Genomic DNA, 57671 nt, shown 5'->3' on the forward strand with positions numbered 1-57671 from the left:
ACTCAACATTAGAGCGAACCTTACCGCCGCCAGCGGCGTGCCGCCCGCGTTGTTGGCCGTATATAGGCCTCACCCCCCAAAACTGTCAACACGGCAATTCAAACTTTGACGAAGATTTTTTCGATTTCTGGAAATAACCCGAAATCGCGCACACGCTTGTTACGAAAATTCCGTCAATCGATTGTTTTCAATAATAAAGTTGCTCGTACGCGCGCGCTGCCAGTACCGCAACTTGTGAATCGGCTAAGAATCGCTGCCAAAATCCACAGGCCGAACAAAAAAGGCGGGACTTAGTCCCGCCTTTTATACTGCTCTATGGAATCTCATTCCCACTCGATCGTTCCGGGTGGTTTGCTCGTCACGTCGTAGACGACGCGATTGATCCCGCGCACCTCATTGATAATGCGTGTGGCGGCATTGCCGAGGAAATTCATGTCGTAGTGATAGAAGTCGGCTGTCATGCCGTCGACGGAAGTCACGGCCCGCAGCGCGCAGACGAACTCATATGTGCGGCCGTCACCCATCACACCAACCGTCTGCACCGGCAGCAGCACGGCAAACGCCTGCCAGATCGCGTCATACAAGCCAGCCTTGCGAATCTCATCGAGATAGATCGCGTCGGCCTCGCGCAGAATCTCCAGCTTTTCGCGCGTCACGCCACCGGGGCAACGAATCGCGAGGCCCGGTCCGGGGAAGGGATGCCGACCGATAAACGATTCGGGCAGGCCCAGTTCGCGGCCCAGCTCGCGCACTTCGTCTTTAAAGAGTTCGCGCAGCGGCTCTACCAGCTTCATATTCATGCGTTCTGGCAGGCCGCCCACATTGTGGTGCGATTTGATCGTCACCGATGGCCCGCCGGTGAAAGACACGCTCTCGATAACATCCGGGTAAAGCGTGCCTTGCGCGAGGAAATCCGCACCGCCCAGCTTCTTCGCTTCTTCCTCGAAAACTTCGATAAAAAGGCGGCCAATCGTTTTGCGCTTCTTCTCGGGATCACTCTCGCCTTCCAACGCACCAATAAAGCGGTCGGAAGCGTTCACCAGAATCAGCGGCAGATTGTAGTGCTCACGGAACATGGCCACTACATCTGCGGCTTCGTTCTTCCGCATCAGGCCGTGGTCGACAAGAATGCAGGTCAGTTGATCGCCAACCGCCTCATGGATCAGCAGCGCTGCAACAGATGAATCGACGCCGCCCGAAAGCGCGCAGATCACCTTGCCCTTGCCCACTTGTTTGCGGATCGCCTCGACAGCCTGCTCGCGGTAGGCCGCCATCGTCCAGTCGCCCTTGAGGCCGACAATATCGCGCACGAAATTGCGCAGCAGCTTGGCGCCGTCTGGCGTGTGAACCACTTCGGGGTGAAACTGCACAGCATAAAACTTTCGCGCCTCGTCCGCGATTGCCGCGAAGGGCGCGCCTGACGAAGTGCCGACGATCTTGAAGCCATCCGGAATTGAGGTAACGCGGTCGCCGTGGCTCATCCAGACCTGGTGCCGGGTGCCCTTTGCCCACACATTTTCAAACAGCGAGCAGTCGTCTTCGATTTCCAGAAACGCCCTGCCGAATTCGCGGTGATGACCAGCTTCCACCTTGCCGCCAAGCTGTGCGCACATTGTCTGTTCGCCATAGCAAATGCCGAGTACAGGAACGCCAGCGGAGAATACAACGTCCGGAGCGCGCGGGCTGCCTATATCCACCGTCGATGCCGGACTGCCTGAAAGGATCACGCCCTTCGGTTGAAGTCTCGAAAAGGCTTCGGCGGCAGACTGAAACGGTACGATCTCGGAATAAACGCCAGCCTCACGCACTCGTCTCGCTATGAGCTGAGTGACCTGGCTGCCGAAATCGATGATGAGGATGGCGTCGGTGTGCGCTGTGTTCTTCATGGCGGGCATTTAGAGAAAGAACTGAGTCGACGCAATGGGTTAGACTCAATTGCGAAGAAGTTGAATCGGAAACCTCGCGTGCAGATTCAACTGCCTCACATTCAGATTCAACTACGACGTGTAAATTCGACTTCGCCAGCCCCGACCGCCAGCGTCAAACGCTCCACTGCGGCGGCAAGCTTCTCATCTATTACATGAAGGTATTCGGTCCAGTCGCCAACATGCCGAAGTTCTGCCGCACCGTCCGAAATGCCGCGTAGCGCAATCAGCGGCACGCGGAAATATTGGCATGCGCGCAGAACCGCGAAGGTTTCCATATCAACCATGTCAGCACTGACGGAATCATAGGCTGCGCCTGAAACGATATTCGCGCCCGTCGAAAGAGACGCCTGTTTTATCCCCGCGATGCGCAATGGCAGGTCCACCACTTCAGGCAAATCCAGAAACGGCGTCTTGCCTTTTGGAAAGCCGAGCGCGGAGGCGTCCATGTCGCGATAGGACACTGATACGGCCTGATAGATTTCGGTTTGCTCCAGCGAGCGGCTTCCAGCCGAACCCAGCGACACGACCAGATCGGGCAAAATCTTCGCCGCCTCCATCCGTGCAAGCTCGGTCGAAACGACCACCGCCGCTTCCACCGGGCCGACGCCGGTGATCAGCGGCGTAAACAGCTTGCGCAAATGCTGGCCATATTCCTGCTCGGCAGCCATGACGAACAGCACATCGCGCCCGCCTATGGAAACCGCCGCACTCAACCCTCGATGCCCTCGCGGCCAGTGATCGTCATCAGAGTGCCGGTCATGGTCGCGATCAGCTTCGCCTCGCCATCGCTTATGGCATAGGCTTCACCATCGGCAACGATGATCGTGCGCCCCGGCTTCGTAACCGACCCGCGGAAAAGGAAGCGATCCCCCTTCCCCGGTGCGAGCAGATTCACCTTGAACTCAATCGTCAAAACGCCCGCGCTCGGCGGCATCAGCGTGTAGGCGGCATAGCCGCAAGCTGAATCCAACGCTGCCGATATAATGCCGGCATGGAGAAAACCGTGCTGCTGCGTCAGCGCATCCGAAAAAGGCATCTCGATTTCGATTGTGCCGGGTGAGACGAGCGTTAGCTCGGCGCCCAATGTCGCCATTGCTTTCTGCTTGGCGAATGAGCTGCGAACGCGCTCGTCGAAATCCTCTGCCGGAACGATCTTGGCTGCCATCTGTATTTCCCCCGGCCTCGCCATAGCAGAGCCGCTGCTTAACATTCCAGCAGTCTAGATCATTTTTGTGCGGTGCAACAATGCTTATTTAATGGAGCCTTATTCGCCGGGTAACCTGCGCACCGCGCCCTTATCGGCGCTTGTGGCAAATGCCGCATAGGCGCGCAGCGCCCTGGTTACATTGCGCTTGCGCTGTTCGACGGGCTTCCAGCCTTTTGCATCCTGCTCTTTGCGACGCTCTGCGAGTTCCGCATCGCTGATTGCAAGATTGATCGTGCGGTTGGGAATGTCGATCTCGATCGTGTCGCCATTGCGCACCAGACCGATTGCGCCGCCTTCCGCCGCTTCCGGCGAAACGTGACCGATGGAAAGGCCGGACGTGCCGCCCGAGAACCTGCCATCGGTCAAGAGCGCGCAGGCTTTCCCCAGGCCCTTCGATTTCAGATAGCTGGTCGGGTAGAGCATTTCCTGCATACCGGGACCACCGCGCGGCCCTTCATAGCGGATAACGACGACATCTCCCTCATGCACCTCGTTTGAGAGAATGCCTTTCACCGCCGAATCCTGGCTTTCGAAAACCTTCGCCGTGCCGGTGAATTTCAGAATGCTTTCATCGACGCCCGCGGTCTTCACCACGCATCCATCCAGCGCGATATTTCCCTTGAGAACCGCCAGCCCGCCATCCTTCGAGAATGGATGCTCGACCGAGCGGATAACGCCATTTTCGCGGTCCGTATCGAGATCGTCCCAGCGCGCTTCCTGGCTGAAAGCCACCTGGGTGGGGATGCCGCCCGGCGCTGCGCTGAAGAATTTGCGTACGGATTCTGAATTTGTTTGGGTGATATCCCAGCGCTCGATGGCCTCGCCGAGCGTGGCCGTATGCACGGTCGGGCAATCGCGGTTGATCAGCCCGCCACGATCCAGTTCGCCAAGAATGCGCATGATGCCGCCTGCGCGGTGCACATCTTCCATATGCACGTCGCTTTTTGCGGGCGCCACTTTCGACAGGCACGGCACCTTGCGCGACAGGCGGTCAATATCATCCATCGTGAAATCGATCTCGCCTTCCAGCGCAGCCGCAAGAATATGCAGCACGGTGTTGGTTGAGCCACCCATCGCAATATCGAGCGCCATTGCATTCTCAAATGCAGGCTTGGATGCAATTGTTCGTGGCAGAGCTGTCGCGTCGTCCTGCTCATACCAGCGCTGGGCCAGATCGACGATCAAATGCCCCGCTTCGACAAACAGGCGGCGACGGTCGGCATGGGTCGCCAATGTCGAGCCATTGCCGGGCAGCGAAAGGCCGAGCGCTTCCGTCAGACAGTTCATTGAATTGGCGGTGAACATGCCGGAGCACGAGCCGCATGTCGGGCAGGCCGAGCGCTCGATGATTTTCACGTCCTCATCGGAAACCTTGTCGTCAGCCGCCGCTACCATTGCGTCAACCAGATCCAACGCGTGCTGTTTTCCCGCGAGCACGACCTTGCCCGCTTCCATTGGGCCACCCGAAACGAACACGGTCGGGATGTTGAGCCGCAGCGACGCCATCAGCATGCCGGGCGTGATCTTGTCGCAATTCGAGATGCAGACCATCGCGTCCGCGCAATGCGCGTTGACCATATATTCCACGCTGTCGGCGATAAGTTCGCGCGAGGGCAACGAATAGAGCATCCCATCATGGCCCATCGCGATGCCGTCATCGACCGCAATCGTATTGAACTCTTTAGCGACGCCGCCGGCATTTTCGATTTCGCGCGCGACGAGTTGGCCGAGGTCTTTCAGGTGCACATGGCCCGGCACGAACTGCGTGAAGGAATTGACCACGGCGATAATTGGCTTGCCGAAATCGCCGTCCTTCATGCCAGTCGCGCGCCAGAGTCCCCGCGCGCCAGCCATATTTCGTCCGTGAGTAGTCGTGCGTGAGCGATATGCAGGCATTTTCGTATCCAATCCGTCTGTAAGCGGAGCTAACTAGCGGAAAATGGCTAAAACGTCACGGAAAAAGCACGATTGTTTCCTGCACCTTTTTGCTTCTCCCCGTTCATTTGGGGGAGGCAGGCTGCGGCGATGTCTCGCAAACTCATGCAGTGCTGAAAATAGAACGTGGCGATGAAGTCCCCCTCTCCCCGTTTACGGAAAGAGGGTAAGGGTGAGGGCGTCGGCCCCGATTTACCTTACCCTGCTCGCTCCAGCGCCGAGAAATAGAACCCATCCGTACCGCTCAGTGCGGGGCTGAGGCGAATGCCGCCGCGCGCATCCACGCGCGCCAAATCTGCGGCGTCGGGAAAACTTTCCCGCCACAGTGCAACATGATCCACAATCTTGAACGCCTCATTTCGCGCGGCAAACGCTTCGAGTTGGTCGCGGTTTTCGGCATCGAACACCGAGCATGTAATATAGACGAGCCGCCCGCCCGGTTTCACAAACCGGCTTGCCTTGTCCAAAATATCCGCCTGCTCGCGACACCGTTGGTCGACTTGCTTCTGGCTTAGCCGCCACTTGGCATCGGGCCTGCGCCGCCACGTACCCGACCCTGTGCACGGCGCATCGATCAGCACGATGTCCATGCTGCCAACCAGCGGTTCAAGCTCCGGCGCGCGCGCCATCACCTCGACGTTCCGAACTTCTGACCGGCGCAAACGATCAAAGATCGGCGCCAGCCGCTGCTTTTCAGAATCATGCGCGACGATGCGGCCCTCATTCTTCATGATTGCCGCGAGCGCCAATGTCTTGCCGCCGCCGCCCGCGCAATAATCCAGCACCTGCATTCCGGGCTTCGCACCGGCGAGTTCGGCAGCAACCTGCGAGCCTTCATCCTGAATCTCGAACCAGCCTTTCTGGAATGCGGGTTCAGCTTGCACATTCGGGTGCCGCCCGCCGCCTGCAATCGGCGCGATACGCACGCCTTGCGAGGCAATTCGCATCGGCTCAGCACCCGTCTCGCCAAGTTCACGCAAGACTGTTTCGCGATCCGACATCAGCGTGTTGGCGCGCAGGTCGAGCGGTGGGCGATCTGCCAGCCCCGCGGCCTCCTGCGCCCACGCCTCGCCAAACGCGGCCTGAAGATGCGGCACGACCCAATCGGGGCAATCCGCCCGCACCTCGTCCGGCATTTGTTCACGCAGCCGGCGCTGCACTCCGGCGAGTTCGTCAGCGCTCAGCGGTTCGGGCGCGAAACGGTCGCCCGTCAGTTCCGTATTAATTGCATCGGGCGAAAGGCCCCATTCCAGAATCAGCGCGCCAAAGGCCTGCCCGCGTACGCTGTCATCGTCCATCAGCCAAGCAGCCGACAATCTCCGGCGCAGCGTGTCATAAACGATATTGCCAATTGCGCCGCGATCGCCCGATCCGGCAAAGCGATGCGAGAGGCCCCAGTCTTTCAGCGCCTCGGCAACCGGCCTGCGCCGTTGCTCCATATCCCGCAAAACTTCGATGGCTGCCGCCAGCCTGCCGCCCAATCTCATCTCGGTTATCCGATCCCGGTTGACCCGTTTGCGCCTAGCTAGCGCCCGGTCCGCAATCGCGCAAGGAGCACCGCGAAAACATCGTTGATTTGCTCGCGCCGCGCATTTTTTGCGCAACACATGCGCGCTAAAATGTCGCGCGAATCAACTCTCCGTTATGGAGACTGAGTGAGGGGAATGGACATGAAGAAATATCTGGCCGAATTGATCGGCACCTTTCTGCTGGTTTTCTTAGGTACTGCATCGATCGTGCTCGGCGGGTTGGCAACCGCCCTGCCCATCGGCCAGGGTTTCATCGGTCTGGCTTTCGGCATCGGCGTGATTTCTGCCGCCTATGCCATCGGCCCAGTGTCCGGCGCGCATCTCAATCCGGCGGTAACGGTTGGCGTTTTTCTGTCCGGACGCATGCCCGCCGGTGATGTCGTCGGTTACATCGTCGCGCAAATCATCGGTGCGATCATTGCAACACTTGCGCTTGTCATCATCTGCACCGGCCACGCAACGCCCGTCATCAATTACGGCGCGAATGGCTGGGATCCGAATGCATGGAGCACTGTCGGCGCGTTCCTTGTCGAAGCGATTGCCACCTTTGTGTTCGTGCTGGTCATCCTCGGCGTGACTGCTGAAAAGCACTCCACTGCATTTGCCGGATTGGTCATCGGCCTGACGCTTGCCGCGATCCACTTTGCGGTCATCCCGGTCACGGGCACTTCGGTGAATCCCGCACGCTCTATTGGCCCTGCCCTGTTCTCAACCGGCGCGATGGGCCAGCTTTGGCTGTTCATTGTCGCTCCGCTGGTCGGCGGCGCAATTGCGGGCATCGTCGCCAAAACCCGTGCATATGAGTTGGAATAGTCGGCGAGAGAAGCACGTCGCCCGGCTCGGCAGGTGAGGTGAATACCCCTTATCCGGCAGGCGGATGAGGGGTTATTTCCCCTTGCGGGTTAATTACTGAACGGGCTCATCCCGCGCGCACCTGCTGCACCAAGCTGTCCAGCAGTGCGGCATCTTCCTTGCTCCGCGCGCATTTCGAAGCCACCAGACAAGCCTGGGAGCGCAAAATCACGCCATCTCCCAAAATCTTGAGATGGTTCGCCTTCAGCGTTGACCCGGTCGTCGTAATATCCACGATGACATCCGCCGATCCTGCTGCCGGAGCGCCCTCTGTCGCGCCGAGGCTTTCGACGATCCGATAAACCTGAATCCCGTGCATTTGCGAGAAAAACTGCTGCGTCAACCGCCAGTATTTCGTCGCAATGCGCAACCGCCGCCCGTGACGCTGGCGAAACTCCGCCGCCACGTCATCCAGATCGCCCATCGTATCCACGTCGAGCCAAATATCCGGCACGGCCACGACCACATCGGCAAAACCAAAGCCCAGCCGCGTCGCGATTTCCGCGCGGTTCTCCCAGTCGGCAACGTTTTCGCGCAGCAAATCTTCGCCCGTAATGCCGAGATCGACCGCGCCGCGACCGAGTTCGCCCGCAATCTCCGAAGCCGAGAGGAACGACACTTCGACGCCCTCATAGCCCTCCAGCCGCGCCTTGTATTTGCGGTCATCCGCCGGCAACGCGATATTCAGGCCCGCGCGCTCGAACACGGCCAGCGATTGTTCGCGCAACCTGCCCTTTGATGGAATGGCGAGGGTGATGCTCATTGCGCACCCCGCAATGCATCGATGCGGTCCAGCCAAACGGAAAAGCCAACGCCCGGGATCGCTTGCCGCGCACCGAGCATCGTCAGCAGGCGGTCGTAACGCCCGCCGCCTGCCAGCGGACGATCCGCGCCCGGCCCGTCAATCTCAAACACAAGGCCCGTGTAATAATCCAGCGGACGCCCGAATGCGGCATCATATGTAACGACATCCAGCGGCACGGCTTCCTTGCGCAGCGCTTCAAGGCGTGCCGAAAACCCAGCCAACGCCTTGCCGAGCGAAAGCCCCACGTCGTTCGCGAAAGCTTCCAACGTCGCCGTGGCCTGCTCCACCGGCACGCGAATTGCGAGAAAACGGCGCAATGCATCGAACGCCGCTGGCGACAGTTGCACGCTCGCCAGTTCTGCTTTTTCCACCAGCCGCCTCGCAATCTCCTCCGGCGTTCGCCCCGCGGTCAGCGGAATGCCTGCTGCGTGCATTCCTTGCGTAACATGCTCCACCAGCGCGGCCTCATCGCCATCCGCCACCAGCAAGGCCGCCGGTCCAACAACCGCCTTGGTTCGCGATTGGCTGCCAAGATCGGCCAGCGCCGCATCCAGCATCGCCGTCGAACCAAACGCCCGCGCGAGCCGCATCCGCCAGCCGCGCGGCAGACCCAGCGCACCCAGTACAGCCTCGAACAGCGCCTGATCGCCTAGCGTCACCGCAAGGGTCCGCTCCGGCAAAACCCTATGCAGCAGCGCATACGCATCGCTGATCGAACGCGCATCCGCTTCGGCGGCATTGGTATCGCCGAGATCTTCAATGCCCGCCTGAAAAAACTCCGGCCTGCCATCGCGCCGCTGCCGAAACACTTCTCCCAGATACGAATAGCGGCGCGGCGTATCTGCCTGGCTCGCAATATGGTCGAGGCAAACCGGAATCGTAAACTCCGGTCGCAAGCAAAGCTGCTCGCCCGTTTCGCTCTCGGTCAGGAAAATGCGCCGCCGCAAATCCTCGCCCGCAATGTCGAGAAACGGATCGGCAGGCTGTACGATTGCAACGTCGGCCGGTTCCGCACCGCGTGCAGCAAACAGCGCCCTGATGTCGGCAGCAATTGCGGGCAGGCGTATCATCCCCGCACGCGTTCTTCGGCTTGCGCGTCGAGAATGCGCCGAACGGTTTCCACGAGTTCGCTTTCCGGCACGGTGATCTGGCCCGGCCGCGCTTCCTTATATGCATCGTGGTCTGCAATGTTCTGTGCCAGTTGCGCGCCCACAACGAGATCCTTGATCTGCACCGTTCCCGCCGCGCGCTCGTCGCCGCCCTGAATTACGACGCAAGGTGCGCCGCGCCGGTCGGCATATTTCATCTGCGCCTTCATGCCCGCGCCGCCGAGATAAAGTTCCGCGCGAATGCCGTCCTGCCGAAGCTGCGCCACCATGCGCTGATACCGTCCGAGACTTTCCACGTCGCGGTCCATCACCAGCACCACGACCGGCGCAATCACATCAGTCGTATCCAGCTTGCCGAGATTTTTCAGCGCCGTCATCAAGCGCGAAACACCGATGGAAAAGCCCGTCGCCGGAACCGGCTCGCCACGGAAGCGCGACACCAGCCCGTCATAGCGCCCACCGCCGCCAACCGAACCGAAGCGCACCACCTGCCCGTCCTCGTTGGGGATTTCGGCTAGCAGTTCGGCTTCCAGAACCGGGCCGGTATAATATTCCAGACCGCGCACCACGGATGGGTCGATCTTGATGCGCTCCGGCCCATATTGCGCCGCGCGGCAAAGCGCTTCAATGTCGCGCAACTCGCCCATGCCTTCGTGGAACTTTTCGCTGGCGATCTCGCCCGCGGTGCTGTCGATATAGCCAAGCACGGTTGCGATAGCCGCATCGGAAAGACCTGCACCTTTCGTGAAGTCGCCCTCGCCTTCCTTGCCGCCATCCCACCGGCCAGCGCCGAGCAGCAGGCGCACGCCGTCCGGCCCAAACTTGTCCAGCTTGTCGATGGCGCGCAGCACCGTCAGGCGACGTCCCGCGTTTTCGTCGCCGCCAAGCCCGATGGCTTCAAGTACGCCGTCCAGCACTTTGCGGTTATTCACGCGGATCAGATAGTCACCGCGCGCAATGCCAAGCGCTTCCATCACATCGGCCATCATCATGGCCATTTCGGCATCCGCGCCAACGCCCGGCGCGCCAATCGTATCCGCATCAAACTGCATGAACTGGCGGAAGCGGCCCGGACCAGGCTTTTCGTTGCGGAACACCCAGCCAGACCGATACGACCGGAACGGCTTCGGCAGGCGCTCGAAGTTTTCTGCAACATAGCGCGCGGTCGGCGCGGTCAAATCATAGCGCAGCGAAAGCCACTGCTCGTCATCGTCCTGAAACGAAAACACGCCTTCATTGGGGCGGTCCTGATCCGGCAGGAATTTGCCCAGCGCATCGGTAAACTCGATCAGCGGCTGCTCAACCGGCTCGAATCCATAAAGCTCATACACTTCGCGGATTGTCGCCATCATCCGGTCGGCTGCGCGAATGTCCTCCGCCGAGCGATCGACAAATCCACGCGGCAGGCGCGCCAGCGTCTTTTGCGGTTTCTCGGCCATAGGTGTCATTCCATAGTGCGGTTGCAGCCCGAGGAGCTTGTGGGCGCGCGTGTCCTAACCGATCAACGCAGGTGCGGCAAGGCGCTGGCTGTTGTTTGGAAAGCTGGTGTTAACCTCCTGCCACCAGTTTTCCGCAATTCGTTCAAAAATCCGCACCAATCGGCCCGTAATTCCCCTTCGTAACGGTAGCCATCCGGCCAGCCGCATTTCTCGGGCAAGATCATGACCATGCTGACCACCAAGACCGCCACCGCCGAATCTTCTCTACAGGCCGGGCCTTTCCATCCAACTGCCGAGCCGCAGACCGAACGCAGCGAGATAAGCCGCGCCGTTCTCACGAGTTTGCTGGCGCTTTATCCGGTTCTGGCCACTGTCGGCGTCATGCTGCTCACGCTGGCTTTCACCCGCTCCGCCTGAAATCCGCCACGCCGCGAAAGCACTCCTCTCTTCGCACCTCGTATCTCGACACTTCACGCCGACTTAGGCTTGGGTCTCTTGAACGCGGCGCGGGCGCGTTCCACTTCGGCGCGGCACTTGCAGCCTTCGATATGGTCGTTGACCATGCCCATCGCCTGCATGAAGGCATAAACTGTCGTCGGCCCCACAAAGCTCCAGCCGCGCTTTTTCAATTCCTTTGAGATGCGCGTTGAAATCGCGGTGGTCGGGTTTGCGCGCACTGCTTCCAGCGTCACGACCTCCGGGCGGTCTGCTGCGCCCGGCTCGAATGCCCAGAACCACGTCGCGAGCGACCCGGCTTCTTTCACCAGTTCCTGCGCGCGTTTGGCATTGTTGATCGTCGATTCGATCTTGCCGCGATGGCGAATGATTCCCGCATCGGCGACCAAGCGTTCGACATCCTTTTCGGTAAACGTCGCCACCTTGTTGAAATCGAAGCCCGCAAACGCGGCGCGAAAATTTTCGCGCTTGCGCAGGATCGTCAGCCACGACAATCCCGACTGAAACCCTTCGAGACAAATCTTCTCGAACAGCCGGACGTCGTCGACCACCGGCCTGCCCCATTCATTGTCGTGATAGGGAATGTAATCTGCGGTGCTGCCGCCCCAGGAGCAGCGCAGCACACCGTCGTCACCCTTCACCAAGCCGTCCATTGTCGCGAATCTCCCGATGGCGAGCGCAATTTAGGGCTTGTTTACCGCGTTTGTGAACGCTCAGGTAACCATACCAAAGAGTTTCACTCACAAGTCGCATTTTATGCAATTTGATTCATCTTTCAGTTGTGACGTCCGAACAAAATACCCTCGCTGATCGCTGCCGGAGGGGCGCGATCCATATATTTGTCGAGAGCATTCTTATGAGATTGTCCGCCTGTCTGCTTACCGCCGCCAGTTTGCTGGCGCTCCAAACGTCGCCACTTTCCGCACAGGATCGCTACCGCCAGCCGCCACCGGTCGTGGTCAGCCCAGACCTTTCAGCGCCGTGGGTCATGCAGCTCGGCCAGCAGCCGGGCAAAGTCGTCCGGCGCCGTGCGCCCACCAATGTTCAGGTGCAACAGGGCCAGCAGGGCCTCACCATGCGCCGCTCGTCGGTTCCGGGCCTCGTGCTGGTGCAGCCAACCAACGCTGACGTTTCGGTCATCACATCGTCGGTCGCGCGGCCTGCGCAAACGCAGATTCAGCCGCAGATGGACCCGAAATTCCTGCCTGCTTCTGTTGAATATCAAACCAGCCACAAGCCCGGCACCATCATTATCGATTCGGCCTCCAAATATCTCTATCTGGTTCAGGAAGGCGGCAAGGCGCGTCGTTATGGCGTCGGCGTCGGCAAGGAGGGCATGGGTTGGAAGGGCGTGGAGAACGTCACCCGCAAGGCCGAGTGGCCGGAGTGGCGTCCGCCATCATCGATGATCGAGCGTGAGCGCAAGAAGGGCCGCATCCTGCCAACCTACATGGCCGGAGGCGAGGCCAATCCGCTCGGGGCGCGCGCGCTTTACCTTGGCAGCACGCTCTATCGCATCCACGGCACGAACGCGCCTTGGACCGTCGGCACAAACGCATCATCCGGCTGCATCCGCATGCGCAATCAGGATGTCATGGAGTTGTACGAGATGGTCAGGGTCGGCGCAAAAGTCGTCGTGATGTAAAGTTCGGGGGACGGGCTGCCGTTTCAGGTGGCAACCGTCGAAAAAGAGCGGCGCGACGAGGGGCGCGCCGCTTTTTTTTTGTTTTGCGGCGCTGATTCACCCCTGGTTCGCCTGCCGGCACCACCGCGCCCTCCGCTATGGTTCCGACCGCTCGCCTCAACATCGCAGGGAAGACCGCAACTTCGCAGCCCGTCATCCTCTGGCTTGTCCCAAGGATGACGCCGGAACGCACGGGGTAACGTCAGAATTCGCGGTCTACTCAAACCCCCGCGGGTCGTTCCCCGCCATAGGCCCAGTCCAGCAGGGCGACGGTGTGGACGATTGGCATGCCGGCGCGGTTGGCAATCTGCGTCATGCAGCCGATATTCCCCGTCGCGACCACATCGGCGCCTGTCGCCGCGATATTCTTCACCTTGCGGTCGCGCAGCTTTGCGGAAATCTCCGGCTGCATGATGTTGTAGGTTCCGGCCGATCCGCAGCACAGATGCCCCTCGCGCGGTTCCTTCACCACAAACCCGGCGCGCGTCAGCAGATCCTTCGGCTGGCGCGTCAGTTTCTGACCGTGCTGCATCGAACAGGCCGAATGATACGCCACCGCCAGCCCCGGCTTCACCACCGGTTCGGGCAATTCCAGCACTGTCAGATATTCTGTGATGTCCTTCGCCAGCGCAGAAACCCGCGCTGCCTTCTCCGCATAGGCTGGATCGAGCCGCAGCATGAAGCCGTAGTCCTTGATCGTCGTGCCGCATCCCGATGCCGTGATGACAATCGCATCCAGCCCGCCATTGTCGATCAATCGCGTCCACGCATCGACATTGCGCCGCGCCTGAACGAGCGACTCTTCCTCGCGACCCATATGATGCACCAGCGCGCCGCAGCAACCCTCACCGGGTGCGTCCACAATCTCAATTCCAAGCCGCGTCAGCAGCGATGTCGCCGCTTCATTTATGCCGGGATTCAGCACCGGCTGCGCGCAACCTTTCAGCATCGCTACGCGCCCGCGCGCCTTGCCCTTAAGCATGATCGATTCTTGCCCCGCCTTCGGCAAAGAGCGCGGTGCAAGTTCCAGCATCGCCGCAAGCGGCTGCAGCGCCTTGTTTTTCTTGAAAAGCCCCGCGAATGGCCTGCCTAGTCCCGCCAGTTTCAGCGCAGCGCGAAAACGCGCCGGATAGGGCAGCACTTTCGCCAGCGTCGCGCGGATCATCCGGTCCACAAACGGGCGACGATAGGTTTGCTCGATATGCGCGCGCGCATGGTCGACCAGATGCATGTAGTTCACGCCGGAAGGGCACGTCGTCATGCACGCCAGACATGACAGGCAACGGTCGATATGCCGCACGATTTCCTCGTCCGCGGGCCTCCCGTTTTCCAGCATATCCTTGATGAGATAAATGCGCCCGCGCGGGCTATCGAGTTCGTTGCCGAGCGTCACATAGGTTGGGCAGGTCGCCGTGCAAAATCCGCAATGCACGCATTTGCGCAATATCTTTTCGGACTCCGCGACATGTGGATCGGCAAGTTGTTCGGGCAGGAAATTGGTTTGCATCGTCAGCCCGCCATACGTCCGGGATTGAGAATATTGTGCGGGTCAAACGACGCTTTCAGCCGTTCCGCCAATGCGCGTAAAGCAGGCGGTTGCGGCGCGAACACCGGCACCGCCGCGCGCACCGCAGCGTTGGCTCGCACCAGCGTAGCATGTCCGCCGCCATGCGCCCGCACCAGCGCCCGCACGCGTTCAGCTTCCGGCTCGCCGTGTTCCATGCGCAGCCACACCAGCCCGCCCTGCCAATCGTAGAATGCACTGGCCGGAACATTCTGTCGCAAATCCAGCGTCATCCTGTGGGCTTCGGAAGGCTGCATGGACACCCGCCAGACCGGCTTGTGCGTTCCATCTGCGAACGGAATGCAATCGCGCAGATCGCGCCAGACAGCTTTCGATTTGTCGCCCAGCAACACCTGCAATTCGCCCGCATTCTTGAGCATGTCCTGCAGGAGATTGAGCCTGTAGGCGATGGAGGGCGGAAATCCTTCCAGCCGCAGCAGCGTCGCCGCATCAGACCCCAGCGCTCCACCCACAACCGAAATCGCAACGCCTTCCGGCACATGCGCCGCGCTCGAAACCTCCGCGCTGGAACCCATCGCGAGCGCCATCGCCGCGGCAGCCTGATCGTCCAGCAATCCGCGAATGGCGAGCGTCGTTTCCGTCTCCGCGACCGGCAGCACCTTGAACGTCACATCCGTACAGACCGCCAGCGTTCCCCATGACCCTGCCATCGCCTTGGACACATCATAGCCGGTCACGTTTTTCACGACTCTCCCCCCTGCCTTGAAAGCTTCGCCACGCCCGGAAACCGCGTTGATGCCAAGAATATGATCGCGCGCAGCGCCCGCTTTCAGCCTGCGCGGACCGGAGAGGTTTGCCGCCAGAACGCCCCCGATTGTTCCCGCGCCAGCCGCCTGCCCATGCAGCGGGCCATAATCCAGCGGCTCGAAATCAAGTTGCTGGTTGTAGTCGGCCAAAAGCTTTTCGATTTCCGCAATCGGCGTTCCCGCGCGCGCGGTCAGCACCAGTTCCGCAGGCTCGTATAGCGTCACGCCGGACAACCGCGAAAGGCTCAGCGTGTGCTCCGTTTGCGCAGGGCGTCCAATGCCACGCTTCGACCCCTGCCCCACCACCTCCAAAGGCGCTTGCTCCGCTGCCGCCCATTGGACAACAGACAGCACCTCTTCCGGCGTTGTCGGCGTAAAATCGGTCATGAAACGCTCTAAAACCTTGGAATGTCTGGAAATGGCATCTTGCCCTGATGCACATGCATCCGGCCAAGTTCGGCGCAGCGCCGCAATTGCGGAAACACCTTACCCGGATTGAGCAGATGGTTTGGATCGAACGCGCATTTGATGCGCATTTGCTGGTCCAGATCTGCCTCGGTGAACATCTCCGGCATCAGGTCGCGCTTCTCGACGCCAACGCCGTGCTCGCCGGTCAGCACGCCGCCGACCTTTACACAAAGCCGCAAAATATCCGCGCCAAACTCTTCCGCCGCAGCCAATTCGCCGGGGTTGTTTGCGTCATAAAGGATCAGCGGGTGCAAATTGCCGTCGCCCGCATGGAAAACATTCGCCACGCGCAGCCCGTGCTTTTCCGAAAGTTCGCGCATACCGGCCAGCACGCGCGGCAGTTCCTTGCGCGGTATCGTGCCGTCCATGCAAAGGTAATCCGGCGAAATGCGCCCGACCGCCGGAAACGCCGCCTTGCGCCCCGCCCAGAACGACAGCCGTTCCGCATCCGAACCGGAAATCCGGCATGTGGTGGAGCCGTTCGCCTGAGCTATGCGCTCCACCTCTGCGATCAGGTGATCCACCTCCGCCGGCGGGCCGTCGAGTTCAACGATCAGCAGCGCCTCCACGTCCAGCGGATAGCCCACCTGCACAAAATCTTCTGCCGCCTTGATGGCGGGCCGGTCCATCATTTCCATGCCGCCGGGAATGATCCCCGCGCCGATAATATCGGCCACGCACTGACCGCCTTGCTCGCTCGTCGGGAATCCGATCAGCACCGCGCGCGCCGTCTCCGGCTTCTTCAAAATGCGAACCGTGACTTCCGTCACCACACCCAGCAATCCCTCGGAACCTGTCATCAGGCCAAGCAAATCATAGCCTTCCGAGTCCAGATGCTTGCCGCCCAGCCGCACCACGTCGCCATTGACCAGCACCATTTCGAGGCCGAGCACATTGTTGGCTGTCAGCCCGTATTTCAGGCAGTGCACACCGCCCGAATTTTCCGCGACATTGCCGCCAATCGAACACGCAATCTGCGACGAAGGATCAGGCGCATAATAAAACCCGTCTTGCTCCACAGCAGTCGTGATACCCAGATTGGTCACGCCCGGTTGCGCCACCACAACTCTGTTCGGAAAATCGATTTCCAGAATGCGGTTGAACCGGCTCATCACCAGCAACACCGCATCGGCCAGCGGCAGCGACCCGCCCGAAAGCGAGGTACCCGATCCGCGCGGCACCACCCGCACGCCATTCTCGTTGCAGTAGCGCAAGATACGCGCCACCTGATCGACCGTTTCCGGCAGCACGACGACCAGCGGCAATTGGCGATAGGCCGTCAGCGCATCCGTCTCGAATGCGCGCATTTCGTTCACCGTCTCGACAACGCCTTCGCCCGGCACAATGGCGCGCATCGCCGCCACGATCTCCGCGCGGCGGGCCATTGTTTTTTCATCGGCTTTCGGCATGACCAGACCGGTCATAGGCGCTCCTCCCGCAGTGTTTATAGCGACCGGCGGGCCGCTCGCGCAAACCTCATTTAGTATGCGTTTCCGAATGCGAATTCCGAATGCGCCGCACCGCCCACCACACAGCAATAATCGCAACCGGCACGGCGGCAGCGGTCACATATTCCGGCTGCAAATGTATCCCGAATATGCCCGTGCCTTTGGCCAGATACCCGATCAACCCAACCACGTAATAAGACACCGCCGCGACAGACAAGCCTTCGACCGTCTGCTGCAAGCGCAGTTGCAGCCGCGCGCGATTGTTCATCGAGGCCAGCACGTCGCGGTTCTGCTTCTCCACTTCCACATCGATCCATGTGCGCAAAAGCGTCGTCGCGCGCGTCAGCTTGCGCGAGAGGTTGGCCTGCCGCTCCTCGACCGACCGGCAAGTACGCATCGCGGGCGCCATGCGCCGCTGGATAAAGCCTCGCCACGTATTATAGCCGGAAACAGGATGTTCGCGCAGCGCATCCAGTCTTTCATGAACGATCCCGTCATAGGCGCGGCTCGCGCCCAACCGGTAGAGGCTTGCCGCCGCATCCGCCTCAAGCTCTGCCGCCAGCCCGGTCAGCACCGTCAGCAGCTTTTGCTCGTCGCGCTCGGCATTGGTCATTTCCTGCGTTATCTGCGCAAGGCTGTTTTCGATGCGGCCCACGCGTGCCGAAAGCGCTTGCGCCAGCGGCAGGCCAAGCATCGCGAGCGTCCTATACGTCTCGATGTCGATAACGCGCTGCGAAACCGCGCCGTTTCTGGCGGGCGACATACCCTTGTCCAGCATCAATATGCGCGTCAGCCCGTCGCCGTCCTGCCTGAAATCGGAGATAATCGCCGCATTGCCGTCCTCGATCACGGAATAACACAAGCTCGTCGGGTCGAAGGTCTGCACCAGCCGCTCGCTTGCGGCGGTCCACTTTCTAATTTCCAGCCTGATGCCGGAAATTACCGGCCCCGGCGGCGTGAAGCCGTTGCCGAATGGCGAATCTTCCGCAGCCTTGCCGTTGCCCGGCAACGGACCTTCCCAGAGGTAGGTGGAAAATTCCGTGTGCCGCTCCCAGCGCACACTGCCCTTTCCCCATTTCATCGCATGGTGTCTGGCCTCTGCGTCGGGCGCGGCGATCCCCAGCCTGCGCGAAAGCGCACCCAGCACGGCCAGATCGATATTGCCGCGGCCTTCCGTGGCAAACGCCAGCTGTATCAACACGCGCGGCGCGTCGATCAGCGGATATGGGCGCGCATGCACCTCGCCCAGCGCAATCGCGCGCTCGGCATGGGCTGGAAAACCCAGCACCGTTCCCGCCAGTCGATCCTCTGTATCTTTGCCAGGCATCAAGGCTGATCATCCGAAAAGTTGAATTCTTCCAACCGCGTTCGCGGCAAACCAATTCTGGCCAATCCGATCGCGTAACACTATGTCTGAAAAGCAAGAAGGAGCTTTGTATTGTCAGTCAAGGGCGTAAGCTACAGCGAGGCGGCTGCACCGGCGGGAGTGCGGCTCTATGCCATCGGCGATGTGCACGGTCGCGCAGACCTACTGCAAGCCATGCTGGCGCGCATCGAAGCCGAACTCGCCATCGACCGGCCGGCTGACTGGCGCATTATCCTGCTTGGCGATTATGTGGATCGCGGCATGGATTCGCGCGGCGTGATTGACGAACTTCTCAACCGCCAGCGCCGCGACGAGCATTTCATCATGCTTGCGGGAAACCATGACACCGGCTTCCTGGGCTTTCTGGAAAAGCCAGACCCGAAGGGCCTGTTCATGCAGTTCGGCGGCATTCAAACCGCCCAATCCTATGGCGTCACGCTCAAGCGTCCCTATCGCCACGGCATTGAGGAAGGCGATCGCGGCTTTCTTGAAACCTCAGCCCAGTTGCAACAGGCCGTGCCGCCCGAACACATCGAGTTTTTGCGCACCTTGCCGCGCGGCTGTCTGGCGGGCGATTTCTTCTTTTGCCATGCCGGCGTCCGTCCCGGCGTCCCGCTCGACAAGCAGGATCCGGAAGACCTCATCTGGATACGCAATGATTTCCTGCTTTATGCCGAGCTGCATCCCAAGGTTATCGTGCACGGTCACACGCCGGTTGGTCAGCCGGACATTCGGGACAATCGCGTCAACATCGATACCCACGCTTATGAGACGGGTATCCTCACCGCTCTCGTCGTGGACGGAACGCAGAAGCGGTTTCTCACAATCGGAAACGGCTTTTAGATACCCCTTGCAGAGTGGCGCGGATGGACGATCCCGAAACGGCTATCAGCGCCGACGTCAAATTCAGATCAGCGTGAGGCGAGAATTGTGATTTTCGAGAACCGGAGCGGAGCGTACATTGGGTACGTGAGCACCGGAAGCGCAGGAAAGCGCAATTCGCAGCCCGCGCTCATCTGAATTTCGCGGCCCGCGCTATCTGATTTTTTTTAACGCGCTATTACGCCGTAACCGTCAACAACTGCATGGTTGTTGGAAGCATCGGCAGAATAAATGCCAATGCCGCTGATTGCGATTGCTGCAAGCATCGCGAAACAAAGAAGCGCCGCTTTCAATGTACCCGTCCCCAGTACTCAGTTGCCAACGCAGCGATTAGCACGCTGCTTCTTACCAATGCGTTTCAAGCAATGGGGTTCCAGCCTGCGAAAGGCATTTTCCCCCTCATTCCGGCTTTGGTTTCGTGCAGCGAGTGATCGCGCTCGAAAAGTCGGATGAGGGGGTGCAGCACCCCGCCCGTTGCCGGACGCTGCACTAGCTCCAATGGATGATAAAATCTATTGTGCCGCGGCCTCGCCCAATTGAGAAAAAGGCGAAGTGTTAAAATTGCAACTATTTCGCGATTGCCCTAGATCGTTGCAATCCAGGCGCGAGCAAGTGCGGCTCCAGCAGCGTCTGCGCGCGGGCCTTTTTCGCTCGCCAAACCGGGATATTTCGCGAGCCAATCGGGATCGAGCCTGTTCACTGCATCGGCGAAAGTCTCGTTCCACTGCGACACCAGCTTGCGATCGGCCTCGAAGTGAAACTGCGTCGCGTAGACTGCCCGCCCGACCCGATAGGCCTGGTTTGCCACCTTGGCACCCGTGGCAAGCAAGGTCGCCTGTGGCGGCAGCGTGAAGCTGTCGTCATGCCACTGAAAAATCGGAAATATTTCCGGCAGCACGTGAAACACCGGGTCTGCAGCAGCAGCGTCGGTCACGCTCACATCCTGCCAGCCAAACTCATTATGTCCGCCAATCTTGTTGTCGCCGCCGAACGCACGGGCAATCAACTGGCTGCCAAGGCAAATTCCCAGCACTGCCTTGTTGTCGCTTTCAAATTCTCGAATCATATCGAGCAGCTTGGGAAAATGCGGCGAGCCACTGTCGTCCAGCGCGTTTTGCCCGCCGCCGAGAACGACCATCGCGTCATATTCGCGTCCAGTGTCGGGAAGCTCCCCCGTCGAATGCGGTCGGATATAGTCAATACTTGCCTTGGCCTCGAGCAGCGCTTCGCCGAGTTGGCCAAGTCCGGTACCGCCGTAATTCTCTACTGCCAAAACCCGCATATAGCTTCCTTTCCCGCCCGGCGGGCGAGCGTTACCATGATGCGGAACGATCATGAAAGCGCCAATCGCTATGCCACTGCAAAACCGCGTCGATCCCGCTGGCGAAATCCACTCTGTGCCCGCGCGCGGCATGTTCACCGGCAATCGCGGCGTCATCCACGACCCCGAAACTAAGAGCCTGAACGGTCGCCGCTGGACAACGAAAGCGTGGATCATCTGCCGATGCGATTTTGAAAACCGTAAGCGCACCGTGTTCGGGCGCAATGCGCGCAGCGGCGGGCCGGGGTGGACGAACCTGTTTTTCGCGGATGAAGTCACCGCACTCGCCGCCGGTCACCGCCCGTGCTTCGAATGTCGTCGCGCCGAAGCAATCGCCTTTGCCAACGCCTTTGCGCGCGGTCACGGCTTGCCAACCATCAAAGCTGCCGAAATGGACGCGATTTTGCACGGCCAGCGCCTCGCCACCGGCAAAGCTCCGCAATCGCTAAACGCGGTGCAAATACTGGACCTGCCCACCGGCGCGATTGTCAGCGCCGATGGCCGCTACCTCGCAAAGCGCATCAACGATTTTCGCATCTGGTCCTTCGATGGCTACGGCGCGCCGGTCGCCGCACCTCTCACAGCAGTGCTCATCACCCCGCCAGCCATCGTTTCGGCGCTACGCAGCGGGTATCGTCCCGTCTGGCATCCAACCGCTTGACACCGCACCTTGACGCTAGAGCGACGCTCGCGCATTGCTCCCCCATGCGTGCAAACTATAAAATGCAGCGGCTTTATGTGCCGCAAGACCTTGCCTCAGGCTCGACCTTCGACGCCAGTCCGGAACAGGCGCACTACCTCACTTCTGTGTTGCGCATGGAAGAAGGCGCTGAATTGCTCGTTTTCAACGGGCGCGATGGCGAATGGCTCGCTCGCATCGATACCAGGGCCAAGCGCTCGCTTCGCCTGAAAGCGGCGGAGCAAACCCGGCCACAGCCGCCGCATCCCGACCTGCTGTATTGCTTCGCCCCGCTCAAGACCGGGCGCCTGGATTACCTGATCCAAAAAGCCGTTGAGATGGGCGCGGGCGTGCTTCAGCCGGTCATTACGCAACACACGCAGGCCGCCAAGGCGTCCGTCGAGCGCATGCAGGCAAACGCCGTTGAAGCTGCCGAACAATGCGGCATTCTCGCTATTCCAACCGTCACCGAGCCCGTCAAACTGGACCGCCTTCTTGAAAATTGGGATTCGTCGCGACGTCTCATTTTCTGCGATGAGGACGCCTCGACCAACAACCCCGTAGCTGCGTTGCAATCGATCACCGAGAAGTCTCTGGCGTTGCTTGTCGGCCCCGAAGGCGGCTTTTCCGATGCTGAACGCAAGCTGCTACGCGCCCTGCCCTTTGTGACGGCAATCCCGCTCGGCCCTCGCATCCTGCGTGCCGACACCGCAGCCGTTGCCGCGCTCGCTGTCATTCAGGCAACCATAGGCGACTGGTAGTCGTTCAAAAGCGATGCATGTTGGATCAGGATTTTTCGCTTGATCGCAGCCCGTACTTTCGCCATCACACCCGCTCTGATACGGAAATTCACATGGCGCGCGATACAACCGATTTCCAGCCGATCGAAAAGCTCGACGAGTTGGTGACTTATCTCTCTGCTGGCTCCAAGCCGCGCGACAAGTGGCGCATCGGCACGGAGCACGAGAAATTCCCGTTCTACACGGACGGAAACGCCCCGGTTCCTTACGGCGGCGACCGGGGTATCCGCGCTTTGCTCGAAGGTATGCAGCGCACGCTCGGCTGGGATCCAATCATGGACAGCGGGCGCATCATCGGCTTGGTCGAACCCACCGGACAGGGCGCAATTTCGCTCGAACCCGGCGGGCAATTCGAGCTTTCCGGCGCACCGCTGGAAACCATCCACCAGACCTGCCGCGAGGGCAACGCCCATCTGGCGCAGGTCCGCGAGATTGCCGAGCCGCTTGGCATTCGGTTTCTCGGCCTTGGCGGCAGCCCGAAATGGACGCTGGCCGAAACTCCGCGCATGCCGAAATCGCGCTATGAAATCATGACGCGCTACATGCCCAAGGTCGGCACCAAGGGCCTCGATATGATGTATCGCACCTGCACCATTCAGGTGAATCTGGACTTCTCGTCCGAAGCCGATATGCGCCGCAAAATGCAGGTGTCGCTCAAGCTGCAACCCCTATCGACCGCGCTCTTTGCCAACTCGCCGTTCACCGACGGCAAGCCGAACGGCCTGCAAAGCTGGCGCGGCGACATCTGGCGCGACACGGACAATCAGCGCTCCGGCCTGCTGCCCTTCTGCTTCTCGCCTGAGTTTGGCTTCGCGGATTACGTCGAATGGGCGCTCGACGTACCCATGTATTTCGTCATTCGCGACGGCGTTTATTACGACATGACGCACATGACCTTCCGCCAGTTCATGGACGGGGCCGCGCGCAATGAGGTGCCGGATGGCCTCGCCACAATGGGTGACTGGGCCAATCATCTGTCCACCCTGTTCCCCGACGTGCGCCTCAAGCGCTTCCTTGAAATGCGCGGTGCCGATGGTGGTCCGTGGCGGCGCATCTGCGCCCTTCCCGCTTTCTGGGTCGGCCTGCTTTACGATGACGAGGCGTTGGACGAAGCAGAGGCCATGACCCACGATTGGACCTATGACGAAGTCAACGCCATGCGCAATTCGGTTCCGGTCGAAGGCATCGCCACCGTGTTCCGCAATCGCACCTTGCGCGAAGTGGGGCGGGAAGCGCTCGCGATCTCGCGCGCTGGCCTCAAGCGCCGCAACCGCACAAACCGCGATGGTTTCGACGAAACGCATTTCCTCTCAACGCTGGATGAGGTCGTTGCCCGCGGCACCACGAGCGCGGAAGAAATGCTGAACGCCTATCACACGCGTTGGGGTGGCTCCATCGAACCCGTCTTTATGGAATATGCCTATTAGCAGCATCTGCTGATAAGCCGGTTTCATGCAGCCGCGTCACCTTCTTCTCGCCCTCACGATTGTCTTCTTCTGGGGCGTTAATTTCGCAATCATCAAGCTCGGCCTGCGGCAGGTTTCGCCGCTGGCGCTTGGCGTGGCACGCTTCACGCTTGCGGCCTTTCCGTGGATATTCTTCGTGCGACGGCCAAAAGCGCCGCTCAGGCTAATCGTCATCTACAGCCTGTTCATTTTCGCGTTGCAATTCGGCCTGTTGTTCACGGGTATGCAGATTGGCATGAGCGCTGGGCTTTCCTCACTAATTCTGCAATTGCAGGTGTTTTTCACAATCGGCCTTTCCATCCCGCTGCTGGGTGAGCGCCCAACGATCTGGCAGGCACTCGGCGCGCTCGTCGCCTTTTCCGGCATCGGTGTGGTTGCCATTCACGTCGGTGGCGATATTTCAATCGAGGGTCTAATCCTGCTCATCTGCGCAGCGGCGGCTTGGGGCGCGGGCAACATCGTCTCGCGCATCATCTCAAACCGCTACGGCTCGGAAGATATGCTCGGCCTTGTCTGTTGGGGCAGCCTGTTTGCGGTGCCGCCACTGTTGGCCGTCGCGCTTCTGCTTGAGCCACAGGCGTTCGTCCGCAGCTTCACGCATATCGATTGGGTGTCCGCAGGCTCCATCGCCTATATCGTCTATATCTCCACGCTTTTCGGATTTGCTGCGTGGTCGTGGCTGCTTGGGCGTTATCCGGTTGCAACTGTCGCGCCCTTCACCCTGCTCGTCCCGGTTTTCGGCTTTCTCGGCTCCGCAGCACTTCTTGGCGAGCCGATGGAGTCGTGGAAATTCGGTGCTGCCGCACTCGTCATAGCCGGTTTGGTCATCAACCTTTTCGGTGCGCGAATTTCGCGCATCCTGACCGCATAAATCCGCTTCATTCCTGACAATGATTGGGTAGACTGCATGCCTGTTGTGAGGAGTTACTGACATGAACCTATCCGACATCCTGTCCAGTGCGCAGGGCGGCAATGGCGTTGAAATGTTGGCACGGCAGTTCAATCTTTCGCCACAGCAAGCGCAGGAAGCTGTGAACGCCCTGCTCCCCGCATTCAGTCAGGGTTTGAAGCAGAATGCCGCCGACCCATACAATCTCGGCTCGTTCCTGTCGGCGCTCTCGTCCGGCCAGCACGCCGGTTATTTCGAAGACGCTGCAAGTGCTTTCACCCCGCAGGGCATGGCTGAAGGCAACGGCATTCTCGGCCATCTGTTCGGCTCCAAAGATGTGTCGCGCGCTGTTGCGGAACAGGCTTCCCAGGCAACCGGCATCGGCTCGCAAATTTTGAAGCAGATGCTTCCCGCCATCGCGACCATGCTGATGGGCGGCATGGCCCAGCAAACCAACAACCAGATGGCGGCAGGCGGCTTCGGCAGTTCCAATAATCCGCTTGGCGATCTGATCGACCAGATGATGCGGCAGGGCGGCGCACAGCCGCGCTCGACCCCGCAGCCGCAGCAGACACAAGGCGGCGACAATCCCTTCGGCAAAATGCTGGAGGAGATTCTGGGCGGCGCGCAGAGCCAGACGCCCGGAGGGCGCGACACCCAGACGAACAATCCGCTCGGCAACAATCCGCTTGGTGAGATCCTCGGCCAGATTTTGCGCGGCGGCCAACCTCAGAACAGTCAGCCCCAAACCAATCCGCGAACGCGCAGGTCAGCTCCCCAACCGACCCCGGATTCGTCAAGCAACAATCCGTGGGGCGACATTCTCGGTCAAATTCTGCAGGGGCAACAGCCGGACGCGGATTCGCAGCCTACGCCGCGGCCGACCACGACCCGCTCAAACAACCCGCTCGAGGATATTTTCGGCAAAATGGTCGAGCCCGGTAAGCAGATGAGCGACGACTATCAGAAAGGCATCGGCAATATTTTCGAGCAGTATCGCCGCGGCCTTGACCGTTACCGGTAATAAAAATGCCCGACCTCCACAGGAGATCGGGCAATATGGCAGGCTGCGCCGGGAGGGGATCCGGCTATATCGAGCGGGGACAGCTTCGACGCCTGCGCTCCTTAAACACGCGCCGCAGAAAATGGTTCCACCAGCTCGCGACGAGAGCTTGCGATAGCACCAAGCGTGCGCGTCGGGTCGCTTCCGACTGCCACTGCGACCGATAGATCGCCGCGTGTAAGCCCGATGTCGTGCAATTCGGTGTCCGACAATTCGCCCAGCCGATAGAAGGCCCGGCGGTTTTGCCAGCTATTGTAGGCGGAGGCGATCCATTTTGCGGCGCGCAGCGCTACTGCCTCGCGCGTAACGCTGCGCATTGAGGTGGCGTCAAAATCAAGCGTCGTCATGGCCTTATCTCCTTTCAGGCGCGCGCGATTCCCATCCGCGAGCAAAAGCACCCGCGGTCTGCGGCCAAATCGCGCAAACCTGTGTTGAACATCGCTCTTCTCGCATGGTCGGATTGATTTATCCAACGAATGTTTTTAATGTATGTCATCAACTCAAATGATGGATTGCACCATGCACGCGCCGCTTGATCTGGACCAGTTGCATACATTCGTCACGATCGCCGACACGGGCAGCTTCACCCGCACGGCTGCGGAGGTGCATCGCACGCAATCTGCGGTTTCCATGCAGATGCGCCGCCTTGAAGAACGCATCGGCAAGCCGTTGTTCGAAAAGGATGGCCGCACCAACAGGCTGACCGAGGATGGCGAAAAACTTTTGAACTATGCGCGCCGCATGATCCGGCTCAATCGCGAAATTCTCGCGGCCTTCGACGATGCCAGCCTTGAGGGCCACATTCGCATCGGCACACCGGATGATTATGCCGACCGCTTCCTTCCTGAAATCATGGCCCGGTTTTCGCGCTCCAATCCGCGGGTTGAAATGTCTGTCATTTGCGAACCCACGCCGGGGCTACGCGAGCATATTCGCAACGGCACGCTCGACATCGCGCTTGTCACGCACAACGAGGAAAAAGGGCCGTCGGAGATCGTCCGCACCGAACCTTTGCTTTGGGTCACTTCTGCAAACCACAACGTCCATGAGGAAACGCCGCTGCCGGTGGCGTTCGGTCGCCCGAACTGCATCTGGCGGTTGGCCGGCACCGACGTCCTGGAGCAGATGGGCCGCGACTATCGCGTATTGTTCACCAGCTTTTCAGCTACGGTCATAACCGCTGCCGTTCTGTCTGGTCTGGCGGTGTCGGTCCTTGCCGAATGCGCGCTGCGTCCCGGTATGCGTGTCCTGACGGAGGCCGATGGCTTCGGCACGCTGCCGGAGTGCAAGATCGGTATCATGCGCGGCAAGACCGAGCATCCCGCACTTGTCGAAGCGCTGGCGCAGCACATTGCGGAAAGTCTCGACAACATTTCTGTTCCACTGGCCGACGAGGCTGGCGCCATCGACTTCGCCGCCTACGCCACTGCCCGCGCCCGCCGCACCAAGCAAATCACAACGGCGTGGTGAGTTGGAGCCTGCGCAGACGACATCTTCCTTCTCCCCGTTTGCGGGAGAAGGTAAGGGTGAGGGGCAGAGGCCGCATGGGGCATTATTTATGTACCGGCACGGATTTGTGCGGAACCTCAAAACGGTCAAGCAGTCGCCCACCCGCAAATATCAGAACTTCATCGTTCTCCCGGCTTTGAACGGGTTGGTCCCTGCTTTCAAATTCCACAGTGATATTTGACTCTGGCGCGTCGTGAAAAGCGCTCAGCACCACCCGCGCAAGGGCAACTGCAAATGTCGGTGGCACGATAAGCCATAGCGCTTTGATCGCGTCAGGCGACGAACGATAGGTCGCGAAAAAATCCTGCCAGAAACTGTAGGTTTCCATTTCCACTCCCCATGAGTTGAGTGGTCACCGAGGAGCGATATTTGCCCCATTGCCCCTCTGGTGACCGGGGAGGTAACAAACCGCCTCAAGACGGCTGCCACGGCTTTTAAGCCGAAGCTCTGGACATGGCCGTGGCCTCCCCGGCGAAACCGAAGACGTGTCGTTTTCGCACGACACAGACCGCTTGAGGTAGGGATCGTTACATCCCGGAATTGGCTAAGGCCTTTTCCAATTGCAGCCTTATTCCGTAACTTGCTAAAATGGAAGAGGCATTGGCGCGAATACCCCAACGTCCGCGCTGTCCCTCACCTGCCTGCGGGCAACTTGACCTGTTCATCAAAAATCTCACTCATCGTCTCATGAGCGAGTTCTTCGAAAACGATTCTCCGTCCAATGCGAGCGAGTACACCGTCTCGGAAATTTCCGGCGCGCTGAAGCGTGTGGTGGAAGATGCTTTCGGCAATGTGCGCGTGCGCGGCGAAATCTCCGGCTATCGTGGGCCGCATTCTTCCGGTCACGCCTATTTCGCGCTGAAAGACGACCGCTCGCGCATCGAAGCGGTCATCTGGCGCGGTACGATGGGCCGGCTGAAATTTCGTCCCGAAGAAGGCATGGAGGTCATCGCCTCTGGCAAGCTGACGACCTATCCCGGCTCTTCAAAATACCAGATCGTCATCGAAAATCTCGAACCGGCAGGCGCGGGCGCGCTGATGGCGCTGCTGGAAGAGCGCAAGCGCAGGCTTCAGGCGGAAGGTCTGTTCGACAGCGCGCGCAAGCGTCCCCTGCCCTTCATGCCGCGCGTCATCGGCGTGATCACCTCGCCGACCGGCGCAGTTATCCGCGACATCCTTCACCGCATCAGCGACCGCTATCCGCTGCATGTCATACTCTGGCCTGTCCGCGTTCAGGGCGAAACGGCGGGCGCGGAAGTCACCGCCGCAGTGGAAGGCTTCAACGCCATCGACAGCGACGGTTCCATTCCTCGGCCCGATGTGCTGATTGTTGCGCGCGGCGGCGGCAGCCTCGAAGACCTTTGGGGCTTCAACGACGAAGCGCTTGCCCGCGCGGTTGCGCACTCCGCCATTCCCGTTATTTCCGCGGTTGGCCACGAAACGGACTGGACGCTGATCGACTACGCCGCAGACGTCCGCGCGCCCACGCCGACCGGCGCGGCGGAAATGGCCGTACCCGTCAAAGCGGAGCTTGAAGCCGCAATCGCAAATTTCGGCGCTCGGCATAGCGGCGGCCTGTCGCGCCTCATCGACCGCAAGCGCACAGCGCTTCGCGCCGCCGCGCGCGTGCTGCCCTCGCCCGATCAGCTATTCGCCAAATCCCGCCGCGATCTCGACGAAGTCTCAAGCCGATTGGCGCGTGCGCTGGATGTCAGCACACAGGCCAAGCGCGCGCGCTACGAATCGCTGCGCCTGACGCCCGCAACGCTGTTGCGCCGTTTTGGCGAAGCGCGCCGCACCGTCGGCGCCTGCGAAAGCCGGATCGAATCAGCCCTGCGCGCGACCCTTCGCACCCAGCGCGCGCATCTGGAGCGTGCAGGCCGCCGCGTCACTGTCGAGCCGGTTGCCCGCCGTGCGCTTGCCCTGCGCGAACGCCTCTCGCTCTTTGCCCGCCGCAAGGATCAGGCATTCCTGATGCGATTCGAGCGGCTGCATCGCCAGCTTGGCCAGTGCGAGCGCCTGCTCGGCACCTTGTCGCATCAGGCCGTGCTGACACGTGGCTTTGCGCTGGTGTTGGATTCTGAAGGCAGCATCATCAAGCAGGCACGCGATATCTCCGCTGGCCAGCGACTCGCCCTGCAGTTTGCGGATGGCAAGGCCGATGCGATCGCCACGAGCGGCGAAGACAAGCCAATTGCCCCGAAGCCGCGCGCCAAAACAGGCACGGATACGGGCAACCAAGGCAGTTTGTTCTAGAAAAATCGGGGGATGGTACAGTTGGGTGGGTTCGAACCACCGACCTCTGGTGCCACAAACCAGCGCTCTAACCAGCTGAGCTACAACTGCATACCGTAGTCGGACGACGCGTCACTTACGGATTATCGGCACATATTGCAAGGCTGTTTCGGCCTCAATGTGCAGCATAATACAAAATGAAAAAGGCCCGGGGGAGGATGTCCGGGCCTTTTCCGTTTCTGACCGACTTTTGGCCGGTCGGCGCCGGCGGGCATAGGGAGGAGGAAATGCCCGACGGTGTTCGATTTACGCTTTACGCAACCTTGAGGTCTTTCACAGCCTTCTCAAAGGCGCCCTTCAGCGGCTTGGAAACTTCTTCAGCGGCCTTCTGAGCCGAAGCCTGGAAGTCCTTGGTCTGCTCGACAGCCGACTCAAAGCCCTTGCGAACGAAAGCGGTCTGGAGTTCCAGAACTTCCGAAAGCGACTTTGCTGCAACCAGAGCTTCAAGATGATTGAAGCCAGCGTCCGTGTTGGCGCGCAGCGTTGCAATCGTCTTCATCGAGAATTCCGAACCAGCCGACTTAACAGCGTCGAAGGTCGTTTCGAGAACCTTCTGTGCTTCATCAGCGCCGGTCTTCATCTTTGCATAGGCTTCCTTGGACTGCTCTACGCCCTTCTCAGCGAAGGTACGGAGCTGTTCGGTCGCCTTGGAGGCGTCGAAGGTCGGGAATTCAACGGTATCAATGCGTTCTGCTGTCTTGGCCATTTCCATTCCTTTAAAACGGCCCGTTAAGCGGGCCTCTCTTGGTTGTTATGGAACCTATATAGCTCAGCTTATTGTGCATTGCAACAAAAATGTTGCGGTGCGGTATAAACGCCGATCTGCGACATTAACCACAGCGCAAGTTTGGTCGGCCCAAATGGCTTTCACTAATGGACGAGCGGCGAAGCAACTTTTATTAATAATCCGTTAATTGAATTGCGGCCGGGACAGCCGTTAATGAGTGGGGAATGACAGTAAAACCGTATTCGTTCGTCGATATCGCGGTGCTTGATGGCGTGCGGGAACGCTTCGCACGTGCGGATTCACTTGTTCTGCTGTCGGCTGCGCTGGACAAGGTGCTGTGGGCCAATGGCAGCGGCGCGGCCCTGCTCGGCTACACCGATGTTGAAGATGCGCTTGGCGAGCCATCGGGCCTTAGCGCGATTGCCCGCCGGCAGATTGAATCGCTTAGCGGCTTTCCTGAAATCGGCAGGAACCGAAACGTCGCCGTGCGTCTCGCCGCCGGCAGTTCCTCCACGCTCGCCGCGCTGTCCGCCAGCGCGCTGCGCCTACCGGATGGCGAAAAGGCCATCTTGCTCGCGGCCCCGCTTCCGGCTTCAGGCTCGCGCAGCCCTTCCGAAATTGCGACGCTGGCGTTGCGCGGCCTTGTTCGCGATGGCGAAGGCGCAGCCATCGTATCCGCCGATGGCGGAATTTTGGCATCCACGCCCACGCTCACGGAACTCCAGATTCCCGCAACCGAACTGGCTGATCTTGTTAAAGAGGTTCGGCATGAGGCTGACAGGCTCGTCAAGCGCGCAGTTATTACACCGTCAGGACGCTACCCCTGCGCCTTCGCGCGGCTGACTGATGATCCCGCAATCCACCTTATCATTGCGCTGGCCGAGAGCATCCCGGCTCCGGTCGAGCAGCCCGCCATCATCAGCGCTCCGCCGTCGCCCGTCGCGCCCACGCCGGAACCACATCGCGCCCCCTCGCCTGCGCAGGATCACTCCGCCGCCGCCGTCCGCTTTGTCTGGCGCACCGATGCGGAAGGCCGCTTCAGCGCCATTTCCGACGAGTTCATTTCCGCTGTGGGCGGCCCGGCTGCAGACATTATGGGTCGGCATTTCGTCACCGTCGCCACAGTGTTCGGCATGGACCCGGATCGCGAAATCGCCGGCCTGCTGGAACGTCGCGACACATGGTCTGGCCGCACCGTTCTGTGGCCGCTGGCTGGCACTGCAATGCGCGCGCCGGTCGATCTTGCCGCGCTGCCTGTCTATGACCGCGCGCGCAATTTCGAGGGGTTTCGCGGCTTCGGCATTTTGCGGCTGGATGAAGCGCAGGCCGACCCGGAAAAGCTCGGCCTCACCCTCACGCCCGGTTCGATCGAAGCATTTGAGCATCGCGACCCTGAAACCGAGGAAACGCCGAGCGCAGAAGCCGACGATCCCTTCATGGGCGAGGTTCCTGCGCTGGAAACCAGCGGGCAGCCTGATCGGACGCCACCAACCGCAACCATTCGTGGCGCGCTGAGCGCTGTCGAACGCATTGCCTTTCGCGAAATCGGCGAACGCCTGCGGCGCGATCAACGCCCTGAGCAGAGTGAGCCGGCACCTGCAATCGATGTGGACCCGCCCGCTATCGAGTCGGTCGAACCTGCGCCGGCGCCGGCCAAGCCTCCGGTGGTCGCGCAGATCACCAACATCACGCTAAAACCTGCTGATCCTCAACCCGAAGCCGCAATGCCGGAACCGCCTGTCGTGGTGTCCGAGCCGCCGGCGCCCAAGCCTGAACCTCAACCGGACACCTCCATTCTGGAAAAATTGCCTGTGCCGATCCTGATCCATTCAGGAGACGTTCTGCACTATGCAAATCCGGAGTTCTTGTCGCTCACCGATTATGAGGAGCTTGGCGAGCTTATTCAGGCTGGCGGGCTGGATGTCCTGTTTCCGGAATCCTTCGAGCAGCCACAAACTGAGACCGGCCACAAAATCAAAATGCGCGCCCGCGATGGCAGCGAGTTTCCCGTCGAAGCGCTGATGCGCTTTGTGCCATGGGCCGGAAAGCGCGCGCTCATGCTGGTTGTTCGCAAGGTTGGCGATGCCGTCGACACTGCCGCAATCGATGAGATGCGCACGCGTCTCGATGAAATGCGCACCATCGTCGATACGGCGACCGACGGCGTGATCCTCATCAACAAGGATGGCGCGATCCGTTCCATCAGCCATCCGGCAGAAGCTCTGTTTGGCTTCGACGGCGACGATGTGCGCGGTCGTCCGCTCGTGTCGCTGTTCGCGCTCGAAAGCCAGCAGGCTGTTGCGGATTATCTCGCCAGCCTGTCGCAAAATGGCGTCGCCAGCGTCCTGAATGACGGCCGCGAGGTGATTGGCCGTGAGGCCGAGGGCCGTCCTATCCCCATGTTCATGACCATCGGTCGCCTGCCCGGAGATACCGGTTATTGCGCGGTCGTGCGCGACATCACCCAGTGGAAGCGCGCCGAGGAAGAACTCACCAAGGCAAAGGCCGACGCCGAGCACGCCTCCTCGCAAAAGAGCGAATTTCTGGCGCGCGTCAGCCATGAAATCCGCACTCCGCTCAACGCCATTATCGGCTTTTCCGAGCTGATGCTGGACGAGCGTTTCGGCACCATCTCCAACGACCGTTATCGCGACTATCTGCGCGACATCAATCGTTCCGGCACGCACGTGCTCGACCTCGTCAACGACCTGCTCGATATCTCCAAGATCGAGGCTGGCCAGCAGGAAATGACTTACGAAGCCGTCGCGCTCAATGACGTTTTGTCGGAAGCCGTCGCCATCATGCAGCCGCAGGCCAACCGCGAGCGCGTCATCATCCGCTCCAGCTTCCTGCCCAAGCTGCCTGACATTGTTGCCGACATGCGCAGCGTCAAGCAGATCGCGCTCAACATACTCTCAAACGCCGTGCGCTACACGCAGGCTGGCGGACAGGTCGTCGTCTCCACCGCCTATGAGAAAAACGGCGATGTCGTCATGCGCGTGCGTGACACCGGTGTCGGCATGACCCAGGCCGAAATCGAGCAGGCCATGAAACCATTCCGCCAGATCAATGCGCTCCAGCGTTCGCGCGGAGATGGCACCGGTCTTGGCCTGCCTCTGACCAAGGCGATGGCCGAGGCAAACCGTGCGCGTTTCTCCATTCAATCCGCGCCCGGCGAAGGCACGCTCGTTGAGATCACCTTCTCATCGACCCGTGTTCTGGCTCAATGACTTGATCCTTTTTATCACATTTTAGTGAACGCCTTCGTCGCTGCCACCGCAACTCTTTGAATCATGTGAATTTTCCTCCACTTTAGAAAAATTCCAAACTATTGAATTTGCTTGGCTTTCTGTTGACCCCGACTTCCAAAAAGGAAAAGAGGGGGCCAACCGCTTTTGCGCGGCTTTCAGGAAAGAGGGAGCGACGATGAAAATGAACTCGCTACGAGCCATCTTGCTCGGAACGCTTGCGGCAGGTTTGTCCGCAGGCGGCGCACTCGCCGATGGTGTGGTCAATATCTACACCTACCGCCAGCCAGCGCTCATTCAGCCAGTGCTCGATGCGTTTACAAAGGAAACGGGCATCAACACCGAGGTATTGTTCCTCGACAAGGGGCTGGAAGAACGCATTCTCGCCGAAGGCCAGAATTCACCGGCAGACGTCATCATGACTGTCGATATTGCCCGCCTCACCAGTGCGAAGGCCAAGGGCATCACGCAGCCGCTGAACGACGAAACGGTCAACAAGAACATCTCCGCAGAATATCGCGACCCGGACGGCCATTGGTTCGGTCTCACCAAGCGTGCCCGCGTCATCTATGCATCCAAGGACCGCGTGAAGGACACCTCCATCACCTATGCCGACCTTGCCGACCCGAAGTGGAAGGGCAAGATTTGCATGCGTTCTGGCCAGCATGATTACAATCTCGGCCTGTTCGGTTCGGCAATCGCCCATTGGGGACCGGAAAAGACCGAGGAATGGATGAAGGGCCTCAAGGACAATCTGGCGCACAAGCCGGATGGCGGCGACCGTCCGCAGGCCAAGTCCATCGCTGCGGGTGAGTGCGACATCGCCATCGGCAACACCTATTATGTCGGCCTCATGCGCACCAACGAGAAAGAGCCGGAAGAGAAGGAATGGGGCAACGCCATCAACGTTCTGTTCCCGACTTTCGAGAACGGCCTGACCCACGTCAACATTTCCGGCGCGGCGCTCGCGAAAGACGCTCCGCATAAGGAAGACGCGATCAAGCTTATCCAGTTCCTGTCCAGCGACGAAGCCCAGCGCATCTATGCTGAAAAGAACTTCGAATATCCTGTCGAGAACGGGCTGGAGCCTTCCGAAATGGTGAAGTCCTTCGGTGAACTCAAGGCAGACACCCTGCCGCTGGCCGACATTGCGAGCCACCGCAAGGAAGCCTCAGAGATGGTCGACCGCGTCGGCCTCGATGATGGCCCAAGCACCTAAGCGAATTTTCGGAACATCAACGCAGAGCCGGGGCGTGACAGCGCCTCGGCTTTTCGGCATTTAAGCCCCATGTCCTCCACCGCAGTCGTCGGCACTCGCCATCCCTGGCTACAAACTGCCTCCGCAGTTACCGCGCTTCTTGTTGCGTTGCCTGTGCTGGCGCTCGGTATCATTGCGTTCACTGGTTCCGGCGATGACTGGCCGCATATTCTACGCAACGTCCTGCCCGGTTCGGCGGCCACAACCCTTTGGCTTCTCGCGCTTGTTTCCGCAGCCACCGCGATCATCGGCGTATTCAGTGCCTATGTCATTGCGAGCTGTGAGTTTCCATTCCGCCGCACCCTGTCATGGGCCATCGTCCTGCCGCTGGCCGTGCCGCCCTATCTCGCTGCCTATGCGCTTGGCGAGTTCTTCCACTATACCGGCCCGGTGCAATCGCTTATCCGCGAGATCTTCGGCTTTCAGACGACCCGCGATTATTGGTTCCCCAATATCCGCTCGACCGAAGGTGCAGCACTGGTCATGACAAGCGTGCTCTACCCTTACGTCTATTTGACCGCGCGCGTGGTTTTCCTCATGCAAGGGCGAAGCGTTGCCGATGCCGCCCGCACATTGGGTGCAGGGCGCGCGCGCACTTTCTTCAAGGTGCTGCTGCCGCTCGCTCGCCCCGCCATCGTCGCGGGCGTCGCCCTTGTCCTGATGGAAACGCTCAATGATATCGGCGCATCCGAATATCTCGGCGTGCGCACGCTCACCTTCTCTGTTTATTCCACATGGCTCAATCGCGGCAGCCTCGCGGGCGGCGCGCAGATCGCGCTTGTGCTTCTGGCCATCGTCGCCGCATTGCTGATTGCCGAAAGCTGGGCGCGCCGCAAGCAGCGTTACGCAGCTCAGCGTTCTTCACAGCTCAAAGCGCGGCCCCCGCGTCAGCGGCTGCATGGCCTCGCCGCTGTCGGCGTGCCAACACTGCTGCTGCTTCCCATGCTTATCGGCTTCGGCATTCCGCTCTATGTGTTCGCTCGTTACGCCGTCCGTCGCATCGACCAGCTTTTCGCGCGCGAACTCACCAGCGCCTTTCTGAACAGCGTGCTGACCGCCACGCTCACCGCCCTGTTCGCCGTTGTGATCGCCGGGTTGCTCATCTACGCAAGCCGCTACACGCGCTCACGTGCCGTTCCCGTCGAAGCCCGCATCGCCTCGATGGGCTATGCGCTTCCCGGCGGCATTCTCGCGCTCGGCCTCTTGTTCGTGCTCGGTAGGCTCGACAACACCATCGACACATTGGCGCGCTCTTTGTTCGGCCTGTCCACCGGGCTCATTTTTACCGGCTCTGCCGCTGCCGTCATCATCGCCTGCACGATCCGGTTCATTGCGCTTGCAGAAGGTGCGGTGCGCAGCGGCCACGACAAGCTTCCACCAAACATTGAAGCCGCCGCCCGCAGCCTCGGGCGCACCGCTGGTCAAAGCGCGCGCACAATTCTCCTGCCGCTGCTGACGCCTGCGATCCTCACCGCCGCCGTTCTCGTGTTTGTGGATACGATCAAGGAGTTGTCGGCCACGATCCTGCTGCGGCCCTTCGGCTTCAACACGCTCGCCACCTATGTCTACGAACAGGCTTCACGCGGCGCGCCGGAAGACGGCGCATTTGCAGCGCTGCTGATCGTTGTGACCGCGCTTGTCCCTGTCGCCATTCTTTCGCGAATGCTCGCCGACGACCGCAGCACCTGATACGTTCACCCCTCGTCCGGGCGTAAACCTAACGAAAAACTAGGGCATTGAAGCACGGCTAATTCGCCAAAAGAAAAAGGCGCCGCGTGGCGCCTTGAAGGGAATTGGGCTGCTGTTCCAATGGTGGGGAAAAAGGTCCGCCGCGGAAACTTTTCCTCAAAACTCGCGAGAACTATCGCTACCCCGGCTTAACAAGTCCTTACCCGCATTGGTTGCTATTTACCGTTGTGTTCCACCAATCGGAAACGCGGTAAATTTCTGATTTACCCTTCGCTAACCATACCGCGCCTCAACTCGCCAATTCCGCGATATTCCTGAACAGATCCAGCGCTTCCGGATTAGCCAGCGCTTCCTTGTTTTTCACGGCGCGCCCGTGCACCACATCGCGCACGGCCAGCTCGGTAATCTTGCCGGATTTCGTGCGCGGAATATCGGCCACCTGCACGATCTTCGCCGGAACATGGCGCGGGCTTGCGCCCGTCCTGATCTTGGTGCGGATGCGCTTTTGCAAATCCTCGTCCAGCACCATCCCCGGCGCTAATCGCACGAACAGCACAACGCGCACGTCATCGTCGAATGTCTGGCCGATGCAGATCGCCTCGGCCACTTCCTCCATCTGCTCCACCTGATTGTAAATTTCCGCTGTGCCGATACGCACACCGCCCGGATTGAGCGTTGCGTCGGAGCGTCCGTGAATAATCATGCCGCCATGCGCGGTCCATTCCGCGAAATCGCCGTGACACCACACATTGTCGAAGCGCTCGAAATAGGCGGCGCGATAACGCGTGCCATCGGGATCATTCCAGAATCCGATAGGCATCGACGGAAACGCATTGCTGCAAACCAGTTCGCCCTTTTCCTCGCGGATCGGCTTACCTTGGTCGTCCCAGACATCAACCGCCATCGCCAGAGCTGCCCCTTGAATCTCGCCGCTCCAAACAGGGCGTGTGGGAATTCCAAGGACAAAACAGCCCATAATATCGGTCCCGCCCGACATTGAAGCCAGATGCACATCGGCTTTGATGCCGTCATAGACGAAGGCAAAACCCTCCGGCGAAAGCGGCGAGCCCGTTGAGGTCAGCGTGCGCACCGAAGACAGATCATGCGTATCGATGGGTCGCAGCCCGGACTTGCGCAGCGTGTCGATAAACTTCGCCGAAGTTCCAAAGAATGTGAACTTTTCGGCCTGCGCATAGTCGAACAGCACATTGCCATCGGGGTGGAATGGCGAGCCGTCATAGAGCATCAGGCTTGCGTCGCAAGCGAGCCCCGACACCAGCCAGTTCCACATCATCCAGCCGCAGGTGGTGAAATAGAAAACCCGGTCACCAGCACCGATGCCGCAATGCAGGCGATGCTCTTTGAGATGCTGCAGCAGCGATCCACCCGCGCCGTGGACAATGCATTTCGGCACGCCGGTCGTGCCGGATGAATAAAGAATGTAAAGCGGGTGCGAGAACGGCAGCCGTTTGAACGTCACGGGCAATGCGGGAAACGGTTCAACCGCTTCCTTCAGCGGCATCGCTTTCGGCGACCTCGCCGCAATGGCCTCGGCCTGCCCCATATACTCCACCACCAGCACGTTGCGCACCGTGGTCAGCTTCTCTGAAATCGTCGCGACCTTATCGCCAATCTCGATCCGCTTGCCCGCATACCAATAGCCGTCCGGCACAATCAGCAGCACCGGTTCGATCTGCCCGAAGCGGTCCAGCACGCCTTGCTCGCCGAAATCTGGCGAGCATGATGACCACACAGCGCCGATCGATGCTGCGGCCAGCATTGCCACAATCGTCTCCGGCATGTTCGGCATCATCGCCGCCACCCGGTCGCCCTGCTTTACGCCAAGCGATACGAAAAGCTGCTGCAAGCGCGAAACCTCCGCGCGCAATTCATCCCAGCTCAGGCGTCGCTGCAACTTGTCTTCGCCGTGGAATACCAGCGCATCGCCGTCACCCTTGCCCCGCAACAGGTTTTCCGCAAAATTCAGCTTGGCATGGGGAAAAAACTGCGCGCCCGGCATCTTGTCGCCATTAGCGATCACCGCCCCGCCCTTTTCGCCAATCACGCCCGCCCAGTCCCACAGCAGATCCCAGAACGTTTCCCGCTCCGTCACAGACCAGTCATGCAAATCCTCAAAGGTTTCCAAAGTTCGCTTTGCGCGCTTCGAAGCCTCCGCCATAAAGGCGGTAATCGGGGCAGATGCGATGCGTTCTTTCGAGGGGGTCCAAAGTGGATTGTTCAAGGCGGGTTCCTCCATCGGCGCATGAAGCATAAGCTGCGCCTTCGTCGCAAGATGCTTCATTGCGCTTCACTGTTCGTCGCGCAACAAGCTCGCAGAGCAATATGAGACGGCGCTGCCGCAATTCCGGCCCACACCATTCACAACTCTGCCATCGATTTGCCCTTGCCAGCACCTACAGCGCTCCTTACGTGGAATGTATGGATGCGCCGAAGAGGTGGGCGATGACGGTTGCGAATGACTGATCGTCCGATAGCGGCGAATGATTGGAAGCAGTCGGGGGTGACCACAACGGTCCTGATCCGACGTGCCCTGTTCGCACTTGTCGCCCTGCTCTCGCTGGGCGCGCTGTCTCTTGCTGCCTTGCCCTGGGTGGCTTCCACACAACTTGTCAGAAACCGCATCGCCATCGAACTCAGCGCCTGGAGCGGCTTTCGTGTGGCCATCGCCAGCACCCCGCAGATCGAGGTGTTCCCCACCTTCAAGGCCGTGTTGGCTGGCGTAACGCTCTATCAGTGGGGCGATTGGGACAATCCCGCTGTTATCGAAGCAGAGCGCGTGGAAATCGACCTTTCCGCCCTTGATGCGCTCAACGGAAACGTATCCTTTTCCGACGTGAAGCTCATCAATCCTGTAGTCCGCCTTGGCTCAAATCCTGGCGAGCCGGGGCCGGAGTTTTTCACCTCCAGCGGGCGCATATCGCAGGCCGTCGATGCGGTTCGCGACCTGATAGCAGAAAACCCCGACAAGCCGGATTTCTCTCGCTTCCCGGCCACCCCATTCGGCACGGTCGAATTCTCCAATGGCCGCGTCGTGCGCATGGTCGATGGTCAGCAGCAGGATGTCGTCACCCGACTTTCCGGAAATGCCGCATGGCCTGCGCTGAACGCCAGCGGCAGTGTTTCATTGCGTGGCACATGGCGCGGCGAAGACGTTGCCGTAGACTTGTCGTCGGCCTCCCCGCTGGCTTTTTTCGCAGGTGGTGCAACCAGTATCAGCGCCAAGCTGAATTCAGAACCGCTCACCGCCTCTTATGAAGGCGAGTTTCGCAGCGCTGGTGCAGGGCGTTTGAATGGCGCGCTCAGCTTCGCCATTCCCTCCGTGCGCCGCGCGATTTCATGGACCGATGCAGGTATTTCCACCGGTTCGGCGATCGGTTCCATCCAGCTTCAGAGCAAGGTCGCGGGCGAGCGAGAAACGATAGACCTGCCGGAAGCAGTGCTAACTTTAGATGGCAGCGTGGGCAAAGGCACGTTGCATCTCAAATCCGGCGCGCGTCCCTCCATCAGCGGCCAGCTTGCTTTCGATACGCTCGACATCCAGTCTTTCGTGTCCTTATTCACGCCGCTTATGTCGTATGATCGCGTCGGCTCGGACCTTTCCGAAGGTTTGATCCACAAGGCGGATTTCGATCTGCAGCTTGCAGCGAAAAAGACCACGCTCGACGGCTCGGAGGTGGATAACGTCAAAGGTCACATGACCGCGCAAAAAGGCCGCACGATTTTTGACGTTTCACAGGCTGACGGCTTTGGCGGAACGCTTGTCGGCGCGTTCACCATCGACCAAACGGGCGATACGCCGAAAACCGAAATCCGCATGGACGCCAAGGGAATTGACGGCGAAGCGTTCGGCGCTGCAACCGGCTTCCCCACAATTACCCCCAAGGCCAAGGGCGATGTCTCCTTCGCGTTGTCGGGCATAGGGCAATCGCTGGACACGATGCTGAACTATGCTGACGGCAACCTGTCGGCTCATTTCGGCAAGGGCGAGCTTGACGGCATAGACCTGACTGCCCTCGTCTCCAAAACCGCAGGCGGTGGCTTCTTCCCGCTGTCCGACATCGCGAGCGGAACGCTGGCCATCGACGCCGCCGATCTTGATGCAACCATCGTGCATGGTGTCGGGCGCATCCAGAAGGCGGAGATCCGCGCCGGTCCCCGCATCATCTTCCTGTCGGGCATTTTGCCTTATGCCGGGCGCGGCGTAGCGCTGTCCGGCACCATCGCGTCACGCGACAAGGTTTCGATCTTCAACCCCAATGGGCGCGAAGCGTCGTTCTTCGTCGGCGGCTCGTGGGATGCGCCTTTCGTTTCCGCCGCGCTCCCACCGCAAACGCTGCAATAATCAGCCGCGCTGAGCGGCCTGCTCATCCAGCTTGCGCTGCACCTCGCGCCGCTTATTCACAATCGAAGCCGCAATAACGCCGACCGTCACGATAGCAATCAACAGCGTGCAGGCCGCGTTGATCTCCGGCGTCACACCAAGCCGCACCTGACTGTAGATCTTCATCGGCAGCGTGGTTGCTCCCGGTCCCGATGCGAAGCTCGCAATCACCAGATCGTCCAGCGAAAGCGTAAACGCCAGCATCCACCCCGACACGATTGCGGGCAAAATCACCGGCAGCGTCACCGCGAAAAATGTCCGCACTGGCGTTGCGCCGAGGTCCATTGCGGCCTCCTCCAGCGAGCGGTCGAATGTCACCAGCCGCGACTGCACCACCACCGCAACAAAGCACATTGTGAAGGTGATGTGCGCCAGCGTCACGGTGAGGAATCCGCGATCCAGACCGATAGCCACAAACAGCAGCAGCAGCGAAAGGCCGGTGATCACTTCGGGCATAACCAGCGGCGCAAACACCATGCCGGAAAACAGCACGCGGCCACGAAACCGCGTGTAGCGGGTCAGCGCCAGCGCTGCCATCGTGCCGAGTATCGTCGCGAAGGTGGCGGACAGCACGCCCACGCGGATTGTTACCCAAGCCGCATCCATCAGGGCTTCGTTCTGAAACAGCGATACATACCATTTCGTGGAGAACCCGCCCCAGACCGTAACCAGCTTGGAGGCGTTGAACGAGAAGATGATGAGCAACACGATCGGCAGGTACAGGAAGGCAAAGCCCAGCACGATCGACGCGATATTGAAACGGGACCAGGTCGTATTCATGTCAGCGCCCCTGCTCCTGTGCTTTTGCCTGCGCCTGCTGGAAGAACATGATCGGCACCACCAGAAGCAGCAGCAGGATCACCGCCACGGCAGATGAAACCGGCCAGTCTCGGTTCGAGTTGAACTCGTTCCACAGCGTCTTGCCGATCATCAGCGTTTCAGACCCGCCCAGAAGGTCGGGAATGACGAACTCGCCAACGGCGGGAATAAACACCAGCAAACACCCGGCCACCACGCCGGGCAACGAAAGCGGGAAGGTGATTTTCCAGAACGCGCCGAGCGGTGGGCAACCAAGATCGTTCGCCGCCTCGATCAGCGTGTAATCCATCTTCTCCAGCGCCGAATAGAGCGGCAGCACCATAAACGGCAGATAGGAATAGACGATGCCGATATAGATCGCCCAATCCGTATTCAGAATAATCAGCGGCGAGTCGATCAAGTTCAGCCACATCAGAAGCTGGTTCAGCAGACCCTCCGGCTTCAAAATGCCGATCCAGGCATAAACGCGGATCAGGAACGACGTCCAGAACGGCAGAATCACCAGCATCAGCAGGGTGGGCCGCAACGTCGCAGGCGCGCGCGCCATGCCGTAGGCAATCGGATAGCCGATCAGCAGTGTGAAGAAAGTCGCCACGGCCGCGATCACCACGCTGCGGATATAGGCGCGGTAATAGAGCGGGTCCTGCGTCAGCCACACATAATTGTCGAAGCTGAACGTATGCCATTTTGAAGCGAGGTCCGAAAATCCGTTTATGACCGGCGTGTATGGCGGCATCGAAATCGCGGTCGATGAGAGCGAAATCTTGAAGACGATGAAGAACGGAATCAGGAAGAAAAACAGCAGCCACGCATAGGGAACGAGGATCACCAGACGGCTGGTAATCGCCGAAATCAGATTATTCCCCGCCGGCCCTGCCGAAGCGGAAGCATTGTCAGCCATGGTGATAGCTCCGTTCGTTTGCGTCGGGTGGGGTGAAGCCTTCAAGCATCATTCACCTCGACAGCACGACGCCGGCGTTCGGCTCAAACGATATCCACGCCTGATCGCTCCAGCTCAGCGGGTCTTCCGCAATGCGCGAGCTGTTCATTGTCGCAGCTTTGACAATCTGCCCATCGCTGAGCTTGACGTGGAAAATCGTCATGTCGCCCAGATAGGCAATGTCCCAGATTTCGCCTTGCATCGCATTGGTGCCTGCGGGCTTCTTCGACGAGACTTTGATCTTTTCAGGCCGGATCGCGAACACCACATCCTTGCCCGCCGCCGCTTCACCGGCATTCACGACATTTATCTCGGCACCACTGCCGCCGACAATCGTCGCGGCCTCGCCGTTGCGGGCCTTTACCTTCCCTTCGAACATATTCACATTGCCAACGAAGTTCGCGACAAACTGCGATACCGGCGCTTCGTAAATCTCGGCTGGCGTCGCCACCTGCATCACTTCGCCCTTATCGAGAATCGCAATGCGGTCGGCCATGGTCATGGCTTCTTCCTGATCGTGCGTCACAACAACGAATGTCAGGCCGAGGCTCTGCTGCAAATCCATCAGCTCGAACTGCGTTTCTTCGCGCAGCTTCTTGTCCAGCGCGCCCAGCGGCTCGTCCAGCAACAAGACCTTTGGCCGTTTTGCCACCGACCGCGCCAGCGCGACGCGCTGCCTCTGGCCGCCTGAAAGCTGGTGCGGCTTGCGCTTTGCAAATTGCGTCAGCTTCACAAGTTTCAGCATGTCGGCAACGCGCGCGTCGATCTCCTGCTTCGGCATGCCGTCCTGCTTGAGACCGAAGGCGACGTTCTGCTCAACCGTCATATGCGGGAACAGCGCGTAAGACTGAAACATCATGTTCACAGGTCGCTTGTAAGGCGGAATGCCGCGCAAGTCCTGACCGTCCAGCAAGATACGGCCCGATGTCGGCTCCTCGAATCCTGCGAGCATGCGCAGCAGCGTAGACTTGCCGCAGCCGGAGGCTCCCAACAGCGCAAAGAACTCACGCTCGAAAATGGACAGCGAGAGGTTGTTGACGGCGGTGAAATCGCCAAATCGCTTCGTGATATTCTCAAAGACAATATATGGTTTGGCAGAAGGATCGGCCCACGGCGCGAAGCTTCGGCGAATGCTGCCCAGTGATTTCATGACAGAACCTTGGAGTTGAACCTGAAAGGCCCGGCAATGCCGGGCCTTTGTTATGGTGTTGCTTATTGGCCGGTGGTGACCTTGGTCCAGAGCCGCGTTACCAAACGCTGCTCTTTGGGCCCATAAGGCTGAACCGTATAAAGCTTCGACAAAGTGGCCTCATCGGGATAGATCGCCGGATCGTCCAGAATGTCCTTATCAATAAATTGCTGCGAGGCCTTGTTGCCGTTCGCATAGTAAACATAGTTGCTGGCCTTGGCCGCCACTTCCGGCTTCATCATGTAGTTGATGAAGGCCAGCGCTTCGTCCACATGCGGCGCATCGGCAGGAATAGCGAACTGGTCGAACCACATTTCCGCGCCTTCCTTCGGAATCATGTACTGGACCTTCACGCCCTGATTGGCCTCTGCAGCTCGATCGCGTGCCTGAAACACGTCGCCTGACCAACCAATTGCAAGACAGATGTCACCATTGGCCAGCGCATTGATATATTCCGACGAATGGAACTTCCGCACAAATGGACGAATCTTGAGAAGCAGTTCCTCAGCCTTGGCAAAGCTGTCGGCATCGCGCGCATTCGGGTCCAGACCCAGATAGTGCAGCGCTGCCGGAACGATGTCCTGCGATTGATCCAGAATATAGATTCCGCAATCCTTCAGCTTTTCGGCCTTTGCCGGATCGAAGACCACATCCCAGCTGTCGATCTTGTCGGTGCCGAGCGCAGCCTTCACCTTGTCGACATTGTAGCCAATGCCCGTGGTGCCCCACATGTAATTGACCGAATATTCATTGCCGGGATCGTACGCGGCGGTGCGCTCGGTAACCACATCCCACATGTTTGATAGGTTCGGCAGCTTCGACTTGTCGAGCTTCTGGAATACGCCCGCCTGAATCTGGCGCACGAGGAAGTGGCCGCTCGGCACAACCACGTCATAGCCGCTGCCGCCCGCGAGCAGCTTGGTTTCCAAAATTTCGTTCGAATCGAACACATCATAGACGACCTTGATTCCGGTCTCCTTGGTGAAGTCCTCAAGAATCGAGGTGTCGATGTAATCCGACCAGTTATAGACGTTGACGACTTTGTCCTGGGCGCTCGCGCCAAAAGTCATGAGGGCGACCAGTGCGGCCGACAGACCAAGCTTGCTAGCGGTCATGCATTATCTCCGTGTTGACCCCGTTCCGGCTTTCTTGCCGCGGTACGGCGCAGCCGGATTAAAGCGAAGCTTATTAACGTTCCAAGCGGGCGACAAGCCGGAAAAGCATTCTTCTTCAAACAGACGTCGAGATTGGGCAATTGGCGTCAGCTAATTGCTTGAAGACCCTTGTTCTTAACCACGGTAAGCAGGCGCAAAGCCGGACCACCCGGCTTTTTAACACCGCGTTCCCAATCTGAAACGAGCCCCTTGCTCACATTCAGGTAGCGAGCAAAAACAGGCTGCGAAATATGCTCCCGCTCGCGAATCGCGCGAATTTCATCCGGCGAAAGCGTTTCGACAGCGGTCAGGCACGCCTCATCGAACTCGCGCATGGTCTGCTTGTCGATCGCGCCAGATTCGTAAAAGCCTTCCATCATCTCATGGATGGCGGCCATCGCATCGCTCTTGTATCCTTTAGCCATCGCATTTCACCTCAAACATTCGGCGCGCTGCCACCTCAGCTTCAATGCGCATCCGTAAATCCAAGCACCAGCTTTGCAGCCTTCCTGAATGCCGCGACTTCATAGTCTTCAAGATTCGCAATATCATTCTTGGCGAATCCAAACGCGAAAACGGCACGTGTCGGAGCCTTGAAGAAAATCAGCGTCCGATAGCCTCCCGATTTTCCGCCGCCCGATCGCGCAACGCGCTGTTTGATCAAGCCTGCTCCAGGATCGGCATCTATCAACCCAAGTTCTGCCCGCTCTATCGCTTCGCTTAAGGTCCTGTCAGAAATCCCATGCTTTCGAGCGAATTTTTGAAACCCAGCACTTTCAAAAACTCTCAACCAGTCACCAATAAAGTATAACACTGGGAATTACACTTTAAGCCTGCCGTGAAGCGCCGGGCCGCCTGAACTGCAGCAGAACATGGCCGAGCAGCGCCGCAACCACGATGGCGCCGCCGATCAGCGCGCGTTGCGATGGTTCCTCCCCATGGATCAGCCAGACCCATACCGGCCCAAGTATCGGCTCGAAACAGCCGATCAGCGCGGCATAGGCGGCGGCGATCAGGCGAGCGCCCATCGCGAAGCAAACCATGCCGAGCCCTAGATTGATGACGCCGAAAGCAAACAGATACGCCGCATCAACTGCGCTGGTGTGCAATGTGCTGACCTGCGTTGCTGCGAATGCGCACGCCAATGCCGTGCCCAGACATGTCGCCGGCGTCATGCGCACATGGGAATAGTGCCTCGTAATGACCGTTGCTGTTGCGAACACGCAGGCGATCAGCATCGCCAGACCGTCGCCAATCGGTGAGGCTTCTCCCCCGATGCTCTCCGAAACCATCACGCCCACACCTATGATCACCGCAAAAATGGCGACCCAGGTCAGGCCGGAAACCCTCTCGCGAAAGAATGTCCATCCAAACAGCGCGGCCAGCAGCGGCACGCCCGCCTGTATCAACAGCACGTTCGCGACGGTCGTATAACTCAGCGCAATCACAAAGCAGGTCGAAGCAATCGCGAAACAGACCGAAACGGCATAGCCCGGCACGCCCATTGTGCGAAAGGCACGCCACGCGCCATGCCAGCCGTCGCGAAGAACGATAAAGGCGAAAATACATATCGACGCCCAAAACGACCGCCAAAACACCACTGTCCAGCTATCGGGCGTCTCGATAAAGCGCGCTATCGTGCCGCCTAAACTCCAGAACAGGGCGGAGAGGAACACCAGCAGCATGCCCGCGCGGCGCTCATTCGCGCCATGATAGGAATTATCCGTAAGGCTTGGGCCGGCGGCAGCGTTCGTCATGCTGTTTCATTTCTTGGAATGGTCGTTCGCATTTTGCGCGCTCACGCAATCCGCCTATTCAAGAAGTTGCGTATATGCGTGATCCAGCACGTCGCGTCTATTGGCGCAGAATTACTGAAAATCGAACGCGCTCAGCCCTGTCACCATTTCGTCCAGCCCGAGCGGCCGCGTGACCGGTGGTTCGGCGCGGGCAAGACAGCCCGGTCGCTCGCACAAACGACATGCCGGCCCGACCGGCGTTGCCCCCACCTGTCCGGCCCGCGCGGTGCCTCCCAGTGGCGGGGCGGGCAGCGCGGCGCTGTACACAATTTCATCTTTGAAACCGATGTCGCAGCCCAGCAGCAGCGCTGTCCGGCGCGGGCGTTCGGCAAATGAGCCTTGCGGCCCTTCGAGCGTTCGGGAAATGGTTAGAAATTCCGCGCCGTCCGGCATTTCTACGGCCTCGACAAAAATCTGTCCCGGCGAACCGAATGCCGCATGGACAGAGAGCTTCGGACAGCCTCCGCCGAACCGGCTTTGCGGAAATCCCTGACTGCCGCCCTTGCGAAAGCGATGCCCCGCATTGTCCACTTCCAGCATGAAAAACGGCACGCCGCTTGTGCCGGGTCGCTGCAACATGGTCAGCCTGTTCGCGGCCTGCTCAAACGAAACGCCGAAGCGCGAACGCAGCACGTCGATGTCGTACCTGCCCCGCACCGCCGCTGCATGAAACGCCGCATAGGGCATCATCAGCGCGTGCGCCGCATATCGCCCAAGCTCAAAACGAGCCAACCGCCGCGCCTCATCCGACGACAGTTTCAGCGCCTGAATTTCGCCTGCTACCGCCACCTGCATCCTGATAAGGCAGGCCTCCATAGCAACCTCGCGCAACTGGTCGAATGGCGACAGTCTCTCCGAGATAAACAGCCGTTGCGAATGTCGGTCATAGCGACGCCGCCAGTTCGGCATTGTCGCCACCGGTAGCACCTTGACCACGATTCCGTATTCGCGCTTCAGCCAGCCTTTCAGCGCACTAAACAGATCGTCACCCGGATCGAGCAGCCGCGTGAATGCCTCTGCCTCCTCCTCAATGTTCGGATAATGATTGGCCCGACGCTCAAATACATCGCGCACTTCATCGATGGGCAGGCGCGCCGACGACAGCGTGGTCGCATGGCCTTCGCGCGCCATTATCTCCGAGAGATCGGAAAGCCTGTCCGCCTGCTCGCGATAGGCCCGAAACAGTTTTATCATCGCCGCCGCTGCGTTGGGTGCGGCTTCCACCACCTCGACCAATTCCTGATCGCCAGGTAATTCCCCCGACAAAAGCGGATCGGAAAAAACTTCCTTCAGTGCGGCAATCGAACTCTTTGCCTCACCCTGCAATTCCGACGGTTCGACATTATAAGTCGAAGCCAGTTTCAGGATGAGTTGCACCGTCAGCGGTCGCTGATTGCGCTCGATGAGGTTGAGATAAGACGGCGAAATGCCGAGCCCTTCCGCCATTGCCGTTTGCGTCAGGCCCTTCGCGTTGCGTATCCGGCGAATGCGCGGCCCGGCAAATATCTTCTGCTCAGCCATATTTACACTTCTTTACAGGCTTGACCGCTGCATTTACAGCGATCTGATTTTTACATATTTTACAAATTTACACACCATTCCAGTCAATCACAACACAGATTTTCTCTAAACATTCCCTGTAATTCCTGAAAATGCTCGCGTTTCTTTCGCGGTGCAATGTAAACGTAGTCACAGGATTGAAGTGCGGTTTCTCCCAAGCCTCACTTTGCCATCAAAAAAACTGGATTTATCGGAGTTGTCGCAATGACTGATTTTTACAACCTCGTCCCCTCAGCGCCGGAAGGCCGCTATGAGGGCATTGACCGGCCCTATTCGCCGGAAGACGTGAAGCGCCTGCGCGGCTCCGTCCAGATCCGTCACACGCTGGCCGAAAACGGCGCAAACCGTCTCTGGAAGCTCATTCACGAGGAAGATTTCGTCAACGCGCTGGGCGCGCTCTCCGGCAATCAGGCCATGCAGATGGTTCGCGCCGGCTTGAAGGCGATCTACCTTTCCGGCTGGCAGGTCGCGGCAGACGCCAACACTGCTTCGGCCATGTATCCCGACCAGTCGCTGTATCCGGCCAACGCCGCGCCGGAACTCGCCAAGCGCATCAACCGCACGCTGCAGCGCGCTGACCAGATCGAAACCTCGGAAGGCAAAGGCCTGTCTGTCGATACGTGGTTTGCGCCGATCGTCGCAGACGCGGAAGCCGGTTTCGGCGGACCTTTGAACGCTTTCGAAATCATGAAGGCTTTCATTGAAGCGGGCGCCGCGGGCGTTCACTTCGAGGACCAGCTTGCATCGGAAAAGAAGTGCGGTCATCTCGGCGGCAAGGTCTTGATCCCGACCGCCGCGCACATCCGCAACCTCACTGCCGCGCGCCTCGCTGCGGACGTCATGGGCGTGCCGACGCTGATCGTTGCGCGCACCGATGCGGAAGCCGCCAAGCTGCTCACCTCCGACATTGACGAGCGCGACAAGCCGTTCGTCGATTACAAGGCTGGCCGCACCGTAGAGGGTTTCTATCAAGTTCAGAATGGCATTGACCCGTGCATCGCGCGCGCCATCGCTTACGCTCCGTATTGCGACCTGATCTGGATGGAAACGGGCAAGCCCGATCTCGCCCAGGCGCGCAAATTTGCGGAAGCCGTGCAGAAGGCGCACCCCGGCAAGAAGCTGGCTTACAATTGTTCGCCATCCTTCAACTGGAAGAAGAATCTGGACGACGCGACCATTGCGAAGTTCCAGCGCGAACTCGGCGCGATGGGCTACAAGTTCCAGTTCATCACGCTGGCTGGTTTCCATCAGCTCAACTTCGGCATGTTCGAGTTGGCGCGCGGATATAAGGAGCGCCAGATGGCGGCCTATTCCGAGTTGCAGGAAGCTGAATTTGCGGCAGAGGCCAATGGTTACACCGCAACCAAGCACCAGCGCGAAGTCGGCACCGGCTATTTCGACGCCGTGTCGCTCGCCATCACGGGCGGCAAGTCGTCGACCACCGCAATGCGCGACTCGACCGAGCACGAGCAGTTCAAGCCAGCGGCTGAATAACATCGCTGGCGCGCCGGGAATGCGCGGAGGAAACAGTTCCCGGCGCCACCCATTTAACCCAGCATACCAAGGGAGAACGACATGACACCTCGAACACGGGTCAAGGAACGGGCCGAAGAACAGTCGTCGGCCATGAGCGACGAACAACAGGCTGCGATCCGTATCGTAGCCAACGACCTGCACCGCCTGAATCAGGCCGTGATGAAGGCAGTCGAGGCCGGCGTTTCAGTCGAGCTGGTGCGCTCTGCCCGCCACCACGGCGGTAACGGAAACTGGGGCGACCTGCTCATTCCAGTCATCGTCACCCAGCAGCACGCGTGAGCAACACAACACGCGTAAACCTTCCTCCAGCGTCATCCTCGGGCTTGACCCGAGGATCTGCTACAAACGTAAATCGCGCTTATGGCCGATGTAGGCAGACCCTCGGCATATGGCCGAGGGTGACGCTGCGGTGGAGGTTTTTCTCAAAATCCACCCAGTTTCGCTTAAACAAACCTCTTATTCTCTGAGCCCCCCTTCCCTTATTTCTGCCACAGTGGCAGATTCAGGCATCCGCAACACAATTGGTGATTGATGCCAGATCCGAAAAAGGAAACCCGCCCGAAGTCACGTGGCGCAAGCAAACGCATACCTGCCTTTCTCAACAAACCTCGCGGTGTCAAAAACTGGAAAGAAGCCTCAAGCTGGCTGGAATGGCGCGGCATTGAGGACATTGAATGCATCACGCCGGACCAAGCGGGCGTTGCCCGCGGCAAGATGATGCCGTCTAACAAATTTACGTCGAACACGTCGCTCGCGTTGCCCTCCGCGCCCTTCATGATGACGATCTCCGGCGACTACCCGGAAGACGGTAAGGGCTTCGAATATCCGGAAGACGACGGCGACCTGAAGCTCGTACCGGACCTGTCCACCCTCTCGGTCGTTCCGTGGGAATCCGACCCCACCGCGCAGGTCATCTGCGACCTCGTCCATCAGGATGGTCGCATGGTGGAGTTCACGCCGCGCAATGTGCTGCGCCGGGTGATGGACGCCTATGACAAGCGCGGCCTGAAGCCTGTCGTCGCGCCGGAAATCGAGTTCTATCTTGTTCGCAAGAACCCCGACCCCGACTACCCGCTGTCGCCGCCGGTTGGTCGCTCCGGCCGTCCCATTGCGGGTGGTTCGGGCTATTCTATCGCGGGCGTCAACGAATATGACGAACTGATCGACGACATCTATCATTTCTCCGAGGCGCAGGGTCTGGAGATCGACACGCTCATTCATGAGGAAGGCGCTGGCCAGCTTGAAATCAACCTGCGTCACGGCGACCCGCTGGAGCTTGCAGATCAGGTATTCCTGTTCAAGCGCACCATCCGCGAAGCTGCACTCAAGCACGATGTCTACGCCACCTTCATGGCCAAGCCGATTCAGGGCCAGCCCGGATCGGCCATGCACATTCACCAATCGATCATCGACAAGAAGACCGGTAAGAACGTCTTCACCATCGCTGATGGCACGGAGAGCGAGGCGTTTTTCCACTTCCTCGGCGGTATGCAAAAGCATGTGCCGAACGCGCTGGTCATGTTCGCGCCTTACGTCAACTCCTATCGCCGCTTGACGCAGGCCGCATCAGCGCCGGTCAACAACAAATGGGGTTACGACAACCGCACCACAGCCTTCCGCGTGCCGCGCTCAGACCCAGCCGCGCGCCGCGTGGAAAACCGCATCCCGTCGTCGGACGCGAACCCCTATCTCGCGCTTGCTTCGTCACTTGCTTGCGGCCTCATCGGCATCGTCAACAAGATTCCATGCGAGGCGGCCGTCACCACCACCGCCAATGAGGACGAGATCGACCTGCCGCGCGGCTTGCTGGAAGCGGTTGACCTGTTCGAGCAGGATGAAGATCTGCGCCAGTTGCTTGGCGTGCAATTCGCCAACACCTACGCCGCCATCAAGCGCGCCGAGTTCGAGACTTTCATGGAAGTGATCTCGCCTTGGGAGCGCGAATATCTGCTGCTGAACGTCTGATCATGGCTTATCAATCGCCCATTTCGCCCGGTCTGTCTTGGTATGAGGACACCGTGCCTGACCGCCCGGTTTATCCAGCGCTCGATGGCGACCGCCGCACGGATGTCGTCATCATCGGCGGCGGCTTCACCGGCCTGTCGGCGGCGGTGCATTTAGCCAAGGCCGGAACGCGCGTTATTCTTATTGAATCGCATCGTTTCGGTGATGGAGCATCGGGCCGCAACGGAGGCCAGTTCGGCACCGGGCAGCGCGCTTGGGCCGAAGAGATGGAAGCCGAATATGGCTTCACCCGCGCCAAGGCGTTGTTCGATCTTGCCGAGGAAGCGAAGGCCCATCTGCTCGAATTTACCGCAGCAAACGGCATCGATATGGATTATCGCGTCGGCCAGATGTCGGTGGCCCACAAGCCGCGCTATGTGAACGACTACCGCGCCCACGCCGAAATCATGGCGACCCGCTTCGACTATCCGCACATCACCTTCATGGATGCGAAGGAAACTGCCGAGCGCCTGGGTTCCACCGTCTATTATGGCGGTACGAGAGATACCGCCACCGGTCACATCAACCCGCTCAAACTGCTGGTTGGCATCGCCAGGGCCGCAGCCGCCGCCGGTGCGGAACTTTACGAGCAGACCAGCGCCAGCGATATTTCGTCGACCGGCGGCAAGGTCGTGGTGAAAACGCCGCGCGGCACCATCACCGCGGATAAGGCGCTCATCGCGGTCAACGCCTATGGCGGCAATCTTGAGCCGCAGAGTGCCTCGCATGTCATGCCCATCGGCTCCTTCATCGGCGCGACTGTGCCGCTGCCCGCCGATACGCCCGTAATTCCCGGTTGGGAGTCCGTGGACGACAGCCGCTTCGTGGTGCGTTATTTCCGTAAGTCGCCCGACAACCGGCTGCTGTTCGGCGGTCGCGAAATCTATGCCGTCAACGATCCGAAAGACATTCACATCCACATCCGCAAGCAGATCGCAGAAATCTACCCGTTCTTGAAAGATGTCGAAATCACCCATGGCTGGGGCGGCTATGTCGGCATCACCATGCCGCGCAAGCCGTGGGTGCGCGAGGTCATGCCCAACGTCATTTCAGCGGGCGGCTATTCGGGCCACGGCGTCATGCTGTCAAACTTCGTGGGTAAGCTTTATGCGGAAACCGTGGGCGGCAATCGCAACCGGCTCAAGCTGTTTGAGGATTTGAAGATTCCGCCCTTCCCCGGCGGTCGCCGCTTCCGCGCCCCGCTGCTATTCCTGGCGCTGAACTGGTACGCCCTCCGCGACCGGATCTAGAGCTACCGCTTTGGCGCCAATGATGCCCCTAACCCCGCGAAGAGCAGGGAGAGGCAAGGGTGAGGGGCAGCGTATCTTTATGCCGCAAAAACACAGCTGCCTTTGCGGGCTACCCCGCGCAAAGCTTCCGCTTTGCCTCGGTATATTCCGCCGCCAACCTATCGACCAATTCCGCCACGGGCACGACCTTGTCGATCACGCCAATCCCCTGCCCGCAGCCCCAGATTTGTTTCCACGCCTTGGAGTCGCCTGCGCCAAAATTCATCTTGGTCGGATCGGATTGCGGCAGATTGTCGGGGTCCATGCCCTGCGCGCGAATTGACCCTTTCAGATAATTCCCGTGCACGCCGGTAAACAGGTTCGAATACACAATATCCGCGGCTTTTGAATCCACGATCATCTGCTTGTATTCGTCGGGCGCGCGCGCCTCGGTGGTGGCAATAAACGGCGAGCCGATATAGGCGAGGTCCGCACCCATCGCCTGTGTCGCCAGCACGGCGCCGCCGTTCGCAATAGCGCCCGACAGCAACAGCGGCCCGTCAAACCACTGGCGAATTTCCTGCACCAGCGCGAAGGGCGAAAGCGTGCCCGCATGACCGCCCGCGCCTGCTGCCACTGCGATCAACCCATCGGCGCCCTTTTCGATTGCCTTGCGGGCGTGGCGATCATGAATGATGTCGTGCAGCACGATACCGCCATAGGAATGTACTGCCTGATTGACCTCCTCCACTGCACCCAGCGACGAGATCACGACCGGCACTTTATACTTCACGCACATCATCAGATCGTGCTGCAGTCGAGCGTTCGACTTATGCACGATCTGGTTCACCGCGAACGGCGCGGCAGGACGCTGCGGATTAGCGGCATTATACGCTGCAAGCTCTTCGGTGATCTGCGCCAGCCATTCGTCAAGCTGCGCTTCGGGCCGGGCATTCAGCGCCGGAAACGAGCCGACAACGCCCGCCTTGCACTGCGCCAGCACGGATAGCGGATGCGCGATGATAAACATCGGCGCCGCAACAACCGGAATGCGCAGATTGTCTTTCAGTATGGCCGGCAATGCCATTGGCAGTTCCCCATTTGACGTTTTCGTAAACGTCACTTTGTAGCGGGAAACTTGGGTTAAGCAAGCAGAACCCGCGCTAGCTCTCTCGGTCCGATTTGCTGGGAACCTCAAATCTGTCGAACAAGCGGCCTCCCAGGAATATCAAGACCTCTTCGTTCCTGTATTCGGCAGGACGCTCAACGGTTGTAATATCCAGAACGGTTTCTTGTCGGATTTTCCGGCACGGCGACTTCAACGCGACTCGCACAAGTGCAACTGCGAATGTCGGGGTACGATGAGCCATAAGGCTTTAATTGCGTCAGGCGACGAACGGTATGTCGCGAAAAAATCCTGCCAGAAACTATAGTTTTCCATCACCGCTCCCCGTGAAGTAAGCGGTCACCAAGGGGCCATACTTGCCCCACTGCCCCTATGGTGACCGGGGAGTTCACAAACCGTACAGAGACGGCTGCCACGGCCTTTAAGCCGAAGCTCTGGACATACGCCGTGGCCTCCCCGGCATCAAAATACCAGGAGGTGCCGTTTTCGGTTGGCACAGACCTCTCTGTTTGGGGTTGTGACACCCCGGAATTGGACGACGCCAATTCCAATCGCAGCCTTATTCCGTAACTTGCTAAAATGGAAGAGGCATTTGGCGCGCATACTTGAACGTCCGCGCTATCTCGTAAAACAAAGCTGTTTTTGCAGCGCGAAGGTCGCAATTTGAAACGACACAAGCCCGCCTTAAACACACCGCCCGCCATCGACCTCCAATGCCACGCCGGTCAAGAACTCGGACTCGTCGGAGCACAAAAACAGCGCGGCGTTGGCGATATCCGCCGGTGTTGAAAATCGTCCGAGCGGGATTGAGGATTTGAACTGCGCCCGACGCTCCGGTGTGTCCTCGCCCATGAACCTCGCGAGCATTCCGGTTTCGCCCGCGACGGGACATAGACAATTCACGCGAATGCGCTTCGGCGCGAGTTCCACAGCCATGGATTTTGTGGCGATGATCGCCCAACCTTTCGACGCGTTATACCAGGTCAGCCCCGGCCGTGGCCGCAAGCCCGCTGTCGATGCGGTTGTCAAAATCGCACCGCCGCCCTGCCGCTCCATGATGGGAACCACCGCCAGCGTCGAGTGGTAAATCGCCTTCATATTGATTGCGGTGATAAGGTCGAACGCTTCCTCGCCAATATCCAGCAAACTGCCGTTCTTGTGCGTATAGCCCGCATTGTTGACCATGATGTCGATGCGCCCGAACGCGTTCATCGCCGCATCGACCATTTCCTGAAATTCGGAACGCTGCGAAACATCTGTCTGCGTCCAGATGGCACCGTTTCCAATCTCGTCCGCAACGCGTTGCGCGCCCACGGTGTTCAGATCCGCGACAACGACCCTCGCGCCTTCCTCGGCAAACCGCCGCGCCATGCCTTCACCGAAGCCGGACGCTGCGCCAGTAATAATCGCGACTTTGTCTTTCAAACGAGGCATGCTTACTCAACCGTGATTGAAAACGATGGTCTTGGTCGCGGACATATCGAACAGCGCTTCAAAGCCCTTTTCGCGTCCGTGGCCGGATTTCTTGAACCCGCCGAAGGGCAGTTCGATGCCGCCACCGGCGCCATAGCCGTTCACAAAAACCTGCCCCGCGCGCACGCGTTTGGCGACCCGATGCTGGCGCGCGCCGTCAAGTGTCCAAACGCTGGCCACCAGTCCGAACTCGGTGCCGTTCGCCAGCCGCAAAGCATCCGCCTCATCGTCAAACGGCAGCAGCGCCAGAACCGGGCCAAACACCTCATCCTGCGCCAGTTGAATCGTCGGATCGACCGAGCCGAATAGCACGGGCGGCTGATAAAACCCACCGGACGGTGCATCCGGGTCAATGCTTCCGCGCGCCAAAACTGTCGCGCCCGCTTCTTCCGCCGCAGCAACCATGCCCGCAACGCGGTCGCGCTGCTTTGCGTTGATCAGTGCGCCGAGGTCGCGGTCTGCCTCATGCGGCCCCGCAACCAAAGCGGAGAACCGCTCGGCCAGCGCAGTCGCCACGCGCTCGTAAATCGGCTTTTCGATCAGCACGCGGCTGCCCGCCGAACAGGTCTGCCCGCCATTCTGGATAATCGCATTGACCAGCACCGGCAGCGCCGCTTCGATATTCGCGTCGGCAAACACGATCTGCGGAGACTTGCCGCCAAGTTCCATGGTTACACCGCGATTGTTCACCGCCGCCGCCTGCTGAATCGCTGTGCCGGTCAAAGGCGAGCCTGTAAAGGTCACATAATCCACTTCAGGATGCGCCGAGAGTGTTGCGCCCGCGTCGCGGCCGTAACCGGTAATCACGTTGAACACGCCGGGCGGCACGCCCGCCTCAAGCGCAAGTTCCGCAATGCGTATAGCCGTCAGCGAAGCATCCTCGGCGGGCTTCACCACCAGCGTATTGCCCATTGCGAGTGCAGCGCCAACCACGCGCGCCAAAATCTGAAGCGGATAATTCCACGGAATGATCCCAGCCACGACCCCATGCGGCTCGCGCAGTGTCAGCGCCGTAAAGCCCTCCAGAAACGGGATCGTATCGCCGTGAATCTTGTCAGCCGCGCCGCCGTAAAACTCATAATAGCGCATGGTGCCGGCCACATCCGTCTTGCCCTGTCGCGCCGGCTTGCCCGTGTCTCGCGCCTCCAGCGCTGCCAGTTCGTCGCCGTGCTTTTCCACCAGATGAAACAGCCGCGTCAGGCAGCGTCCACGTTCCACTGCGGGCATGCGGCTCCACGGCCCGTCCTCAAATGCGCGGCGCGCGGCCTTGACGGCCAGGTCCACATCGGCCGCGCCGGATGCAGGAATGGACGCAAACACCTTGCCGTCAGATGGGCAGAGCACGTCGATCCGCGCGCCCGAAAGCGCATCGACCGACCTGCCGTCAATGAGTTGCATGAACGCGCGACCCTGCGCGATTGTTGTTGAAAGCGGCGCACCCATAGTCACAACCTTTGCATAACCGTCTGTGTTGGGCGCATGTTGCGGACAGCATCCCCCATGCGCAAGATGCGCAAGCGCAAATCGGCAGGTCCAGTGCCATCTTCATTCATCTGAATGCTAAAGAGCCACCACCGCTGTTTAAGGGAAATTTACTCGGCCCCGATAGGTTCGCCCGAAATTTCCGCAGGTTTCCCGATGCAATTTTGTCGCGCCGAACGCATAGTCCTCGGCATCTGCCTTGTCCTGATTGCGGTGAACCTGTGCCTGATCTGGCAAAAGGGTGTCACGGTCACGCTCAGCTATGTGGTGTCGCCGCTGGCCTTCGCGGGAGGTTTCCTGATCGCGGGCCAAATCCTGCGCCGCTATTTTCCCAATGGCCGCATGGAGTTGATGGCGAATGCGCTTGGCGCGGCGTTCCTGTTCTCCGGCCCATGCTCGTTGCTGAACCTGCTGGTGCTTCCGCTGGCGAGCAATCCGGTCGATGCACAATTGATCGCCTTCGATTCCTATTTCGGCTATTCCTGGCAGGCGGCCTGCACATGGGTCGCTTCGGTGCCGATGCTTAGCGAGGTGCTGTGGCAGGCTTACGAGCTCACCCTTCCGCTGCTGGTTGTCTC

At 59.7% G+C, this 57671-nt stretch carries 49 protein-coding genes and 1 tRNA gene (1 of these 50 running past the window's edge); 20 read left to right on the top strand and 30 right to left on the bottom strand.

All coding sequences use genetic code 11. The annotated features are described in order from the left end of the window. Positions 1-323 precede the first annotated feature (323 nt). The 5 genes from guaA to DY251_RS12710 all read right to left on the bottom strand — a co-directional run bounded on the left by guaA (position 324) and on the right by DY251_RS12710 (position 6557). Positions 324-1886: a glutamine-hydrolyzing GMP synthase gene (gene guaA / locus DY251_RS12690; protein ID WP_116624429.1), complete on the bottom strand. Its 1563-nt coding sequence runs from the start codon at positions 1884-1886 to the stop codon at positions 324-326. 107 nt (positions 1887-1993) lie between these two features. Continuing rightward, positions 1994-2641: a 5'-methylthioadenosine/S-adenosylhomocysteine nucleosidase gene (locus tag DY251_RS12695; RefSeq protein WP_116624288.1), complete on the bottom strand. Its 648-nt coding sequence runs from the start codon at positions 2639-2641 to the stop codon at positions 1994-1996. Further along, on the bottom strand, positions 2638-3093 hold the full coding sequence (locus DY251_RS12700) for a PaaI family thioesterase (protein ID WP_116624289.1): 456 nt from the start codon (positions 3091-3093) through the stop codon (positions 2638-2640). Before DY251_RS12700 ends, DY251_RS12695 begins: the two co-directional genes overlap by 4 nt. A gap of 99 nt (positions 3094-3192) precedes the next feature. After that, a complete protein-coding gene (gene ilvD, locus DY251_RS12705) occupies positions 3193-5031 on the bottom strand; it encodes a dihydroxy-acid dehydratase (RefSeq protein ID WP_116624290.1) in 1839 nt (612 codons plus the stop codon). Positions 5032-5267: 236 nt separating this feature from the next. Next, complete coding sequence (locus DY251_RS12710; protein WP_116624291.1) at positions 5268-6557, bottom strand: RsmB/NOP family class I SAM-dependent RNA methyltransferase; 1290 nt, start codon at positions 6555-6557, stop codon at positions 5268-5270. Positions 6558-6740: 183 nt separating this feature from the next. Between DY251_RS12710 and DY251_RS12715 the strand changes: the two genes are divergently transcribed. Further along, complete coding sequence (locus DY251_RS12715) at positions 6741-7412, top strand: aquaporin (RefSeq protein WP_116624430.1); 672 nt, start codon at positions 6741-6743, stop codon at positions 7410-7412. Positions 7413-7518: 106 nt separating this feature from the next. On the opposite strand, the gene hisG is transcribed toward DY251_RS12715, so the two are convergent. From hisG to hisS, 3 genes are read right to left on the bottom strand one after another with little or no spacing between them, the layout of a single operon-like run. Continuing rightward, positions 7519-8214, bottom strand: a complete 696-nt coding sequence (gene hisG, locus DY251_RS12720) for an ATP phosphoribosyltransferase (protein ID WP_116624292.1) — start codon at positions 8212-8214, stop codon at positions 7519-7521. Next, positions 8211-9326 carry an ATP phosphoribosyltransferase regulatory subunit gene (locus tag DY251_RS12725; protein ID WP_116624293.1) on the bottom strand — a complete coding sequence of 372 codons (1116 nt, stop codon included), beginning with the start codon at positions 9324-9326 and terminating at the stop codon, positions 8211-8213. Before DY251_RS12725 ends, hisG begins: the two co-directional genes overlap by 4 nt. Then, positions 9323-10804: a histidine--tRNA ligase gene (gene hisS, locus DY251_RS12730; protein ID WP_116624294.1), complete on the bottom strand. Its 1482-nt coding sequence runs from the start codon at positions 10802-10804 to the stop codon at positions 9323-9325. The genes DY251_RS12725 and hisS overlap by 4 nt, the downstream gene beginning before the upstream one ends. A 222-nt stretch (positions 10805-11026) precedes the next feature. Here hisS and DY251_RS12735 point away from each other — a divergent pair, with 222 nt between their 5' ends. Then, a complete protein-coding gene (locus tag DY251_RS12735; protein WP_116624295.1) occupies positions 11027-11221 on the top strand; it encodes a hypothetical protein in 195 nt (64 codons plus the stop codon). A 53-nt stretch (positions 11222-11274) separates the two neighbouring features. Here DY251_RS12735 and DY251_RS12740 read toward each other — a convergent pair whose 3' ends face one another. Then, on the bottom strand, positions 11275-11913 hold the full coding sequence (locus DY251_RS12740) for a DNA-3-methyladenine glycosylase I (protein WP_116624296.1): 639 nt from the start codon (positions 11911-11913) through the stop codon (positions 11275-11277). Positions 11914-12116: 203 nt separating this feature from the next. On the opposite strand from DY251_RS12740, the gene DY251_RS12745 reads away from it, so the two are divergent. Next, a complete protein-coding gene (locus DY251_RS12745; protein WP_116624297.1) occupies positions 12117-12905 on the top strand; it encodes a L,D-transpeptidase in 789 nt (262 codons plus the stop codon). Positions 12906-13164: 259 nt separating this feature from the next. Here DY251_RS12745 and glcF read toward each other — a convergent pair whose 3' ends face one another. From glcF to DY251_RS12765, 4 genes are read right to left on the bottom strand one after another with little or no spacing between them, the layout of a single operon-like run. Beyond that, complete coding sequence (gene glcF, locus DY251_RS12750) at positions 13165-14451, bottom strand: glycolate oxidase subunit GlcF (protein ID WP_116624298.1); 1287 nt, start codon at positions 14449-14451, stop codon at positions 13165-13167. Between the two features lie 2 nt (positions 14452-14453). Next, positions 14454-15662 (bottom strand): glycolate oxidase subunit GlcE, encoded by a 1209-nt coding sequence (glcE, locus tag DY251_RS12755; RefSeq protein WP_116624299.1) that lies wholly within the window; start codon positions 15660-15662, stop codon positions 14454-14456. A gap of 8 nt (positions 15663-15670) precedes the next feature. Further along, on the bottom strand, positions 15671-17167 hold the full coding sequence (locus tag DY251_RS12760) for an FAD-linked oxidase C-terminal domain-containing protein (protein WP_116624300.1): 1497 nt from the start codon (positions 17165-17167) through the stop codon (positions 15671-15673). Positions 17168-17219: 52 nt separating this feature from the next. Further along, complete coding sequence (locus DY251_RS12765) at positions 17220-18518, bottom strand: DUF3422 family protein (protein WP_116624301.1); 1299 nt, start codon at positions 18516-18518, stop codon at positions 17220-17222. Positions 18519-18629: 111 nt separating this feature from the next. Here DY251_RS12765 and DY251_RS12770 point away from each other — a divergent pair, with 111 nt between their 5' ends. Continuing rightward, positions 18630-19400, top strand: coding sequence for a metallophosphoesterase family protein (locus DY251_RS12770; protein WP_116624302.1), 771 nt, complete (start codon positions 18630-18632; stop codon positions 19398-19400). A 622-nt stretch (positions 19401-20022) separates the two neighbouring features. On the opposite strand, the gene DY251_RS12775 is transcribed toward DY251_RS12770, so the two are convergent. Then, a complete protein-coding gene (locus tag DY251_RS12775; protein ID WP_116624431.1) occupies positions 20023-20721 on the bottom strand; it encodes a type 1 glutamine amidotransferase in 699 nt (232 codons plus the stop codon). 52 nt (positions 20722-20773) lie between these two features. Between DY251_RS12775 and DY251_RS12780 the strand changes: the two genes are divergently transcribed. The 5 genes from DY251_RS12780 to DY251_RS12800 all read left to right on the top strand — a co-directional run bounded on the left by DY251_RS12780 (position 20774) and on the right by DY251_RS12800 (position 25618). Next, positions 20774-21421, top strand: a complete 648-nt coding sequence (locus DY251_RS12780; RefSeq protein WP_245415950.1) for a hypothetical protein — start codon at positions 20774-20776, stop codon at positions 21419-21421. Between the two features lie 44 nt (positions 21422-21465). After that, entirely contained in the window at positions 21466-22200 is a 735-nt protein-coding gene (locus DY251_RS12785; RefSeq protein WP_116624303.1) for a 16S rRNA (uracil(1498)-N(3))-methyltransferase, read from the top strand. A gap of 92 nt (positions 22201-22292) precedes the next feature. Continuing rightward, positions 22293-23666: a glutamate--cysteine ligase gene (locus tag DY251_RS12790; protein WP_116624433.1), complete on the top strand. Its 1374-nt coding sequence runs from the start codon at positions 22293-22295 to the stop codon at positions 23664-23666. A gap of 25 nt (positions 23667-23691) precedes the next feature. Then, on the top strand, positions 23692-24576 hold the full coding sequence (locus DY251_RS12795) for an EamA family transporter (RefSeq protein WP_116624304.1): 885 nt from the start codon (positions 23692-23694) through the stop codon (positions 24574-24576). Positions 24577-24637: 61 nt separating this feature from the next. Beyond that, positions 24638-25618 carry a DUF937 domain-containing protein gene (locus tag DY251_RS12800; RefSeq protein WP_116624305.1) on the top strand — a complete coding sequence of 327 codons (981 nt, stop codon included), beginning with the start codon at positions 24638-24640 and terminating at the stop codon, positions 25616-25618. 101 nt (positions 25619-25719) lie between these two features. On the opposite strand, the gene DY251_RS12805 is transcribed toward DY251_RS12800, so the two are convergent. Beyond that, positions 25720-26004: a DUF1127 domain-containing protein gene (locus DY251_RS12805; protein WP_116624434.1), complete on the bottom strand. Its 285-nt coding sequence runs from the start codon at positions 26002-26004 to the stop codon at positions 25720-25722. A 172-nt stretch (positions 26005-26176) separates the two neighbouring features. Here DY251_RS12805 and DY251_RS12810 point away from each other — a divergent pair, with 172 nt between their 5' ends. Further along, positions 26177-27127 (top strand): LysR substrate-binding domain-containing protein, encoded by a 951-nt coding sequence (locus DY251_RS12810; RefSeq protein WP_116624435.1) that lies wholly within the window; start codon positions 26177-26179, stop codon positions 27125-27127. 82 nt (positions 27128-27209) lie between these two features. Here DY251_RS12810 and DY251_RS12815 read toward each other — a convergent pair whose 3' ends face one another. Beyond that, positions 27210-27494 carry a hypothetical protein gene (locus tag DY251_RS12815; RefSeq protein WP_137113774.1) on the bottom strand — a complete coding sequence of 95 codons (285 nt, stop codon included), beginning with the start codon at positions 27492-27494 and terminating at the stop codon, positions 27210-27212. A gap of 359 nt (positions 27495-27853) precedes the next feature. Between DY251_RS12815 and xseA the strand changes: the two genes are divergently transcribed. Then, positions 27854-29422 (top strand): exodeoxyribonuclease VII large subunit, encoded by a 1569-nt coding sequence (gene xseA / locus DY251_RS12820; protein WP_116624307.1) that lies wholly within the window; start codon positions 27854-27856, stop codon positions 29420-29422. Positions 29423-29435: 13 nt separating this feature from the next. Here the strand turns inward: xseA and DY251_RS12825 are convergent. Next, positions 29436-29512: transfer RNA gene (locus DY251_RS12825), tRNA-His, on the bottom strand. A gap of 202 nt (positions 29513-29714) precedes the next feature. Beyond that, entirely contained in the window at positions 29715-30173 is a 459-nt protein-coding gene (locus tag DY251_RS12830; protein WP_116624308.1) for a phasin, read from the bottom strand. A 239-nt stretch (positions 30174-30412) separates the two neighbouring features. Between DY251_RS12830 and DY251_RS12835 the strand changes: the two genes are divergently transcribed. The 3 genes from DY251_RS12835 (at position 30413) to DY251_RS12845 (ending at position 36383) form a co-directional block, all read left to right on the top strand. Further along, the gene (locus DY251_RS12835) at positions 30413-33418 is read left to right on the top strand and encodes a histidine kinase dimerization/phospho-acceptor domain-containing protein (protein ID WP_116624309.1); all 3006 of its coding nucleotides are present in this window, start codon (positions 30413-30415) and stop codon (positions 33416-33418) included. Between the two features lie 202 nt (positions 33419-33620). After that, the gene (locus DY251_RS12840) at positions 33621-34655 is read left to right on the top strand and encodes a Fe(3+) ABC transporter substrate-binding protein (protein WP_116624436.1); all 1035 of its coding nucleotides are present in this window, start codon (positions 33621-33623) and stop codon (positions 34653-34655) included. A 69-nt stretch (positions 34656-34724) separates the two neighbouring features. Further along, positions 34725-36383 carry an ABC transporter permease gene (locus DY251_RS12845; RefSeq protein WP_116624310.1) on the top strand — a complete coding sequence of 553 codons (1659 nt, stop codon included), beginning with the start codon at positions 34725-34727 and terminating at the stop codon, positions 36381-36383. A gap of 289 nt (positions 36384-36672) precedes the next feature. Here the strand turns inward: DY251_RS12845 and DY251_RS12850 are convergent, their stop codons facing one another. Beyond that, positions 36673-38640, bottom strand: coding sequence for an acetoacetate--CoA ligase (locus DY251_RS12850; protein WP_116624437.1), 1968 nt, complete (start codon positions 38638-38640; stop codon positions 36673-36675). A 219-nt stretch (positions 38641-38859) separates the two neighbouring features. Between DY251_RS12850 and DY251_RS12855 the strand changes: the two genes are divergently transcribed. Then, positions 38860-40746, top strand: coding sequence for an AsmA family protein (locus DY251_RS12855; protein ID WP_116624311.1), 1887 nt, complete (start codon positions 38860-38862; stop codon positions 40744-40746). On the opposite strand, the gene DY251_RS12860 is transcribed toward DY251_RS12855, so the two are convergent. The 8 genes from DY251_RS12860 to DY251_RS12895 form a co-directional block, all read right to left on the bottom strand. Next, positions 40747-41565, bottom strand: coding sequence for an ABC transporter permease (locus DY251_RS12860; RefSeq protein WP_116624312.1), 819 nt, complete (start codon positions 41563-41565; stop codon positions 40747-40749). 1 nt (position 41566) lies between these two features. Further along, on the bottom strand, positions 41567-42505 hold the full coding sequence (locus tag DY251_RS12865) for an ABC transporter permease subunit (protein WP_116624313.1): 939 nt from the start codon (positions 42503-42505) through the stop codon (positions 41567-41569). 52 nt (positions 42506-42557) lie between these two features. Further along, positions 42558-43694: an ABC transporter ATP-binding protein gene (locus DY251_RS12870; protein WP_116624314.1), complete on the bottom strand. Its 1137-nt coding sequence runs from the start codon at positions 43692-43694 to the stop codon at positions 42558-42560. A 62-nt stretch (positions 43695-43756) separates the two neighbouring features. Further along, positions 43757-44848 (bottom strand): polyamine ABC transporter substrate-binding protein, encoded by a 1092-nt coding sequence (locus DY251_RS12875; RefSeq protein WP_116624315.1) that lies wholly within the window; start codon positions 44846-44848, stop codon positions 43757-43759. A gap of 146 nt (positions 44849-44994) precedes the next feature. Further along, positions 44995-45312, bottom strand: coding sequence for a helix-turn-helix domain-containing protein (locus DY251_RS12880; RefSeq protein ID WP_116624316.1), 318 nt, complete (start codon positions 45310-45312; stop codon positions 44995-44997). A gap of 41 nt (positions 45313-45353) precedes the next feature. Next, positions 45354-45701: a type II toxin-antitoxin system RelE/ParE family toxin gene (locus DY251_RS12885; protein ID WP_245415951.1), complete on the bottom strand. Its 348-nt coding sequence runs from the start codon at positions 45699-45701 to the stop codon at positions 45354-45356. 13 nt (positions 45702-45714) lie between these two features. Beyond that, positions 45715-46644, bottom strand: coding sequence for a DMT family transporter (locus DY251_RS12890; protein WP_116624317.1), 930 nt, complete (start codon positions 46642-46644; stop codon positions 45715-45717). Between the two features lie 111 nt (positions 46645-46755). Further along, the gene (locus DY251_RS12895) at positions 46756-48204 is read right to left on the bottom strand and encodes a helix-turn-helix domain-containing protein (RefSeq protein ID WP_116624318.1); all 1449 of its coding nucleotides are present in this window, start codon (positions 48202-48204) and stop codon (positions 46756-46758) included. 243 nt (positions 48205-48447) lie between these two features. On the opposite strand from DY251_RS12895, the gene aceA reads away from it, so the two are divergent. From aceA to DY251_RS12915, 4 genes are all read left to right on the top strand, one after another. After that, complete coding sequence (aceA, locus tag DY251_RS12900; protein ID WP_116624319.1) at positions 48448-49737, top strand: isocitrate lyase; 1290 nt, start codon at positions 48448-48450, stop codon at positions 49735-49737. Between the two features lie 81 nt (positions 49738-49818). Next, entirely contained in the window at positions 49819-50058 is a 240-nt protein-coding gene (locus DY251_RS12905; RefSeq protein WP_116624320.1) for an SMc00767 family acetate metabolism repressor, read from the top strand. Positions 50059-50310: 252 nt separating this feature from the next. After that, the gene (locus DY251_RS12910; RefSeq protein ID WP_116624321.1) at positions 50311-51744 is read left to right on the top strand and encodes a glutamine synthetase family protein; all 1434 of its coding nucleotides are present in this window, start codon (positions 50311-50313) and stop codon (positions 51742-51744) included. Between the two features lie 2 nt (positions 51745-51746). Beyond that, positions 51747-53033 carry an NAD(P)/FAD-dependent oxidoreductase gene (locus DY251_RS12915; protein WP_116624322.1) on the top strand — a complete coding sequence of 429 codons (1287 nt, stop codon included), beginning with the start codon at positions 51747-51749 and terminating at the stop codon, positions 53031-53033. A 109-nt stretch (positions 53034-53142) separates the two neighbouring features. On the opposite strand, the gene DY251_RS12920 is transcribed toward DY251_RS12915, so the two are convergent. From DY251_RS12920 to DY251_RS12930, 3 genes are all read right to left on the bottom strand, one after another. After that, positions 53143-54099: an NAD(P)H-dependent flavin oxidoreductase gene (locus tag DY251_RS12920; protein ID WP_116624323.1), complete on the bottom strand. Its 957-nt coding sequence runs from the start codon at positions 54097-54099 to the stop codon at positions 53143-53145. Between the two features lie 723 nt (positions 54100-54822). Beyond that, complete coding sequence (locus DY251_RS12925) at positions 54823-55572, bottom strand: SDR family oxidoreductase (RefSeq protein ID WP_116624324.1); 750 nt, start codon at positions 55570-55572, stop codon at positions 54823-54825. Between the two features lie 6 nt (positions 55573-55578). Continuing rightward, the gene (locus DY251_RS12930; RefSeq protein ID WP_116624325.1) at positions 55579-57054 is read right to left on the bottom strand and encodes an aldehyde dehydrogenase family protein; all 1476 of its coding nucleotides are present in this window, start codon (positions 57052-57054) and stop codon (positions 55579-55581) included. 195 nt (positions 57055-57249) lie between these two features. Here DY251_RS12930 and DY251_RS12935 point away from each other — a divergent pair, with 195 nt between their 5' ends. Next, positions 57250-57671, top strand: the beginning of a protein-coding gene (locus DY251_RS12935; protein WP_158553255.1) for a phosphatase PAP2 family protein. 526 nt of this gene lie beyond the right edge of the window; only the first 422 of its 948 coding nucleotides appear in the window; its start codon is at positions 57250-57252; its stop codon lies off the right edge, out of view.

It is taken from the genome of Mesorhizobium denitrificans (genome assembly GCF_003403035.1).
Lineage (GTDB): Bacteria > Pseudomonadota > Alphaproteobacteria > Rhizobiales > Rhizobiaceae > Mesorhizobium_G > Mesorhizobium_G denitrificans.

Excerpts from the sequence above, each read along its gene's own strand:
- guaA (WP_116624429.1), bottom strand. The coding sequence starts at position 1,886 with ATGAAGAACACAGCGCACACCGACGCCATCCTCATCATCGATTTCGGC.
- DY251_RS12700 (WP_116624289.1), bottom strand. The coding sequence starts at position 3,093 with ATGGCAGCCAAGATCGTTCCGGCAGAGGATTTCGACGAGCGCGTTCGC.
- ilvD (WP_116624290.1), bottom strand. The coding sequence starts at position 5,031 with ATGCCTGCATATCGCTCACGCACGACTACTCACGGACGAAATATGGCT.
- DY251_RS12710 (WP_116624291.1), bottom strand. The coding sequence starts at position 6,557 with ATGAGATTGGGCGGCAGGCTGGCGGCAGCCATCGAAGTTTTGCGGGAT.
- DY251_RS12715 (WP_116624430.1), top strand. The coding sequence starts at position 6,741 with ATGAAGAAATATCTGGCCGAATTGATCGGCACCTTTCTGCTGGTTTTC.
- hisG (WP_116624292.1), bottom strand. The coding sequence starts at position 8,214 with ATGAGCATCACCCTCGCCATTCCATCAAAGGGCAGGTTGCGCGAACAA.
- DY251_RS12725 (WP_116624293.1), bottom strand. The coding sequence starts at position 9,326 with ATGATACGCCTGCCCGCAATTGCTGCCGACATCAGGGCGCTGTTTGCT.
- hisS (WP_116624294.1), bottom strand. The coding sequence starts at position 10,804 with ATGGCCGAGAAACCGCAAAAGACGCTGGCGCGCCTGCCGCGTGGATTT.
- DY251_RS12735 (WP_116624295.1), top strand. The coding sequence starts at position 11,027 with ATGACCATGCTGACCACCAAGACCGCCACCGCCGAATCTTCTCTACAG.
- DY251_RS12740 (WP_116624296.1), bottom strand. The coding sequence starts at position 11,913 with ATGGACGGCTTGGTGAAGGGTGACGACGGTGTGCTGCGCTGCTCCTGG.
- DY251_RS12745 (WP_116624297.1), top strand. The coding sequence starts at position 12,117 with ATGAGATTGTCCGCCTGTCTGCTTACCGCCGCCAGTTTGCTGGCGCTC.
- glcF (WP_116624298.1), bottom strand. The coding sequence starts at position 14,451 with ATGCAAACCAATTTCCTGCCCGAACAACTTGCCGATCCACATGTCGCG.
- glcE (WP_116624299.1), bottom strand. The coding sequence starts at position 15,662 with ATGACCGATTTTACGCCGACAACGCCGGAAGAGGTGCTGTCTGTTGTC.
- DY251_RS12760 (WP_116624300.1), bottom strand. The coding sequence starts at position 17,167 with ATGACCGGTCTGGTCATGCCGAAAGCCGATGAAAAAACAATGGCCCGC.
- DY251_RS12765 (WP_116624301.1), bottom strand. The coding sequence starts at position 18,518 with ATGCCTGGCAAAGATACAGAGGATCGACTGGCGGGAACGGTGCTGGGT.
- DY251_RS12775 (WP_116624431.1), bottom strand. The coding sequence starts at position 20,721 with ATGCGGGTTTTGGCAGTAGAGAATTACGGCGGTACCGGACTTGGCCAA.
- DY251_RS12780 (WP_245415950.1), top strand. The coding sequence starts at position 20,774 with ATGAAAGCGCCAATCGCTATGCCACTGCAAAACCGCGTCGATCCCGCT.
- DY251_RS12785 (WP_116624303.1), top strand. The coding sequence starts at position 21,466 with ATGCGTGCAAACTATAAAATGCAGCGGCTTTATGTGCCGCAAGACCTT.
- DY251_RS12790 (WP_116624433.1), top strand. The coding sequence starts at position 22,293 with ATGGCGCGCGATACAACCGATTTCCAGCCGATCGAAAAGCTCGACGAG.
- DY251_RS12795 (WP_116624304.1), top strand. The coding sequence starts at position 23,692 with ATGCAGCCGCGTCACCTTCTTCTCGCCCTCACGATTGTCTTCTTCTGG.
- DY251_RS12800 (WP_116624305.1), top strand. The coding sequence starts at position 24,638 with ATGAACCTATCCGACATCCTGTCCAGTGCGCAGGGCGGCAATGGCGTT.
- DY251_RS12805 (WP_116624434.1), bottom strand. The coding sequence starts at position 26,004 with ATGACGACGCTTGATTTTGACGCCACCTCAATGCGCAGCGTTACGCGC.
- DY251_RS12810 (WP_116624435.1), top strand. The coding sequence starts at position 26,177 with ATGCACGCGCCGCTTGATCTGGACCAGTTGCATACATTCGTCACGATC.
- DY251_RS12815 (WP_137113774.1), bottom strand. The coding sequence starts at position 27,494 with ATGGAAACCTACAGTTTCTGGCAGGATTTTTTCGCGACCTATCGTTCG.
- xseA (WP_116624307.1), top strand. The coding sequence starts at position 27,854 with ATGAGCGAGTTCTTCGAAAACGATTCTCCGTCCAATGCGAGCGAGTAC.
- DY251_RS12830 (WP_116624308.1), bottom strand. The coding sequence starts at position 30,173 with ATGGAAATGGCCAAGACAGCAGAACGCATTGATACCGTTGAATTCCCG.
- DY251_RS12835 (WP_116624309.1), top strand. The coding sequence starts at position 30,413 with ATGACAGTAAAACCGTATTCGTTCGTCGATATCGCGGTGCTTGATGGC.
- DY251_RS12840 (WP_116624436.1), top strand. The coding sequence starts at position 33,621 with ATGAACTCGCTACGAGCCATCTTGCTCGGAACGCTTGCGGCAGGTTTG.
- DY251_RS12845 (WP_116624310.1), top strand. The coding sequence starts at position 34,725 with ATGTCCTCCACCGCAGTCGTCGGCACTCGCCATCCCTGGCTACAAACT.
- DY251_RS12850 (WP_116624437.1), bottom strand. The coding sequence starts at position 38,640 with ATGGAGGAACCCGCCTTGAACAATCCACTTTGGACCCCCTCGAAAGAA.
- DY251_RS12855 (WP_116624311.1), top strand. The coding sequence starts at position 38,860 with ATGACTGATCGTCCGATAGCGGCGAATGATTGGAAGCAGTCGGGGGTG.
- DY251_RS12860 (WP_116624312.1), bottom strand. The coding sequence starts at position 41,565 with ATGAATACGACCTGGTCCCGTTTCAATATCGCGTCGATCGTGCTGGGC.
- DY251_RS12865 (WP_116624313.1), bottom strand. The coding sequence starts at position 42,505 with ATGGCTGACAATGCTTCCGCTTCGGCAGGGCCGGCGGGGAATAATCTG.
- DY251_RS12870 (WP_116624314.1), bottom strand. The coding sequence starts at position 43,694 with ATGAAATCACTGGGCAGCATTCGCCGAAGCTTCGCGCCGTGGGCCGAT.
- DY251_RS12875 (WP_116624315.1), bottom strand. The coding sequence starts at position 44,848 with ATGACCGCTAGCAAGCTTGGTCTGTCGGCCGCACTGGTCGCCCTCATG.
- DY251_RS12880 (WP_116624316.1), bottom strand. The coding sequence starts at position 45,312 with ATGGCTAAAGGATACAAGAGCGATGCGATGGCCGCCATCCATGAGATG.
- DY251_RS12890 (WP_116624317.1), bottom strand. The coding sequence starts at position 46,644 with ATGACGAACGCTGCCGCCGGCCCAAGCCTTACGGATAATTCCTATCAT.
- DY251_RS12895 (WP_116624318.1), bottom strand. The coding sequence starts at position 48,204 with ATGGCTGAGCAGAAGATATTTGCCGGGCCGCGCATTCGCCGGATACGC.
- aceA (WP_116624319.1), top strand. The coding sequence starts at position 48,448 with ATGACTGATTTTTACAACCTCGTCCCCTCAGCGCCGGAAGGCCGCTAT.
- DY251_RS12905 (WP_116624320.1), top strand. The coding sequence starts at position 49,819 with ATGACACCTCGAACACGGGTCAAGGAACGGGCCGAAGAACAGTCGTCG.
- DY251_RS12910 (WP_116624321.1), top strand. The coding sequence starts at position 50,311 with ATGCCAGATCCGAAAAAGGAAACCCGCCCGAAGTCACGTGGCGCAAGC.
- DY251_RS12915 (WP_116624322.1), top strand. The coding sequence starts at position 51,747 with ATGGCTTATCAATCGCCCATTTCGCCCGGTCTGTCTTGGTATGAGGAC.
- DY251_RS12920 (WP_116624323.1), bottom strand. The coding sequence starts at position 54,099 with ATGGCATTGCCGGCCATACTGAAAGACAATCTGCGCATTCCGGTTGTT.
- DY251_RS12925 (WP_116624324.1), bottom strand. The coding sequence starts at position 55,572 with ATGCCTCGTTTGAAAGACAAAGTCGCGATTATTACTGGCGCAGCGTCC.
- DY251_RS12930 (WP_116624325.1), bottom strand. The coding sequence starts at position 57,054 with ATGGGTGCGCCGCTTTCAACAACAATCGCGCAGGGTCGCGCGTTCATG.